Annotated in this window: 32 protein-coding genes (1 of these 32 cut by a window edge); 18 read left to right on the forward strand and 14 right to left on the reverse strand. The window is 63.7% G+C overall.

Annotation, left to right across the window (positions count from 1 at the left end; genetic code table 11):
* Nucleotides 1-1,184, forward strand: the 3' portion of a protein-coding gene (locus V3330_RS18215) for a TrkH family potassium uptake protein (protein WP_354696881.1). Its footprint begins 268 nt before the window's first position; 1,184 of the gene's 1,452 nt are visible here — the last part of the coding sequence; the start codon falls outside the window, past its left edge; its stop codon occupies nucleotides 1,182-1,184.
* A 27-nt stretch (nucleotides 1,185-1,211) separates the two neighbouring features.
* The gene (locus V3330_RS18220; RefSeq protein WP_354696882.1) at nucleotides 1,212-1,532 is read left to right on the forward strand and encodes a tetratricopeptide repeat protein; all 321 of its coding nucleotides are present in this window, start codon (nucleotides 1,212-1,214) and stop codon (nucleotides 1,530-1,532) included.
* A 96-nt stretch (nucleotides 1,533-1,628) separates the two neighbouring features.
* Here the strand turns inward: V3330_RS18220 and V3330_RS18225 are convergent, their stop codons facing one another.
* A complete protein-coding gene (locus tag V3330_RS18225) occupies nucleotides 1,629-2,504 on the reverse strand; it encodes a lysophospholipid acyltransferase family protein (protein WP_354696883.1) in 876 nt (291 codons plus the stop codon).
* Nucleotides 2,505-2,567: 63 nt separating this feature from the next.
* Between V3330_RS18225 and dtd the strand changes: the two genes are divergently transcribed.
* The gene (dtd, locus tag V3330_RS18230) at nucleotides 2,568-3,017 is read left to right on the forward strand and encodes a D-aminoacyl-tRNA deacylase (protein ID WP_354696884.1); all 450 of its coding nucleotides are present in this window, start codon (nucleotides 2,568-2,570) and stop codon (nucleotides 3,015-3,017) included.
* Here dtd and ntrC read toward each other — a convergent pair.
* The 7 genes from ntrC to V3330_RS18265 form a co-directional block, all read right to left on the reverse strand.
* Nucleotides 2,996-4,432 (reverse strand): nitrogen regulation protein NR(I), encoded by a 1,437-nt coding sequence (ntrC, locus tag V3330_RS18235; protein ID WP_354696885.1) that lies wholly within the window; start codon nucleotides 4,430-4,432, stop codon nucleotides 2,996-2,998. The two genes, dtd and ntrC, sit on opposite strands and share 22 nt — an antisense overlap.
* A complete protein-coding gene (locus V3330_RS18240; protein ID WP_354696886.1) occupies nucleotides 4,429-5,523 on the reverse strand; it encodes a two-component system sensor histidine kinase NtrB in 1,095 nt (364 codons plus the stop codon). The genes ntrC and V3330_RS18240 overlap by 4 nt, the downstream gene beginning before the upstream one ends.
* Nucleotides 5,520-6,113, reverse strand: coding sequence for a DUF4124 domain-containing protein (locus V3330_RS18245; protein ID WP_354696887.1), 594 nt, complete (start codon nucleotides 6,111-6,113; stop codon nucleotides 5,520-5,522). Before V3330_RS18245 ends, V3330_RS18240 begins: the two co-directional genes overlap by 4 nt.
* Before the next feature lie 105 nt (nucleotides 6,114-6,218).
* Nucleotides 6,219-7,628, reverse strand: a complete 1,410-nt coding sequence (glnA, locus tag V3330_RS18250) for a glutamate--ammonia ligase (protein ID WP_354696888.1) — start codon at nucleotides 7,626-7,628, stop codon at nucleotides 6,219-6,221.
* Between the two features lie 282 nt (nucleotides 7,629-7,910).
* Nucleotides 7,911-8,708: an undecaprenyl-diphosphate phosphatase gene (locus V3330_RS18255; protein WP_354696889.1), complete on the reverse strand. Its 798-nt coding sequence runs from the start codon at nucleotides 8,706-8,708 to the stop codon at nucleotides 7,911-7,913.
* A 25-nt stretch (nucleotides 8,709-8,733) separates the two neighbouring features.
* The gene (locus V3330_RS18260; RefSeq protein ID WP_354696890.1) at nucleotides 8,734-9,792 is read right to left on the reverse strand and encodes a UDP-N-acetylglucosamine 2-epimerase; all 1,059 of its coding nucleotides are present in this window, start codon (nucleotides 9,790-9,792) and stop codon (nucleotides 8,734-8,736) included.
* Nucleotides 9,793-9,844: 52 nt separating this feature from the next.
* Entirely contained in the window at nucleotides 9,845-10,966 is a 1,122-nt protein-coding gene (locus V3330_RS18265) for a PQQ-dependent sugar dehydrogenase (RefSeq protein ID WP_354696891.1), read from the reverse strand.
* Between the two features lie 146 nt (nucleotides 10,967-11,112).
* On the opposite strand from V3330_RS18265, the gene V3330_RS18270 reads away from it, so the two are divergent.
* From V3330_RS18270 to V3330_RS18325, 12 genes are all read left to right on the forward strand, one after another.
* Nucleotides 11,113-13,368, forward strand: a complete 2,256-nt coding sequence (locus tag V3330_RS18270; protein WP_354696892.1) for a tetratricopeptide repeat protein — start codon at nucleotides 11,113-11,115, stop codon at nucleotides 13,366-13,368.
* Entirely contained in the window at nucleotides 13,365-15,467 is a 2,103-nt protein-coding gene (locus V3330_RS18275) for a tetratricopeptide repeat protein (RefSeq protein WP_354696893.1), read from the forward strand. Before V3330_RS18270 ends, V3330_RS18275 begins: the two co-directional genes overlap by 4 nt.
* Nucleotides 15,468-15,567: 100 nt before the next feature.
* The gene (locus V3330_RS18280; protein WP_354696894.1) at nucleotides 15,568-17,736 is read left to right on the forward strand and encodes a hypothetical protein; all 2,169 of its coding nucleotides are present in this window, start codon (nucleotides 15,568-15,570) and stop codon (nucleotides 17,734-17,736) included.
* Complete coding sequence (locus V3330_RS18285) at nucleotides 17,733-19,868, forward strand: tetratricopeptide repeat protein (protein WP_354696895.1); 2,136 nt, start codon at nucleotides 17,733-17,735, stop codon at nucleotides 19,866-19,868. The genes V3330_RS18280 and V3330_RS18285 overlap by 4 nt, the downstream gene beginning before the upstream one ends.
* The gene (locus V3330_RS18290) at nucleotides 19,865-22,030 is read left to right on the forward strand and encodes a tetratricopeptide repeat protein (protein ID WP_354696896.1); all 2,166 of its coding nucleotides are present in this window, start codon (nucleotides 19,865-19,867) and stop codon (nucleotides 22,028-22,030) included. The genes V3330_RS18285 and V3330_RS18290 overlap by 4 nt, the downstream gene beginning before the upstream one ends.
* Before the next feature lies 1 nt (nucleotide 22,031).
* Nucleotides 22,032-24,200, forward strand: a complete 2,169-nt coding sequence (locus V3330_RS18295) for a tetratricopeptide repeat protein (RefSeq protein ID WP_354696897.1) — start codon at nucleotides 22,032-22,034, stop codon at nucleotides 24,198-24,200.
* 25 nt (nucleotides 24,201-24,225) lie between these two features.
* A complete protein-coding gene (locus V3330_RS18300) occupies nucleotides 24,226-26,403 on the forward strand; it encodes a tetratricopeptide repeat protein (RefSeq protein ID WP_354696898.1) in 2,178 nt (725 codons plus the stop codon).
* 49 nt (nucleotides 26,404-26,452) lie between these two features.
* On the forward strand, nucleotides 26,453-28,366 hold the full coding sequence (locus V3330_RS18305) for a hypothetical protein (RefSeq protein WP_354696899.1): 1,914 nt from the start codon (nucleotides 26,453-26,455) through the stop codon (nucleotides 28,364-28,366).
* Nucleotides 28,367-28,412: 46 nt separating this feature from the next.
* Complete coding sequence (locus V3330_RS18310; protein WP_354696900.1) at nucleotides 28,413-28,829, forward strand: DUF2628 domain-containing protein; 417 nt, start codon at nucleotides 28,413-28,415, stop codon at nucleotides 28,827-28,829.
* A 133-nt stretch (nucleotides 28,830-28,962) separates the two neighbouring features.
* Nucleotides 28,963-29,634, forward strand: coding sequence for a urate hydroxylase PuuD (locus V3330_RS18315; protein WP_354696901.1), 672 nt, complete (start codon nucleotides 28,963-28,965; stop codon nucleotides 29,632-29,634).
* 95 nt (nucleotides 29,635-29,729) lie between these two features.
* On the forward strand, nucleotides 29,730-30,611 hold the full coding sequence (locus V3330_RS18320) for an NAD(P)-dependent oxidoreductase (RefSeq protein ID WP_354696902.1): 882 nt from the start codon (nucleotides 29,730-29,732) through the stop codon (nucleotides 30,609-30,611).
* 3 nt (nucleotides 30,612-30,614) lie between these two features.
* On the forward strand, nucleotides 30,615-31,907 hold the full coding sequence (locus tag V3330_RS18325) for a glycerate kinase type-2 family protein (protein WP_354696903.1): 1,293 nt from the start codon (nucleotides 30,615-30,617) through the stop codon (nucleotides 31,905-31,907).
* Nucleotides 31,908-32,707: 800 nt separating this feature from the next.
* On the opposite strand, the gene aceA is transcribed toward V3330_RS18325, so the two are convergent.
* On the reverse strand, nucleotides 32,708-33,994 hold the full coding sequence (gene aceA, locus V3330_RS18330; protein ID WP_354696904.1) for an isocitrate lyase: 1,287 nt from the start codon (nucleotides 33,992-33,994) through the stop codon (nucleotides 32,708-32,710).
* 156 nt (nucleotides 33,995-34,150) lie between these two features.
* On the opposite strand from aceA, the gene V3330_RS18335 reads away from it, so the two are divergent.
* Nucleotides 34,151-35,116 carry a LysR family transcriptional regulator gene (locus V3330_RS18335; RefSeq protein ID WP_354696905.1) on the forward strand — a complete coding sequence of 322 codons (966 nt, stop codon included), beginning with the start codon at nucleotides 34,151-34,153 and terminating at the stop codon, nucleotides 35,114-35,116.
* 52 nt (nucleotides 35,117-35,168) lie between these two features.
* Here the strand turns inward: V3330_RS18335 and V3330_RS18340 are convergent, their stop codons facing one another.
* Nucleotides 35,169-36,437, reverse strand: a complete 1,269-nt coding sequence (locus tag V3330_RS18340; RefSeq protein ID WP_354696906.1) for an ammonium transporter — start codon at nucleotides 36,435-36,437, stop codon at nucleotides 35,169-35,171.
* Nucleotides 36,438-36,505: 68 nt separating this feature from the next.
* The gene (locus tag V3330_RS18345; RefSeq protein WP_354696907.1) at nucleotides 36,506-36,844 is read right to left on the reverse strand and encodes a P-II family nitrogen regulator; all 339 of its coding nucleotides are present in this window, start codon (nucleotides 36,842-36,844) and stop codon (nucleotides 36,506-36,508) included.
* 550 nt (nucleotides 36,845-37,394) lie between these two features.
* On the opposite strand from V3330_RS18345, the gene V3330_RS18350 reads away from it, so the two are divergent.
* On the forward strand, nucleotides 37,395-38,231 hold the full coding sequence (locus V3330_RS18350) for an AraC family transcriptional regulator (RefSeq protein WP_354696908.1): 837 nt from the start codon (nucleotides 37,395-37,397) through the stop codon (nucleotides 38,229-38,231).
* Nucleotides 38,232-38,301: 70 nt separating this feature from the next.
* Here V3330_RS18350 and V3330_RS18355 read toward each other — a convergent pair whose 3' ends face one another.
* The 3 genes from V3330_RS18355 to V3330_RS18365 form a co-directional block, all read right to left on the reverse strand.
* Complete coding sequence (locus V3330_RS18355; protein ID WP_354696909.1) at nucleotides 38,302-38,784, reverse strand: YHS domain-containing (seleno)protein; 483 nt, start codon at nucleotides 38,782-38,784, stop codon at nucleotides 38,302-38,304.
* A gap of 236 nt (nucleotides 38,785-39,020) precedes the next feature.
* Entirely contained in the window at nucleotides 39,021-40,034 is a 1,014-nt protein-coding gene (locus V3330_RS18360) for a zinc-dependent alcohol dehydrogenase family protein (protein WP_354696910.1), read from the reverse strand.
* A 149-nt stretch (nucleotides 40,035-40,183) separates the two neighbouring features.
* Entirely contained in the window at nucleotides 40,184-41,092 is a 909-nt protein-coding gene (locus V3330_RS18365) for a LysR family transcriptional regulator (protein WP_354696911.1), read from the reverse strand.
* Between the two features lie 277 nt (nucleotides 41,093-41,369).
* On the opposite strand from V3330_RS18365, the gene V3330_RS18370 reads away from it, so the two are divergent.
* Nucleotides 41,370-42,179: an SDR family NAD(P)-dependent oxidoreductase gene (locus V3330_RS18370; RefSeq protein WP_354696912.1), complete on the forward strand. Its 810-nt coding sequence runs from the start codon at nucleotides 41,370-41,372 to the stop codon at nucleotides 42,177-42,179.
* The last annotated feature ends 208 nt before the right edge of the window (nucleotides 42,180-42,387 follow it).

Raw genomic sequence — 42,387 nt, forward strand, 5'->3', positions numbered from 1 at the left:
TGCTGATCACGCCGCAGATCGGCTACGTCGACGCGGTATTCGAATCCATGTCGGGCCTGACCACCACCGGTGCCACCATCCTGTCCAATATCGAATCGCTGCCGCACGCGGTGCTGTACTACCGCCAGCAGCTGCAATGGCTGGGCGGCATGGGCATCATCGTACTGGCGGTCGCCATTCTGCCCATTCTGCGCATCGGCGGCATGCAGTTGTTCCGGGCCGAAATGCCGGGCCCGCAGAAGGAAACCAAGCTGACACCGCGGATCGCCGAAACGGCCAAGGCGTTGTGGATGATTTACGTCGGCATCACCACCGCCTGCATCATGGCGTTCTGGCTCGGCGGCATGAGCCTGTTCGACGCGGTCGGTCAGGCATTCAGCACGGTTGCCATCGGTGGCTTCTCCACCCACGATGCCAGCCTGGCCTACTGGGACAGTCCGACGATTGAAGTCATCGCGATGACCTTCATGGTGATTGCCGGCGTCAATTTCGGATTGCATTTCACCGCCTGGCGTCGCGCCACGATGCAGTACTACTTTCAGGATCCGGAACTCAAGGCCTACACCCTACTGCTCTTCCTGTTCGTTTTGCTGGTCAGCCTGGCATTGTTTTTCAGTGGCACCTATCCCGATTTCCCGTCGGCATTGCGTCACGGCAGTTTCCAGGTGGTCTCGGTGATGACCACGACCGGTTTCACCACGGCGCCGTTCTTCGAATGGCCCGGTTTTCTGCCCACTTTCCTGATCTTCATCGCCTTTATCGGCGGCTGCGCCGGCAGTACCGCCGGCGGCATGAAAGTCATCCGCATCGTGCTGTTGTACCGGCAGGCGGTACGGGAAATCCGCCGTCTGATCCACCCGCACGCGGTGATTCCGGTGCGCATCGGCGGGCAGAAGGCTTCACCCACGGTGATGGACGCGGTGTGGGGATTCTTCTTCCTGTTCATCGCCAGCTTCGCGGTGGTGACCCTGGCACTGACGGCGACCGGCATCGACGCGGTCACCGCATACTCCGCCGCCGGGGCCTGCATCACCAACCTGGGCCCGGCGCTCGGAGGAGCGGGGCTCAATTACGCCGACCTGAACAACACCGCCAAACTGATCCTGAGCCTGACCATGCTGCTGGGCCGCCTGGAGGTCTACACCCTGCTGGTGCTGATGACCCCGGCATTCTGGCGTGACTAGACTTTCCAACGTCCCGGAACCGCTGCAATGAACATCGATACCCTGGAAAAAATGATCGCGGACGGCAAGGACGGCGCCATGCTGCGATTGACCCTGGCGCGACTGCTGGCGGCCGACCAGAGGCTGGACGAAGCGGCAGCCCACCTGCAGCAGGCGGTGGAACTGGAGGCCGACTACACGGCCGCATGGAAGGAACTCGGCCGGGTGCACGCCGAACGCGGTGACGACGCGGCGGCTGAAAGCGCCTGGCTGCGAGGCACCGAGGTCGCACAGGCCAACGGCGACAAGCAGGCCGAACGCGAAATGGGCGTGTTTTTGAAACGGTTGCGGCGGCGCCGGGAGTCCTGAGCGTTCCGAGCGCGTGCCATCGGTTAGCGCGACTGACGGCACCCGGACGCCCGTCGACGGCTGCTCAGCGAAATCCGCCCGCACCTTCGGGCGCATTCAGTCGTAAAACGAGGGCTGCCCCTCCGGGCGGCTGCGAAACCGCTTGTAACTCCACAGGTACTGCGCCGGATCGACGGCGATGCACTGCTCGACGCCGCGGTTTACGGCCGCCAGCGCCTGGTCCAGGTCGGACGAATAAATCTCCTCGTCGGGTTCGATGACGTGGATGCGATAACGCCCGCCGGGACGGCGCTCACAGGCCGTGAAAATGGCCCGCGCCCCGGTTTTCTGGAGCAGGCGCGGGGCCAGTACGCCGGTGAGCGCGGGAACGCCGAAGAACGGCGCGAAACGGCCCTGGCCGGCCGACGGTTCCTGATCCGGCAACACCCCGGCGCCCTTGCCGGCGCGCACATGTGTATACAGACGCCTCAAGCCGGACGGGTCGGCCGCCAGCAGCAGCGCACCGCCGCGCCGTCGGCGCTCGAGCAGGGCGCGGGCGAGGCCTTCATGCGTGGGTTTCTTGTACAGGATGGCGATGTGCGAAAACTGCTGCAGATACATTCCGAGATATTCCCAGGCGCCAAAGTGTGGCGCGAGCACGACCAACCCCCGATCGCCGTTCAGACCTTCGCGAAGTTGCTCCTCGCCGACCACTTCCTCGCACAATTGCTCCAGCCGACGCACCGGCCAATACCAGTTGCGACCGGTTTCCAGCACCGTGCACACGTAGTGCCGGAAACTGTCGTCGACATAGCGGCGCAGAGTGGCGGGATCCATATCCGGATAACAGCGGCGCAGATTGGTCTCGGCCACGGCGCGCTTGCCCGGCGAGGCGGCCTGCCAGGGCCGCCGCAACACGCGGGCCAGCCACGACGGACCGGCCGCCGGCAACAGGCTGAGCAGCCACAGCAGAGCGCGCGCCAGCCGGATCATCAACGACTGATCCGCCAGCAGGAAGTAAAATACGCGGTGTGAACCGTCATCTCCGGAGGCTGCATGATCGCATTGGTGCAAAGGGTAGCTGAAGCCGCCGTGCATGTTAACGGCGAAGTGGTCGGCCGCGCCGGCCGCGGCACGCTGGCGCTGATCGGCGTGGAGCGTGGCGACGGCGCCGCGCAGGTCGACCGGCTGCTGCAGCGCCTGCTGGCCTGGCGCATGTTCCCCGACGATTCCGGCCGCATGAACCTGAACCTCGCGCAGGCCGGGGGAGATCTGCTGCTGGTGCCGCAATTCACCCTGGCGGCGGACACGGACAGCGGCAACCGGCCCAGCTTCACACCGGCCGCGCCGCCGGACGAGGGACGCCACTGGTTCGGAGAATTCGTGTCGGCCGCCCGGCAGGCGCACCCGCGGGTGGAATGCGGGGTTTTCGGGGCCGACATGCAGGTGCAGCTGGTGAACGACGGGCCGGTGACTTTCTGGCTTCAGGTACGCGCTGAATCCTGAACGCCGTTGTCGCCGGCGTCGTGCTGTTTGAGTTTTCGGGTCAGGGTGTTGCGACCCAGTCCCAGCAATTCAGCGGCCTTGATGCGCTGCCCGCCGGTACGCTCGAGCGCGCAGTCGATCAGCACCCGCTCCATTTCGGCCTGGGCCCGGCCGACGAGATTGCCGGCGCCGGCATGCAGTTCCGCGCGAGCCCAGTTGCGCAGCGCGTCGGCCCAGCGGTCCCCGGCCTCACCAGTCGGGGGCAAGTCGTGAATCTCCGGCGGCAGGTCCTGCGGAAAAATCTGCTCGGCCGGCGCCATCACGCTGAGCTGGCGGCAGACATTCTGCAACTGACGCACATTGCCCGGCCAGTCGTAGCGCGCCAACGCACGCCCGGTATCCGGCCGCAGCTGCTTTTCCTCCAAACCCAGCTCCTCCGCGGCCTCGTGCAGAAAGCGCCGTGCCAACAGGCCAATGTCCTCACGCCGGTCGCGCAAGGGTGGCAGGGCGACGTGAATGACGTTGAGCCGGTGGTAAAGGTCCTCGCGAAAACTGCCGTCCGCGACCTTGGCTTCGAGATCCTGGTGGGTGGCGGCGATCACACGGGCATTCGCGCTCAGCAGATCGCGGCCGCCGACGCGATAGTACTCACCCTCGGCCAGCACGCGCAGCAGCCGGGTCTGAAGGCCCAGCGGCATATCGCCAATTTCGTCCAGGAACAGGGTGCCACCGGCGGCTTCCTCGAAGCGTCCTTCACGCCGTGCGTGGGCACCTGTGAACGCACCGCGCTCGTGACCGAACAACTCCGATTCGAGCAACTCCGACGGAATGGCGGCCGTATTCAAGGCGATGAACGGGTGCCGGGCGCGCGGGCTGTGCTCGTGCAGCACCCGCGCGACGACTTCCTTGCCGGTACCGGTTTCGCCGGTGATCAACACATTGATGTCGGAGCGATACAAACGGCCGATGGTTCGGAACACCTCCTGCATGGCAGCTGACTCGCCGATGAGTTGGTGACCGCCAGCGGTGCGTTTGCGCGACACGTCCGTCGGCATGGTCCCGACAGGCGCCGGTGCGACCGCGCGCTCGACAACCGATATCACCTGGTCGAGATCGAACGGCTTGGGCAGGTAGTCGAAGACACCTTTCTGGTAGGCGCTCACGGTCTGGTCGAGATCCGAATAGGCGGTCATGGCGACAACCGGAATGTCGGCGCCGGCCGCCTGCAGTGTGTCGATCAGCCCCAGTCCGTCTTCGTCCGGCAGGCGTATATCGGTCAGCATCACCGCGGGGCGCGCATGTTCCAGCGCCCGCCGCACCGAAGCCACGTCTTCGAAGCATTCCACCTGGTAACCACCGCGGCGCAGCGCTCGCTGCAACACGAAACGGATGGTCTCGTCGTCGTCGACGACCCAGATGACGGCGCCCTGGCTCACGCCGGACCCCTTTCTTCACGTCCGTTGCCGTCGCTGGCGGCCGCGCCGCGGTCGAGCGGAAGATGAACACTGAAGCGGCTGCCCCGTTTACCCGCCGCACGGGGTTCGTAGCTGATCATGCCGCCGTGCGAGGCGGCAATCTGTTGCGACAGGGCCAGACCCAGCCCGGTGCCGGCGCGCTTGCCGGTGACCATGGGCAGAAACAGCAGATTGCGCAACGATTCGGGCACACCTTCACCATTGTCCATGACGTCCACCCGCAACAGGCTGGCGGCCGTGGTTTGCAGTAACACGCCCCCGTGCTCGATGCGCGTGCGCAAGAGGATCGACGTGGCGCCGGCCTCCCGTGCATTGCGCAGCAAATTCAGGAACACCTGGCGCACTGCGGCGCCGTCGCCGAGGATGGGTGGGATGCTCGGATCGTAATCCCGCTCGCAGCCCAGATCGCCGCCAAACTCGGCATCCAGCAGGTCGATGGCCTCGTCCAACACCCGGTACAGGTCGAACGGCTCACGCCCGAGGCGGGGCTGGCCAAAACTCTGCAGCAATTCTTCGATGCGGTCGGACTCGCGCATGACCAGGCGGGCGAGTTGAGACATTTCAGGGGATTCCAGTTCGGCCGCCAGCATCTGTGCGGCACCGCGGATCCCGCCGAGGGGATTGCGGATTTCGTGGCCGAGATTGCGGCTGAGCAACTCCAGCAGGCCGGTCTGCAATTCACGTTGCTGCAAGCGGATGCGGCGGTTTTCCCATTCCAGGTCGTGCAATTCGAGCAGGCGCCCGCCGTCGGCGTCCGACTTGATGGTGCAGTCGTATTGCCCGCCGGCCAGGGAAATTTCGTGCAGCCTCAGCACGGCATCCGCGGTGGCCGCCTCGTCCAGCGCATCGCGCAATTCAGGCGGCAGGAAAGCCACCTCCCCGAGCACTCGTCCGAGGGCCCTGTCACGACCGGCAGCCATGCACTGTTCGGCGGCCGCGTTCATGAAGACGACTCTGCCGTCCCGGTCGAGTTGCACAATCGCGCTGTCGATCCGGTCCAGCAGCTCCGCGGGGAGCGGCGTGCCGGGAGCGGATAGCGCGGCGCCTCTCACCACGCGCCGCCGGCCGCGGAACCGCCGGGGTTGATCTGCCTGGAACCCTGCCGGACGTAGAACGTCACCGGTGACGAACTCGTGATGCGGCGGCCGCGGGGGTCGAGCAGATCGGCGCGCACCGTGTGGGCGCCCCGGTCCAGCGTCATGGCGACCATGGTCTGGCGGGTTTCGGGCTGTGGCTCGTCATCCAGGTACAGGCGCACCTGCATGTCGGCCATCAAAGGATTGGCAGTGCTCCAGCCGATCACCACCTGGTTGGCGGTACCCCAGAAGGTTTCTTCCGGCGCCGGCCGGGTAATGGCGAAATCGCGGTACATGCGCCGCAGTTCACGCGGGGTAAGCTCGGAATCACCGGCCCCGGCCGTCTCTTCGGTGGCACCGGGAAGGGGTTCGGCCGGCTCGGTTTCGACCACCGAGAGCTCGGGTAAATCCATGGGCTCACTGCCGTTGACGGGCGGTTTGTCGGTGTAGGTGACGTTACCGTCCGCGTCGACGATCTTGTAGACCTGGGCGTGGGCCGCGCCGGCCAGCAGCACAACCAGGGCGGCAGCCAGTACCGCGGTCAATGATCGGGCGTTCGTGAACATGAGCATTCTCCTCCTTGCAACCAGCGCAGCGACCGCCCCGCGTTCCTGCGGGGCGGTACTTCGGCCGGGGCTGGCGGGAGTGCCCGCGTCATGCGCGCCCCGGGATCAGATCGAGTAATACAGCTCGAACTCGACCGGGTGGGTACTCATCCGGAAACGGGTGACTTCGTCCATCTTCAGGGCGATGTAGCCGTCGATCATGTCATCACTGAAGACACCACCGGCCTTGAGAAATTCCCGATCGGAATCCAGCGCGGCCAGGGCCTGATCCAGTCCGGAACACACCGTGGGGATGGCTTTCGCCTCTTCCGGCGGAAGGTCGTACAGATCCTTGTCCATAGGAGAGCCCGGGTCGAGCTTGTTCTTGATGCCGTCGAGGCCGGCCATCATCATCGCCGCGAAGGTCAGGTAACCGCTGCCCACCGGGTCGCCGAACCGGACTTCGATGCGGCTGGCCTTGGGGTTGCCCACGAACGGAATGCGAATCGACGCCGAACGGTTGCGCGCCGAATAGGCCAGCATGACCGGGGCTTCGAAGCCCGGCACCAGCCGCTTGTAGCTGTTGGTGGAGGCATTGGCGAACGCATTGATCGCCTTGGCGTGCTTGAAGATGCCGCCGATGTAGTGCAGCGCGGTCTCCGACAGTCCGCCGTAGCCGTCACCCATGAACAGGTTGGTTCCGTCCTTGGCCAGCGACTGGTGAACGTGCATGCCCGACCCGTTGTCCCCCACCAGCGGTTTGGGCATGAAGGTCGCGGTCTGGCCGTTGGCGTGGGCCACGTTGTGCACCACGTACTTGAGCATCAGGAGCTCGTCGGCCTTTTGGGTCAGGGTTGCAAAGCGGGTGCCGATCTCGCACTGGCCGGCCGTGCCGACCTCGTGGTGATGCACTTCGACCCGCTGGCCCAGCTTTTCCAGTATGCGGCACATTTCCGAGCGCAGGTTGTGCAACGAATCCACCGGCGGCACGGGGAAGTAACCTCCCTTGACCCCGGGACGATGGCCGATGTTGCCGCCTTCGTACTCGGTTTCGGTGTTCCAGGCGCCTTCCTGCGAATCCACCCGGTAAGAACAGCCGTGAATGTCATTGTCGAAGCGCACATCGTCAAACACGAAGAATTCCGGCTCGGGACCGAACAAGGCGGTGTCCGCGATTCCAGTGGAAGCCAGGTAAGCCTCGGCGCGCTTGGCCAGCGAACGGGGACAGCGGCTGTAGCCTTCCATCGTGTGGGGCTCGAGCACATCACAGCGCACGATCAGGGTTTTGTGAGCGGAGAATGGATCCTGCAGGGCCGAATCCGCGTCGGGCATCAGCACCATGTCGGATTCGTTGATGCCTTTCCAGCCGGAGATGGACGATCCGTCGAACATCTTGCCTTCCTCGAAAAGGTCGTCATCCACGGCGCTGACGGGCAGGCTGACGTGCTGTTCCTTACCGCGCGTGTCGCAGAATCGCAGGTCGACGAATTCGTAATCTTTGTCTTTCAGGGTTTTCAGTAATTTTTCAGCACTCATGGATCGGATCCTCGGAATGTGTCAAAACGGGTTCGGGTAAAGGTCCAGGGATAATATGCATAAGCCGTGCCAACTTAGGGCAAGAGGTGCTTTTTCAGTGCACACGAAGATCCGAACATTTAATGGCTTTTGGCTGCATTTTAGAAGCAATTAGAGGTGAATCTATATGACGCCCCATATGAGTGCCCGATGCCAGAGCCGACTTGCACAAGTTTGGTGCAACCAGCATAGCATAATGCACCAATATAGTGCGCGCAATCCGAATCGGTGCACCAACAGGGGTCAGATCACCAACCAGAGCAGGACGGCACCCAGGCACAGCCGGTAGATGACGAAGGGCACCAGGCCCACCCGGCGCAACAGCGCCAGGAACGCGGCGATGCACACCCAGCCGGCCAGTGCTGCGAAGCCGACGGCCAGCCCAAAGCCCGACCAGTCGATCGGTGCCTGGTGAGCAGCCACCTTGAGCGCGCCGTAAGCACCCGCGGCAGCAATGATGGGAATGGCCAGCAGGAAGGAGAAGCGCGCCGCCGCCTCCGGCCCGAAACCCAGATAGCGGCCAGCGGTAATGGTCACTCCGGAGCGCGAGACGCCCGGCACCAGAGCCAGAGCCTGAGCCAGGCCGATGACCACCGCGGCGCGCCAATCCACGTCGCGCACCTCGCGGCTCGTCGCGCCAACCCGGTCGGCCCACCACAACACACCACCGAATAACAGGGTGGTGACGGCAATGACCCGTACGTCACGCAGATAAAACTCCACCAGGTCATGGGCCAGGGCGCCGGCGGCCAGCGCCGGCACGCTGGCGATCGCCAGCCAACCAACCAGCGCCCGGTTGGCCCGGCCCGCCTCATCGGTCACCGGGCGCAGCACAGCCGCCAGCATCGCCGCCAGTTCGCGCCGGAAGTAAAACAGCACGGCCAGCAAGGTGCCCAGGTGCGTGGCCACGTCGAACACCAGCCCCTGGTCCGGCCAGCCGAACACCCGGCTGCCGAGAATCAGGTGCGCCGAACTGGATACCGGCAGAAATTCGGTCAGCCCCTGAATCAGGGCGAGCACGACGATGTGTAGCAAAGGCATGGCGGTCGGGTTCCGTGCGACGCGATCAACGCGTCGGAAAGAGTCGGTAGTATCGCAGGGCCCGGCGCATCTTCCAGTGCCGGATCCGGTTGCGCGGCTTGGGCCGCAGATGACCCAGGCCGGATTCCACCAGGCGATCGGTGGCCTCGATCACGCGTTCGCTGCTGCGCCCGTCGGTCCAGGGATGGGTCTCCCGGGCATGTTCGGCGACCGCCCGCATCACCTCGGGCGGCCGCTGCAGCGCACGCGCCAGCGCAGGCCCCACCGCGGACGGTTCGCGTACGTCGATCATGTACGGACGGGGCGACAGGTTGCGATACGTCACCACCGGTTTCTGCAGCAGCGCGAACTCCGAAATGATCGACGAGGTATCGCACAGCATCACGTCGGCATCCAGCAACAATTGTAAGGTGTCGTGGCCGTCCACCACCCGCAGGCGATCGCCGGAAAGCGCCCGGTAACGATCGGTCACCGCAGCCGGCATTTTGGGATGAAACTGGATCCGCCACTGCCAGTCGCGCTCAGCGACCAGCCGGGCCACCGTATCGAACAGGCGCGGGGCCGCCGCCAGCCGGGGCGAGAAGGTGGACGCGAAATAGATGACCGGCCCCGCGGAGGCATTACGCCGCAAACTGCCGTCGAACAACGGATCCAGCTTGGGCCAGCCGCATTCAGCCACTTCGAAATAACCGGCCTCGTCCGCCATCTGCCGCCAACGGGTCGTGGTATTGGGGCCATGAGTGATGTAGAGGTCGAACAGGCCGCGCTCGATAAAGGAATAAATCACACCGTCCTTTTTGCGGCGTTTTTCCGAGATCAATCCGTGGGTCACCATGACCTTGATCCCCGGGATGAAGCCGGGCACGAAATTCCCCGGCACCATCACGGCGCACGGCGACCAGGCGATCGCTTCACGTACGTGGTCGAACACCCGCTCGCCAGCCTCGAAACCACCACGGTCGAAGGCGTCCCCCACGGGCAGCCAGGCGACCTCATCTCCGCGGGAGCGCAGTACGTTCTGGATCGGCCGCAAAATACCGTAACAGTAATTCTGTTCGACGTAGAACAGGTATCGACGCGGCATCCGATCAGTCAAGTTCCCTGCCCCGGACTAGTTTCGCTCTACGCGGGTGGCTTCATTCGCCGGCATAGCGAATCCGGTAGATCGCGTTGGCCGCGTCGTCACTGACCAGCAGGCTGCCGTCGGGCAGCATCAGAAGATCATTCGGCCGCCCCCACTCCTGTTCGCCCTGCAACCAGCCCGAGGCGAATACATCGGCGCCGCTGATGGAGCCGTCTTCGGCCACGTAGGCCTGAACGATGTCGTAGCCGAGCTTGGCACTGCGGTTCCAGGAACCGTGACGGGCGATAAACAGGTTGCCACGGTACTCCGCGGGAAACTGCTCGCCACTGTAAAAGGTCAGACCCAGCGCAGCGACGTGCGGCCCCAGCTTCGCAGCCGGCGCCGTGAACTCGGCGCAGTTCCGGCCCGCGCCGAACTCCGGGTCGGCGACGTCACCCTGGTGACAGTACGGATACCCGAAATGCATGCCTTTTCGTGGCGCGTGATTCAACTCGTCGGACGGCAGGTTGTCTTCCAGCAGATCACGGCCGTTGTCGGTGAAATAGAGTTCGCCGGATTCCGGGCGGAACGCCAGACCGACGCTGTTGCGCACGCCGCGCGCCCACACTTCCATGCCACTGCCATCGGGGCGGATGCGCCGGATCTCGGCGAAGTCCGTCTCATCACAGATATTGCACGGCGCGCCGACGGGAACGTACAGCCAGCCATCGGGCCCGAAGCGAAGGTACTTCCAGCCGTGATGGGTCTTGTCCGGAAACGCATCGGACACCACCACCGGTTCGGGTGGGTCATCGAGCGAGGACTCGATATCGTCGTAGCGCAGGATTCGATCCAGGGCTCCGACGAACAAGGCGCCATCGCGGAATTCCAGCCCGGTCGGCATAACCAGATCCTCATCGATCAGAACCACGCGCTCGGCGAATCCATCGTTGTCGGTATCGGACACCGCGTGAACCTTGCCGGCTTTTCGCGACCCCGCGAACACGGTGCCGCCGGGTCCGCGGACCAGTTGCCTCGCGTTCTCCACCCCGCTTGCGTACAGCTCGATCACGAACCCCTCGGGCAGGGAGATTTCGGCAAGGTGTTGCTCGACGGTGGCGTTCGCCGACAAGCCGGCCGGCGACAACGCGAGGAACGCGGGCAACGCGGCCAGCCGGAGCAGAATGTTTCGCATCGTTGATCACCTCGATTTACGCAAGGCGCCATGATGCCATATCGATACGGAAAATCTCGCGATTAAGCGATTTTAGGTAAGATGTCCGTGCGCGGAACCGGCTTGGCGATTCCGCGCCGTCCTTTGGGCCGGGGGGCTGAACGCGGATGTCGTTGTTCGAGGAACTGAAACGCCGGAACGTGTTCCGCGTGGGCATCGCCTATGCGGTGACGGCATGGTTGATCCTGCAGGTCGCCGATATCGTCCTCGACAACACCCCCGCGCCCGACTGGGTCATGCACGTCATCATGCTGTTGCTTGCCATCGGTCTTCCGGTGGCGGTGCTGTTCGCCTGGGCCTTCGAAATGACCCCGGAAGGGATCAAGAAAGAGAAAGACGTGGACCGGTCGAAGTCCATCACCGGCGAGACCCGACGCAAACTCGATGTCGCCATTATCGGTGTGCTGACCGTCGCCCTGGCCTGGTTCGCCTGGGACAAGTTCGGTGGGACGCACGCGCCGGAAGCCGCCGTCGACCCGGCAACGAGGCAGGCAGGCAGCGCGCAACCGGCAGAAGGTGATCCCGCCGCCGATCCGGCGATGGACGAACTGCCGGAAAAATCCATCGCCGTTCTGCCCTTCGTCAACATGAGCAACGACCCGGAACAGGAGTTCTTCTCGGACGGCATCTCCGAGGAACTGCTCAATGTGCTGGCCAAATTTCCCGGCGTCCGTGTCGCCGCGCGCACGTCGTCCTTCCAGTTCAAGGGCCGCAACCAGGACATCGGTGAGATCGCCCGCCTGCTGAAAGTCCGCCACGTGCTCGAGGGCAGCGTGCGCAAGGCCGGCACCCAACTGCGCATCACCGCGCAGTTGATCCGGGCCGATACCGGCTACCACCTGTGGTCGGAGACCTACGACCGCGAACTCGACGACGTGTTTGCGATCCAGGACGAGATCTCGGCCGCGATTGGCGAGGCGCTGCGAGTGGAACTGGCACTGGGAACGGATCACGAGGCCGACCTGCCGCGGGTCGCCGAATCCGCCAATACCGCCGCCTATGAGGCGTTTCTGCGCGGCCGGCATCTCGTCAACCAGCGCGGCCGCAGCAACATCGCCCAGGCGGTGGAAGACCTCAAGCGAGCCGTACGCCTCGACCCGGAATTCGCGCCGGCGCACGCCTGGATGGCGATTGCCTGGACCATGATGCTGGACAGCCCGGGAACCTATGGCGATCTCAGCCTCGCCGAGGTCACCGAACGCGCGACACCCCACATCGAGAAGGCGTTGGAACTCAATCCCAACCTCGCCGAGGCACACGGCGCCAAAGCACTGCTGGCGATGAACAGCAACGGTTTCCAGCAGGCCATGGACGCCACCGCCCGCGCGCTGGAGCTCAATCCGGTGTATATCGACGCGATGAACTGGCGCCAGATCGCCGCGTCGAATTTTGGCGACTATGAAACCGCGCTCGCCATCATGGCGCGCATGGTCGAGGCGGATCCGCTGTCCGTCATCGGTCGGCTGAACTACAGCCCCGCACTCGCCACCAGGGACCTCGAAGCAGGCCGCGAGATGGCGCGCGGACTCATCGAACAGCATGCCTGGGCCGGCTATACCGCCCTGGGCATCACGGAATTCCAGACCGGCGAGGATCTTTCCGGCAGCCTCGGCTGGTTCATGCGGGCCTATGGCGAGGATCCGCATGACGAATTGTCCAATCGCTACCTGATCCGGATTCTGAGCCTGGTCGAAGAATTCGACGAAGCGCGCCGGATCTCCGACGGGAACCTGCACATCGTCGACATCAACGAAGGCCGGCTGGAGAGCGCCCTGCATTCGCTGCAGCGGGCGCACAACGCCGATCCGGAAAACTACGCGCCCATGACCGAACTGGCCGACGCCCTGCACCTGGCCGGCCAGTTCGAGCAGTCTCAGCGGTACTACGACCAGCTGCGGGACTTCTCGCCCCAGCGGCTGGTATTCGACGCGCTCGATGCGTCGACGCGATCCACCATCCGCATGGCCTACAACGAACTCCAGCTGGGCCACCCGGCCGCCGCGGAAGAAGCCATCGCAGGCCACCGCAAAGACCTGGCCAAACGCGAGGAACTGCAGCAGGTCTACTTCACCGACCATCTGGCCGAAGCCATGGCGCGGGCCATCGAAGGCGACGACGAAGGGGCGTTCGAGTCGATCCGCACCGCCATCGATCTGGGCGCGCGCGAGCTCGCGTTCTTCCGCGAGCCCTCTGTCGCCTCACTGGCCGGGCACCCGCAATTCGCCGCCCTGCGTGCCGAGGTCCAGAGCCTGGTCGACGCCGAACACGCCGAAGTGCTACGACTGATCTGCTCGGAAAATCCCATTCCCGACATCTGGCAGCCGCTGCGTGCGACCTGTGCCGGAGCTTCGGCCGGGCCATGAGGTTGCTGACCGAACTCAAGCGCCGCAACGTGGTGCGAATCGGCATCGCCTACCTCGTCGGATCATGGCTGCTGGTGCAGGCCGCAGACCTGCTGCTGGACATCATCGGGGCCGAGGACTGGGTGTTGCGCTCCGTGGTGGTGTTGCTGGCCCTTGGTTTCGTCCCGGCGCTGATCTTCGCCTGGGCCTTCGAGCTGACACCCGAGGGCATCAAGAAAGAGTCCGAGATCGACCGCACCCGGTCCATCACGCAGCACACCGCGAAAAAGCTCGACATCGTGACCATCGTGCTGCTGATCGCCGCCATCGGCCTGCTGGCGCTGGACCGGCTCATTCCGGGACTGGAAACGGCACCCCCCGCACCGGCAAAAACGGTGACCGGAGATCCCGGACATCCAGCGCCGGCTACCCCGGCGGCTGCGTCCAGCGTCCGCTCGATCGCCGTGCTGCCCTTCGCCAACCGATCGAATCAGGACGATGATCTGTTTTTCACCGACGGCATCCATGACGACCTGCTGACCCAGCTGGCCAAAGTGCACGACCTCACCGTTATTTCGCGCACCTCCGTCATGGAGTACCGCGATTCTCCGAAAAACCTGAAGCAGATCGGCTCGGAACTCGATGTCGGCACCATCCTCGAGGGCGGCGTGCAGAAGGTCGGCGAGCGGGTGCGCATCAATGCGCAGCTGATCGACGTGGCTACCGACCGGCACCTGTGGGCGGAGACGTTCGACCGCGAATTGACCGCGGAAAACGTATTCGAACTGCAGTCCGAAATCGCCCGGAGAATCGTCGAAGCGGTCGCGGTCGAGCTCAGTCCCGAAGAAGAACGGCTGCTTTCGGAAGTGCCGACCCAGAGCCTGGCGGCTTATGAGGCCTACCTGAAGGCGCGCGAGGTCTTCTACGGCGCCAATTACGCCCGCAGCCAGGAGGAGGCGGCGCAACCCTACCTCGAAAAGGCCATCGCGCTCGACCCGGACTATGCGGACGCCTACGTGATGCTCTCGACCATATACGGACAACTCTACTGGCGCGGGATCGATACGTCGGCGGAGATGCTGAAAAAGTATCGCGATACGCTCGATCGCGCGATGGCACTGAAGCCCGACGCGCCGGGGCCACTGCGCGCTCGCGCCAATTATTACTACCGTGTCGAAAATGACTACCGGACTTCGCTGGACCTGTTGCACAAAGCCGTTGCGGGCGCGCCGGGCAACGTCGATATCCATGGCGACCTGGGGCTCACGCTGCGGCGCTTGGGCCGATTCGACGAATCCATCCGGAGCTTCGAGCGGGCGCTCGAACTCGACCCCGCCAACCGCTTTTATCACAGCATCCTGCTGGAGACGATGAACGGGGCCCGGCGCTGGCAGGACGTCATCGAACACAGCGTTCCGCTGGAGGACGCGGATCCCGATGACCTCGACATTCAGGTCACCCGGGCCTGGGCCCTGCTGAACCTGACCGGCGACCTCAAACCGCTGGAGCGGGTGTTCGAGCGCATGAACCTGGTTGCATCCACCCAGTTTACTTCCTTCAGTGCGTACGTCCACTGGCTGCAGCGCGACTACGACGGCGCGCTCGAGGTGCTGCGCGGCCCGGTGTGGCAGGAGGTCGCCGAGACGCCCACTCTGGGCGCTACCCGCCGGATGCAGATTGCCGACGTGTTACGCGTTACCGGCGACACCGAGGGCGCCGAGGCCCTCTACGAGAGAATCGCCAGGGCGGGCGACGAATTGGCCGGTCAGGCCTTGCAGGTGCAGGTTTACGACGGTGGCCTTGCCGCTATCGCCTGGGCACGGCTCGGCGAGAACGACAAGGCTCTTGACATCGTCAATGGACTGGTCGAGAGGGTGCCACCGGAACGTGACGCGATGCTGCAACCCGATATTTATTACAACCGCGCGATGGTGCGCGGACTGGCCGGAGACGAGGCCGGGGCGATCGCGGATCTCGAAGTCGCCCTGAGCGTTGACGGCGCCTTCCCGCGTACGAGCTGGGACCTGCACTACGATCCCAATTGGGATTTCTTGCGGGATAACGAGCGTTTCGCGGAATTGGCCACACCCGACAACCTGGTGCGGACCAAAGGACCGTAAACCGCAAGAGGGAATGATCGGAGAAGGTTCGTGCAGGCGAAACTGTTACTATGTAAACCATACGCAACCGTCGGGGAGCCAGCAGACCAGGAATGAAGAAATGTCCGGGCTGTTCCAGGAACTGAAACGCAGGAACGTCATCAAGGTCGGTGCGGCCTATGTCGTGCTGTCCTGGCTGCTTGCGCAGGTGGCAGACCTCGCCGCCGACACGTTCGGCGCGCCGGACTGGGTCATGAAAATGCTGGTGACGGTGTTGGCCCTGCTGCTGCCGCTGGTGCTGTTCTTCGCCTGGGCCTATGAACTGACGCCGGAAGGCATCAAGAAAGAACAGGATGTCGACCGCAGCCAGTCCATCACCCATCAGACCGGTCGCAAACTCGACTTCGTCATTATCGGCGTGCTGCTGATCGCACTGGGTTACTTCGTCTGGGAATCGCGTTTCGAAACGCGAAACGACGAGGCGCCCGCGCAGACAGCAGCCAGCCCGCACGAGTCCGCAGACAAACCGTCGCAGACGGCAGACTCCGAAGTCGACCCCAAGTCAATCGCGGTGCTGCCCTTCGTCAATATGAGCCCGGACCCGGAGCAGGAGTATTTTTCCGACGGCATCTCCGAAGAGATTCTCAACGCGCTGGCCCGGGTCGACGATCTGAAAGTCGCGGGCCGCACGTCTTCGTTCGCGTTCAAAGGCCAAAGCCAGGACCTCAAGGCCATCGGCAAGGCCTTGCGCGTGGCGCACCTGCTGGAGGGGTCGGTGCGCAAGGCTGGCAACACCTTGCGCATCACCGCGCAACTCATCAAGGTCGATGACGGTTTCCACCTGTGGTCGGAGACCTTCGACCGCGAGATGGACGACGTTTTCGCGATCCAGGACGAAATTTCCAACGCGATCCTGGTACAGCTCAAGGCCCGCTTGCTGGGCGGCGAAGCCGTCGCCAGCAAACAGGCCGATCCGCAGGCCTATGCCCAGTACCTGCTCGCCAAGCAGCGCATCTACGAGCGCAGCCAGGCCAGCCTGGAACTGGCGAGAGGCCTGCTTGAACAGGCGATCGACAAGGATCCCGAATTCGCCGCCGCGCATGCGCAGCTCGGCATCACCACACTGCTGCTGTCCGCGGAACAATACGGCACCTTGCCACACCACGACGCCTACGAGCGTGGCCGGGAACACCTGGGTAAGGCGCTGGAGCTGGATCCGACGCAGGCGGAGGCGCTCGCCGGCATGGGTCTGTACCACGGCGACCAGCCCGGCGGCCTCGATACGGCCATCGACTGGCTGCAGCGATCGCTGGCCTCCGACCCGACCCAGGCGAACGCCAGCAACTGGCTGGCCAACGCCCTGCGGCAGTCCGGCCGGATACGCGAAGCCCTCGTGATCCGAGAGCGCGACTTCGCCCGCGACCCGCTGTACATGCCGGTATTCAGCAATCTTCTGCAGTTGTACGCCGCGGCAGGTGAGCACGATCGAGCGCGGCAGGTGCTGGAAGACCTGAAGCCGTACCTGCACGATGACGCCAACATGCTGCTGACCGAGGGTACGTATTATCAGGTCAGCGGACAGTTCGCCCGCGCCGACCTGGCTTTTACCAAAGCGCACGAAAAAGAACCGAAGAATTTCGTCAATCGCCTGTGGCTGTGCAACAACCTGATACTCACAGGCCAGTACCAGCGTTGCGCCGACCTCGACGACAGCGTGCACGCCGCGCTCGCGCTGAGCCGTCTGAACCGGGTCGAAGAAGGCCTGATTGCCGGACAGAAATCGCTGAGCAAGGGGCAGTATCCCGGCTGGTATTTCCAGGCGCTGGTCGAAAACGGCCGCTACCCGCAACTGGTCCAGATCATCGAGAGCCGTTGGGCCGATCTCGCGGCCTTCGAAAATGACTTCCCGGAACGGCAGGGCTGGGGCGCCCTGACCATGGGTTTCGTGGCCGAAGCCTACGCACGCACCGACCGGCCCCGGCAATTCAGCGAGGCGCTGGAACGCGCCCGAGCCAGCAATGAAGCACAGGTTGCGGAAGGCGCCGACAACTGGTCGCTGAACCTGGCCCGCGCCCAGGTGGCGATGCTCGGCGGCGACCCGGATGCAGCCGTTCGTCTGCTGCAACGCGCTTTCGACCAGGGCCTGACCCTGGACCTGACGCACGCCACGGCCTGGCCGGTATTCGCACCACTGCGCGGCGACCCTCGCTTCGAGGCGGCGCGCGGAAGAATGCTCGAGCACCTCAACGCCGAGCGCGTGGAACTGGGGTTGGAGCCTTTGAGCACATGAGCCTGGTCAACGAACTCAAACGACGCAACGTGTTCAAGGTCGGCGCGGCCTATGTCGTGATGGCCTGGCTGCTGGCGCAGGGCGTCGACGTGTTCCTGGAAAATTTCGGCGCGCCCGACTGGGTCATCAAAACCATACTGTTGCTGCTGGTGGCCGGATTCCCGGTGGCGGTGTTCTTCGCCTGGGCCTTCGAACTCACACCCGAAGGCATCAAGAAAGAAAAGGACGTGGACCGGAGCCAGTCGATCACGCACAAGACCGGCCGCAAGCTGGATTTCGTGGTCATCGGCCTGCTGCTGGTGGCGCTGGGCTATTTCGCGGTCGACAAGTTCGTACTGGTTCCAGCCCGGCATGCCGCTGAACAGACCGCAACCACCGAGTCCGAACCGGACGGACCGAAAACCATCGCCGTGCTGCCCTTCGTCAACATGAGCGAAGACCGTGGCAACGAGTATTTCTCCGACGGTATTTCAGAGGAGATTCTCAACGCGCTGGCCCGGGTGCCTGAACTGCAGGTGGCCGGGCGCACCTCCTCGTTCGCATTCAAGGGCGAAAACGTCGACCTCCGCCGGATCGGCGAAACCCTGGGGGTCGACCACATTCTAGAAGGGTCGGTGCGCAAGGCCGGCGCCACCGTGCGCATCACCGCCCAGCTCATCCAGGTGGACAACGGCTTCCATCTCTGGTCGGACAGCTACGACCGCAACCTCGATGACGTGTTCGCGATCCAGGACGAAATCGCCAACGCCATCCTCACCGAACTCAAGGCACGCCTGGTCGGTGACACGCCGGTGGCGGTCGCTTCCGCGCGCACCGACTCCGAGGCTTACGACCTGTACCTGTTGGCCAAGCAGCGCATGTACGAACGGGCTCAACTGCCCCTCGAGAACGCGGCTGAACTGCTCGACCGCGCCATCGCGATCGACCCGGATTACGCGCCCGCCTACGCGCAGCGCAGCGTCGTGGCCCACCTGCTGTCGGAAAGCCAGTACGGCGCCCTGCCGGTCGCACAGGCCGATTCACAGGCCCGGCTGTTCGCCGAAAAGGCCCTGCAGCTGAATCCTGGCCTGGCCGAGGGCTGGGCCGCTCTGGGGCTCTACCAACTGGACCGACCGGGCGAGATCGTGCAGGCGATCGAAAACCTGGAAAAAGCCCTGGCGCTCAACCCGGCATTGATCGATGCCGCCAACTGGCTGCACAACGCATACAACCAGACCACGCAGCCGGCCGAGGCGCTGAAGGTGATCGAAGACGTCCACCGCCGCGACCCGCTGTACCGTCCCGCATTGGGCAACCTCGCCTGGCTTTATGTCGCGATGGACCGGCGTGACCGGGCCCGCGCCATCATCGAGGGCGTTCGACCCTATCTCTCGCAGGACGCCAACATGCTGTGGCTGGACGGCATGATGTTCGAGTCGGCGGGCGAAATCGCGAAGGCGATGCCCTTGCTCGAGCGCGCCGTGGAGTTGTCCCCGCAGGACCGGGTCTACCGGATTCAACTGGGCATGTCGCTACTGCAGACGCACCAGTACGAACGGGCAGCCGACGAAGGCTACTGGTGGACCCAGGCCCAGGCCCTTCGACACCTGGGCCGGGTCGAGGAAGCCACCCTGCTGACGCAGAAGTGGGCCGGCGAAGGCGACGTCGAAGGCTACTTCCGGCTGCTCAACGCCACCGGCCGTTCGGAGATCCTGACCGAGTACCTGGAATCCCGCTGGGCCGACGTGGCCGCCTTCGCACAGGCCTTCCCGGCATTCGCCTACTTCGGCTATGGCACGATGCTCGAAGTCGCGCTCGCTTATCAGAAGACCGGTCAACCGGTCCCGTTCGATTCCGCGATGGCCCTGGTGCGTACCGCACACGACAGCCTGACGAAACAGGGCATCTCGAACCCGTATTTCTACGAGAACGAAGCGACGTACTTCGCGCTCGCCGGTGACCGCATCCGCGCTCTGGATTTTCTTGGCCGCGCCGTGGACGCCGGACGCATGTTCTCCCGCTCGATCGCCGACGACCTGCCGGCTTTTCGGGACTTCGAGGGCGACCCCGAGTACGAGGCCATCGAGGCCCGCATGATCGAGCACCTGAACCGCGAACGCTCCGCTCTGGGACTGGAGCCCGTTTCGACATGAGCTTCTTCGCCGAATTGCGACGCCGCAACGTCTTCCGGGTGGGCATCGCCTACCTCGTGACCGCCTGGCTGGTCGCGCAAATCGCCGATGTCGTCCTCGGCGTGATCGGTTCGCCGGATTGGGTAATGCGCACCCTGGTCCTCGTGCTGGCGCTGGGCTTCCCGTTCGCGGTGATCTTCGCCTGGGCGTTCGAGCTCACCCCGGAAGGCATCAAGCGCGAGAAGGACGTGGACCGGGCACAGTCCATCACGCACCGGACCGGCCGCAAGCTCGACTTCACCATCATCGGCGTGCTGACCATCGCGCTGGCCTACTTCGCGATCGACAAGTTCGTGTGGCAACCCTCTGGGGCGGAATCCGTTTCCGGGTCGCCGAACGCCGCGGCCGTGGAGGGCCAGGGCGAAACGCATTCCGCGGCCTCTTCCATCGCGGTGCTGCCGTTCGTGAACATGAGCGAGGACGCCAGCAACGAGTACTTTTCCGACGGAATCTCCGAGGAAATACTGAACGCGCTGGCACGAGTGCGGGACCTCAAGGTCGCGGGCCGCACCTCCTCGTTCGCGTTCAAGGGACAGAACCAGGACCTGCGGCAGATCGGCGAGGCGCTCGGCGTGGAGCACATTCTCGAAGGCTCGGTGAGAAAGTACGGCAACCAGATCCGCATCACCGCGCAGCTCATCAAGGTGGACGACGGTTTCCACCTGTGGTCCGACACCTACGACCGCGAACTCACCGACGTGTTCGCAATCCAGGACGAGATTTCGACCGCGATTCTCGCTGAATTGAAGACCCGGCTCATCGAGGGTGGCGCGGAGGAAGTCGCCGCCGCGCGTACCAGCACCGAGGCCTACGACCTGTATCTGCTGGCCAAGCAACGCATGTACGAACGCACCGGGCCCACCATCGAGTCCGCGCGCGAACTTCTGGATCGCGCCATCGCCATCGACCCCGGGTACGCGCCCGCACACGCCCAACGCGCCATCGCGACCCTTTTGCTCAGCGAGGGCGCGGGAACCTACGGCGACATCCCGCAGGACCGCGTCATCGCCGATGCCGGTCGAAGTATCGACCGCGCGCTGGAGATCGACCCGGAACTCGACGAAGCCTGGGCCGCCAGGGGACTCTGGCACCTGCAACAGCCGACGGGACTGCGTGCCGGAACGACCGCGCTGGAGAAAGCGCTGTCCATCAACCCTGGCTTGATCGATGCCAGCAACTGGCTGCACAACACCTACATGGCTCTGGGGCGACCGGACGAAGCCCGCCGGATCATCGTGGGCATGGCCGAGCGCGATCCTCTGTATCGACCCGGCGTGCGGAACGTCGTCAACGCTTACATCCTGTTCGGAGAACCCGAACGGGCGCTGGCGCATCTGGACCGGGTGCGCCCGCTGATCCCGAACGACGCGACCCTGCTCAGCAGCGAGGGCGCGGTCCGCCAGGCGATGGGGCAGAAGGCCGAGGCGACGCGCCTGATCGACCGCGCGGTGGAACTGCAACCGTCGAATTCGGTCGCGCGCCTGACCCAGACCTTCGCGTGGCTGGATACCCACCAGAACGAACGGGCAGCTGAGGACGGATATGATTTCCCGCGGATTCTGGGACTGGTGCGGGTCGGCAGAACCGAAGAAGCGACCCTGCTGGCCTACCGGCGCGCCGAAGAGATCGCGGATGTTCCCACCCTGTTCAATGTACTGAACCTGACGAGCCGCTCACCGGAGCTCGTCGCCTACCTCGAAGAACGCTGGGACACCCTCGAATCCCTCGAACGCGATTTCCCGCCCTATGGCGCTTTCGGTCATTTCATGATGCTGGACGCCGCGCTGGCGTACTCCCGAGCCGGCAACCAGGCGCGCTTCGACGAAGCCCTCGAACGCGTCCGCGATCATCATGACCGGCTGATCGCCATGGGCGTGAAAAACGGGGTGTTCTTCATCAACGAAGCCTGCCACCAGGCGCTGGCCGGAGATCTGGAAGCGAGCCTGGGCTGGCTCGAGCGGGCCATCGACAACGGCATGGTGACGAGCCTGCGGATCGCCGACGAATGGCCGTGGCTGGAACCGCTGGAGGGCGATCCCCGCTACGAGGCCATCCAGGCGCGCATGATCGAGCATCTGAACGACGAGCGCGCGCAACTGGGCCTGGAACCGGTGAGTACATGACATGAACAGGGCAGGGAACACGGGCGGATTCCTCGAGGAGCTGAAGCGGCGCAATGTATTCCGCGTCGCGGTGGCCTATCTCGTTTCGGCGTGGCTGCTGTTACAGGTGGCCGACATCGTGCTCGAGAACATCGCCGCGCCGGACTGGGTGATCCAGGTCTTCATGTTGGGGCTGGGAATGGGCCTGCCCATCGCGCTGATCTTCGCCTGGGCCTTCGAGCTGACCCCGGAGGGCATCAAGCGGGAGAAGGACGTCGACCGCAGTCAGTCCATTACCCACAAAACCGGCCGGAAACTGGATTTCACCATCATCGGCATTCTCGCGGTGGCCGTGCTGGTGCTGCTGATCGACCGTTTCCGCGGGCCGGTCGAGCCCGCCTCACCCGAACCGGTAACGATTGCGGAGGAAACGGAGGCGCCAGCGCCATCCGAGCCGTCGATCGCGGTGCTGCCTTTCGTCAACATGTCTTCGGACCCGGAACAGGAATACTTTTCCGACGGCATTTCCGAGGAAATTCTCAACGCACTGGCGCGGGTCCGGGAACTCAAGGTCGCCGGGCGGACTTCGTCGTTCGCGTTCAAGGGCAAGGATCAGGACCTGCGTCAGATCGGCGAGACCCTGGGGGTAGAACACATCCTGGAGGGTTCGGTGCGCAAATCCGGCGCCACGGTGCGCATCACCGCCCAGCTGATCCAGGTCGACGACGGCTTCCACCTGTGGTCGGACACCTACGACCGTGAACTGACCAACGTGTTCGAAATCCAGGACGAGATCGCCACGGCCATTCTCGACCAGCTCAAGGCACACCTGATCGGGCTGGACAGCGCGCCGGCGCCGGGAGCGGCGCAACGCACCGATCCCGTGGTCTACGAGCAGTACCTGCTGGCCAAACAGCGCATTTACGAGCGCAAGCGACTGTCGATCGAATCGGCCGTGGCACTGCTGGACAAGGCCATCGCGAAAGATCCGGCCTATGCGCCGGCATACGCGCAGCGGGGCATCGCGGCTCTGCTGCTTTCCGAGTACAACTACGGCGACACCAAACAGGCCGAGGCCGAAATCCAGGCCCGCCTCTATCTGGACAAGGCGCTGCAGCTCGACCCCGAACTGGCCGAGGGCTGGTCCGCCATGGGCCTGTACCACATCAACCGTCCCGGGGAGAGCCCACAAGGCATCGAAGCGCTGCAAAAGGCGCTGGCGATCAATCCCAACCTGATCGATGCCAGCAACTGGCTGCAAATTGCCTACGGCAACATCGGCGACAATGCCAGGGCCTTGCAGATCCTCGAAGGCATGGTGGAGCGCGACCCGCTTTACCCGCCCGGTTTCGGCAACGCGGTCAATATCTACAATGTCTTCGGGCTGCATGAAAAATCCCTGGCTCTGCTGGACCGTATCCGCCCGTTTCTGCCGGGGGATCCGCAGCTACTCCAGTCGGAAGCCAATACCTGGATGGCGATGGGGCAGCCGAGCAAGGCCATCCCCCTGCTCGAGGCCGCGCTGGAAACGCAGTCCTCCGATGCGGTGATGCGGCAGTTCTTCGGCTGGGGCCTGCTCGCCACCGGGCAGTACGAGCGCGTCCTCGTCGAGGGTCATCCCTGGCACAAGGCCTTTGCCCTCAATACTCTGGAGCGGCCCGAAGAAGCACTGATGATCGGCCGCAAACAGGCATCCGAAGGCGAGGTCTCCACCCTGATCAATACGCTCAACCGAACCAGCCAGCATCGGTTACTGATCGAGTTCATAGAATCGCGCTGGCCGGACCTGGCGGCCTTCGAGGCCGAATACCCCGACGGAGGCACCGGTTTCGGCGAAATGATCGCCATCGCCCGGGCCTATTCGCTGGCAGGCAATCAGTCACGTTTCGACGACGCCATGGCACGGGTGCGCGCCGCCCACGAGAAATCCCTGAAACAAGGGGTCAAGGTCAATTATTTCCTGGCCAACCATGCAAGATTCCTGGCGCTGGCCGGTGACGAACGGCAGGCGATCGACACGTTTTCGGAGGCCGTGGAAGCCGGGTGGATATTCGCCATCCGGCCCGAATCCGTCTGGCCGGAGATGCAGACTCTGGCCGGAGATCCGGCCTACGAGGCCGTGCTGACACGCATGGTCGATAGCGCTAACACCGAGCGAGCCGCGTTGGGACTCGAGCCAATCTCAACGTGACCGCGCACCCGATCGAGAGCTGCCCATGAGCTTAGTTGCCGAACTCAAACGACGAAACGTCTTCCGGGTCGGCCTGGCCTACGCGATCGCGGCCTGGCTGATCATGCAGGTGCTGGAAATCGTGCTGGAGAGCTTCGGCAGCCCGGCGTGGGTCATGAAGACCGTGATCGTCGTGCTCGCGGCCGGTCTGCCGCTGGCGCTGATCTTCGCCTGGGCCTTCGAACTGACGCCTGAAGGCATCAAGCGCGAGAAGGACGTCGACCGCACGCAGTCCATCACGCACAAGACCGGGCGCAAACTGGACCGCATGATCATCGCGGTTCTGGCCGCCGCCGTCGTCGTGCTGCTGGTCGACCGGTTCATGGGCTCCCAGATCGGGCCGGCCCCGGCAACGGGAACGGCGTCCGCTTCGAAATCGGGCTCTGACTCCGGTTCCGAAGCGCAAGGGAATCCGGTGCCGGCGGAAAAATCGGTTGCCGTGCTGCCCTTTGTCAACATGTCCTCGGATCCCGAACAGGAATATTTTTCCGATGGCATATCCGAGGAAATTCTCAACTCGCTGGCCAGGGTGCGGGACCTGAAAGTTGCCGGGCGCACCTCCTCGTTCGCGTTCAAGGGCGAAAACAAGGATCTGCGCGAGATCGGCCAGACCCTGGGCGTGGAGAACATTCTCGAAGGCTCGGTGAGAAAGTCCGGTACCAAGGTGCGCATCACCGCGCAGCTCATTCAGGTCGGCGACGGCTTTCATCTCTGGTCGGAATCCTACGACCGCGAACTCGACGATGTTTTCGCGATCCAGGATGAAATCGCGTCGGCGATCCTGGAACAGCTCAAGGCACACCTGCTCGATGGCGAGCGGGCGGCACTGGCCTCCACCCGGGCCAACTCGGAAGCCTACGACCTGTACCTGCTGGCCAAACAGCGGATCTACGTGCGCTCGAAACCGACCCTCGAATCCGCCGTGGATCTGCTTGACCAGGCCATCGGGATCGATCCGCAGTACGCGCCGGCCTACGCGCAACGCGCCATCACCACCCTGCTGCTGTCGGACGAGGATTACGGCACGATACCGGCCGAGAAAGCCGAGGCGCAGGCCCTGACCTATGTGAAACAGGCCGTCGACCTCGACCCCGAAGACCCGGAAGTACTGGCGGCCTCCGGGCTGTATCAGATGAACCGGCCGGGGAAAACCGACGAGGCCATCGCCGCGCTGGAGCGTGCCCTGGAGATCAATCCGAACCTGGTGAACGCCAGCAACTGGCTGCAGGCGGCATACGCCCGGGCCGGCCGGATCGAGGAAGCCGTCGAGGTGCTCGAAACCCTGGTCGAGCGGGACCCCTTGTACCGTCCGGGCGTCGCCAATGTGACCAGCTGGTGGGTCAACCGGGGACAGATTGACAAAGCCAGGGCCCTGATCGAGCGAATTCGACCCTCCATGCCCAACGACCCCTTTTTGTTGCGCATGGAGTCCAGCGTGCTGTACGCCAGCGCCGAGTACGCGAAAGGGCTCCGCCTGGCGGAAAAAGCGCTGGCGCTGCGGCCCAATCACTATCCGAATCAGGACGCTGTGGGGCAGGGGCTGCTGGTCACCGGGCAATACGAACGGCTGGCCGCCGAAGGTCACCCCTGGCAGCGCATCATCGCCCTGCAGGCGCTGGGTCGTCTGGAAGAGGCCATCCTGCTGGCGCAGCAGGAGGCCGGCAAGGGCGACGACGTCGGTTCGCTGATCGGGCTGCTGGCGAACAGCGGGCGGCCCGAAGAGGCCGTAGAGTTCATCGAGGATCGCTGGGATTCCCTGGATGCGTACGAAGCCGACTACCCCCTGCTCGGAGGGGGTGGCGTCGACACGATGCTGGATATCGCGCTGGCCTACTCGCTAACCGGAAACCAGGCACGGTTCGATGACGCAATGGCGCGAACCCGGAACGGCCTGGACCGGCTGTATGCCATGGGCATGCAAAACGACTTTCTGCCCCTGCTCGACGCGGTCTGGCACACCCTGACCGGTGATCCCAACGGCGCGCTCGAGCTTCTCGATACGGCCGTGGACCGCGGATTCATTGCCGCCGCCAGGCTTTCCGACGCGTGGGCCGCACTGAAGGCCCTGGACGGCGATCCGGAATTCGAAGGCATCCAGGCGCGCATGTGGGAGCATCTGAACGAAGAACGCGCCGAGCTCGGGCTGGAGCCCTATCTGACATGAGACGGTGGCGTGAACCCGGGCGCTGGAACCCGATCCGGGACGACTGACCATGATGCGTAACCTGATCCGGGAGCTGGAGCGGCGCAACGTACTCAAAGTCGCGGGCGCCTACCTGGTCGCCGCCTGGCTGATTGCCCAGGTCGCCGACCTCATCATGGAGAGTTTCGTCGCGCCGGACTGGACCATGCGCGCGCTGCTGATTGCGCTGGCCATCGGCTTTCCGATCGCGCTGACCATTTCGTGGAAATTCGAAGTCACGGCCAAGGGCGTCATCCCGGAAAGCGAAGTGGATCGTACGGTGCGTATCACGGACCAGAGTGGCCGGCGGGTGGATATCGTTCTGATCGTCATCGTCGCCGTCGTCATCGTGTTCATGGGACTCGAACGCTTCGTGTTCTCGAAACGTTACGAAGCGCAAAGGCAGCCCGCCTCCATCGAGGCTTCCACTGCGGTGGAAAGCAGCACGAACGCGGATTCCGGCCAGCCGGAATCCACGTCCGTCCCGACCTCCGAACCGGCGATTGCAGTCCTGCCTTTCACCGTGTTGAGCACCGGCCCGGACGACGATTACTTCGCCACCGGCCTCAGCGAGGAGATCATCAATGCGCTCGGCCAGTTGCCCGGGCTGCGGGTAACCGCGCGGTCGTCATCATTCGCATTTCGCGATGCCGAACCGACCATCCGGGACATCGCCGCCCGGCTCGACGCGACCCACGTCGTCGGGGGATCGATAGCTCGCGCCGGCGACCGGCTGCGCGTGACCGCGCAACTGCTCCGCGCCGCCGACGACGCGCAATTGTGGTCGGAGTCCTATGACGCCCGCTCCGAAGACACGCTGGAGGTGCAGACGGACATTGCCGGAAAGGTCGGCACCGCTTTGGGCATCCTGATCGACGACGGCCTGCGCCAACGCATGCGGCACGTCGGCACCCGCGACATCGAAGCCTTCATTGCCTATCAAAAAGGCATGGAATACTTTGAGCGAGCCCACCAGGAGCCCAACCAGATCAGTTTGCTGCGTCAGGCCAATGTCCATTTCGAGGACGCTTATCGACGCGAGCCCGGACTGGCGGCGGCTTCCGCTTACCACACCGACCTGTTCAACCACGTGCTGTTGTCACAGGCGGCCGGCGAACTGAATGGCGAGATCACGGATCGTGATGTCGAAGAAGCGCCACGACACCTGGCCGAGGACTACGACCGCATCATCGAACATGCGCGCTCCACGGTTCTGCGCCGCAACGCCGAGTTCGACCGTGCCCTGATGATGGGCGACTGGCGGCGTATCGGCGCCCTGAGCGATCAGGCCGCGGCGTCATCCGGTTGCGAACCGGCCCTGTGGCTGCACCTGGCAGGACCCCTGTTCAAGCGAACCGGGCCGGTGCTCCAGACGTTCCGGCGCGTGGCCGTCTGCGATCCCCTTCGCGTGCGCCCCCAGGTGCATCGGGTCGGCGGCCATCTCTGGTCAGGCGATGCGGATCGCGCGCTGGCCGCCGCGCGTGCCGGACTGGAACGTTCGGAACATCCTTCGATCTCACGAAACTTCGCCCTGTCGCTGGCTTTTCTCGGCCGCCACGATGAAGCCGCGCAGTGGGCCGCGGGACGGATCCGGGACGAGAATGAACTGTTGCAGGTCCAGTCCATGCTGGCCGCGATCCGGGGCGACCGCGCCCGGTCCGCCGAGCTTGAATCCCGCTACCTGGGGCGACATGGACCCGACGACCGCTCTTCGCTGGTGCTCGCCGCGCTGCGGGGCGAGCGGGCCGAAGCCAATCGCCTGGCCCGCCTGATCGACGACCGGCCGTTTGGCCACATGGTGTTGCTGCAAGCTGTGTATGCCTGCCTGTGCGGAGCTCCATTCGATATTGCTCAGACACCCGTGTTCGCCGGATTGCTGGAAAGCTCGGGTGAGGCCTGGCCGCCGGCCGCTCCCTACGCTCTGCCACTGAGGAAAGCACCTTGATTGTTTACGTGACCAATGGCCCGTGCCGGCCGACCCGGCGTAGGCCATGATGGACCGGACCATGCATGTGTACGATATCTACCACCATCCGGTTTTCGGCGACGAAGCGGTGCGTCGCGGATTCTCCTGGTCCGCCTTCCTGTTTCCGCCGGTGTGGGCCGTGTGGCGCGGCCTGGGTTGGATCACTTTGCTTCTGGTCAGCGCCTCCACCCTGATGTTCGACATCGCCGAATTCACCGGTTTCCTCGCCGAAACGCCGGCGCTCCAGGTCCCGGTGCTGTTGCTCCTGATGGCCGCGATCGGCTGGTTTCCCGGGGTCGTCGGTTATCGCTGGCATGCGCGGCATCTGCGCGATTGCCAGTTCGTTTTCAAATGCACCATCGTCGCCAGCGGACGCCGGCAGGCGATCCGCGCCGCCAACGATGACCGCTACTCCTGGGCCATGCGGGTCGCTTCTTCCTGACCAAAACCATTCCCCACCGTACGTCAGGCCGATTTCAGAATCGGCCCCAACGGGTGTACCCTATTGATCGGGTTGCCGTTTCTCGAGCGACCCGAACAGAAACTACAACAACCAACCCAGGGAGAATCGAATCGTGGATCTAGCACTGCTACAGGGCAATGCGATTGCCTTCCTTTTCAGGTGGATTCACCTGCTCGCCGGCGTGGCCTGGATCGGCATGCTGTGGTACTTCAACTTCGTGCAGGGAGAGTATTTCAAGGAAGCCGATGCCTCCTCCAAGTCCGACGCCATCCGCAAACTCGTGCCGCGCGCGCTGTGGTGGTTCCGCTGGGGCGCCATGTTTACGTTCCTCAGCGGTATCGCGCTGCTGGGTGCCAAGCACCTGAGCGGCTACGGCATCATCGTCGGGGCGACCCTGGGAACACTGATGTTCCTGAACGTCTGGCTGATCATCTGGCCCGCACAGAAAATCGTGATCGCGTCGGCCGAGAAAGTCGCGGCCGGTGGTGAGGCGGACCCGGCGGCGGCAGGCGCGCTGGGCAAAGCCGGGCTGGCATCCCGCACCAACACGCTGTTCTCCATCCCGATGCTGTTCTTCATGGCCTCCTCGGTGCACCTGGGGCAGTTGAGCACACCGGTAACCCAGGCCAGCATATTGTCGCTGCTGCTGGTGTTCGGCATCATCGTGCTGCTGGAGATCAACGGGATCAAAGGCAAAACGGGACCGATGACCAGCGTCAAGGGCGTCATCCACATGGGTCTGCTGCTCACCCTGGTGCTGTACCTCGGTATCGATCTGCTCTGAGCGACTGAACCGCATGTGAACGGACCAAGGGGCCAGACCCGCACTCCGATTGCGGGTCTGGCCCCGTTTTTTTTGCAGTTGGAAAAGGAACAGGTATGACGAAAGACGTTGCATTCATCGGCCTGGGCGTCATGGGATTTCCCATGGCCGGCCATCTGGCACGGGCCGGGCACCGGGTGACCGTGTTCAACCGCACCCGCGAGCGGGCCGAAGCGTGGACCGCCGAATATGGCGGGACCCGGGCCGAAACGCCCCGCGAAGCGGCCGCGGCCGCCGACGTGGTTTTCTGCTGCGTGGGCCGCGACGCCGACCTGCGCGCGGTCACCCTGGGTGACGACGGAGCGTTCGCGGGGCTGCGCGACGGCGGCATTTTCGTCGATCACACCACCACCTCGGCCGAGGTCGCGCGCGAACTCGACGTCCTGGCACGTGAGCGTGGCTGCCAGTTCATCGACGCCCCGGTGTCCGGCGGCCAGAGCGGCGCCGAGAACGGCCAGCTCACGGTGATGATCGGGGGCGACGAGAAGGCCGTGGAAACGGTGAGACCGCTGATCGACTGTTTCGCCCGCATGCAGGCCCGCATGGGTGATGTCGGGGCGGGTCAACTGACCAAGATGGTCAACCAGATCTGTATCGCCGGCATTGTGCAGGGCCTGGCCGAGGGCGTTCAATTCGCTCAGCGGGCCGGCCTCGACGGGAAACAGGTGTTCGACGTGATCTCGAAAGGCGCCGCGCAGAGCTGGCAAATGGACAACCGCGCCGAAACCATGCTGGCCGACGAGTTCGACTTCGGCTTCGCGGCGGACTGGATGCGCAAGGATCTCGGCCTGGTGCTGGACGAGGCCCGCCGCAACGGCGCCGTGTTGCCGGTGGCCGCCCTGGTCGACCAGTTCTACGCCGGCGTCCAGGCGATGGGCGGCGGACGCTGGGACACGTCCAGTCTGCTGCGCCCGCTGAATCGGCTGCACCGCGACTGACCGATGGCTGGCGGCCCGGAGCGGCAGGCCGAAACGCTGTTGCGTACGGCATTCCAAACAGCCGTTCGGTCCACGCTGCCGGAGCACTGCCTGCCTGCGCACCTGCCCCGCCCACCGTCCGGCCGGCTGGCCATAATCGCCGCCGGCAAGGCGGCGGTCGGCATGGCGCGCGCGGCGAATGATCGATACGGGCGAGCCGGCCGCGGCCTCATCGTCGCCCCCGCCGGTACGCCGAACCCCGACATCGCCGGTTTTGAATTCATCGCCGCCGGGCACCCGGTTCCGGACACCGGCTCCGTCGCAGCCGCGTCGCGTGCACTCGAACTCGCCGCATCCCTGGCACCGGACGACCTGCTGCTGACTCTGATCTCCGGCGGCGCCTCGGCCCTGCTCGCCGCACCGGTCGACGGCGTAACACTGGATGAGAAACGCGAACTGACCCGGGCCCTGCTCGCCAGCGGTGCGCCGATCGGCGCCATGAACCTGATCCGGAAATGCCTGTCACGCATCAAAGGCGGGCGACTGGCGGACGCCAGCGCCGCACCGGTGGTCACTCTGGCCATCTCGGATGTGGCCGGCGACGACCCGGCCGCCATCGGTTCCGGCCCCACGGTAGAGGACGCCGGAAGACTGGCAGATGCCCGCCGCATTCTCGCCAGGCACGCTATTCAGGTGCCGGCCGGAATTCACGCCGCACTGAACGATCCCGCCAATGAACCACCCGACCTGTCCGGCCGGGCGAATGATCTGCCGTTCACCATCGTGGCCAGCGGCAACACCGCCCTTGAAGCCGCCGCCAGGCTACTGACCGAAGCCGGGTTCGTCGTCGGCAATCTCGGAGACGATGTGGAGGGCGATACGCGCGCCGTCGCCTGCGAGCATGCCGAACGAATCCGGGGCCTCGCCCGGGACGCAGTCCGCGACCGACAGCCGCGTTGTCTGCTCTCTGGCGGCGAACTGACCGTCAAACTCGGCCCGTCACCCGGCGCCGGAGGACCCAACACCGACTATCTCCTGGCCCTGGCGCTCGAACTTTCCAATAGCAACGGCATGCCGGCTTCCTGCTGGGGCCTGGCGGCCGACACCGACGGCATCGACGGGCACGGCGGACACGCAGGCGCCCTGTTCGGACCCGACACGATCCACGCAGCCGCCGCCCGGGGGCTGGATCCCGCCGACTTCCTCGCGCACCACGACTCGGCCCGCTTCTTCGCCGAGTCCGGCGGCCTGCTCACGCCGGGGCCGAGCGGAACCAACGTCAACGATTTCCGCTGCGTGCTGGTGCTGCCGGACTGACCCCGACCGCACCGAACCCCGGCCGGTTATCGGCACCACGGCGGGCGCGTCCGGCACTCTTCAAATTTCAATGCACCGGGGAATATTCCCCAGCAAATTCCAACGGCCACCCAAGACTCATCGCAGATCGTTCGCTACTGAAGCAGCAAGAGGCGATGGTCTGGTCAACTGGCACCCCTCTCCGACGTCACGGACCTGCCTCACAGGTGCCTTTGGCCCCTCTGGTAGCCGCCGAGTGGGTGGACGGACCCGGGGTCGAGGGCACAGGGATGTGCCCGAGAGGCCCGATCGAGCACGACTGCAGGGATGCAGGAGGTAGGGCAACGCAGGAGCAGTTGCCGATGGATGCGAGTCGGGCCGACCCCGGCAGCCGACCACCCGCGAGGGACCCGCGAAGCGGCGGCGGACCCGAGGCGGCCAGGACACCTGTGAGGCAGGTCCTCCTGCGCTGGAAAGATTTGATATTCAGTCGTTCCAGAACGAACCGACGGATCCGGAGGGCCGAATGCAGCCGTGAAACAGGTCCCCTGCGCAGGAAAGAACTGAGGTTCAGTCGACCCAGAGACAGCCGACGGACTCGTTGGCGCCAATCATCTGTGAGATGCGTCCTGACACGGCCGGGCGAACAAGCGACTGGCCGACCCTGCCGTGTGATGGGCCCTGAACTTTCTCATCCGCCCAACACAGCCTGCTGGTCGGAGTTTCGCGCTGGATGCGGATTTTCGACACGAAGGAAACACGGGTTCCCCCCAAAAAAACGGGCCGCATCAGCGGCCCGAATGGCTCATTGCCGTACTCGTTCAGACAGCTTCCTTGAATTGCTCCTCCTCGGTGGAGCCGCTCAGAGCCGACAGGGAAGACTTTCCGCCGCCGATGACCTGGGTCAGCGAGTCGAAGTAACCCGTGCCTACTTCGCGTTGATGCTTGGTGGCGGTGTAACCGTGCTGCTCGGCCGCGAATTCGGCTTCCTGCAATTCCACGTAAGCGGCCATCTGGCGATCCCGATAGCCGCGGGCCAGGGTGTGCATGCTGTAGTTGAGCGCATGGAAACCGGCCAGGGTAATGAACTGGAACTTGTAGCCCATCGCGCCCAGCTCGCGTTGGAACTTCGCAATGGTCTCGTCGTCGAGTTTGGCCTTCCAGTTGAAGGACGGCGAGCAGTTGTAAGCCAGCAGCTTGCCGGGGAATTCCTTGTGAATCGTTTCGGCGAACTGCCTGGCCTGGTCGAGATCAGGGGTGCTGGTTTCGCACCACAGGAGGTCCGCCCAGGGCGCGTAGGCCAGGCCGCGTGCGATGGCCTGCTCGATGCCGGGCCTGACTTCGAAGAAGCCCTCCACGGTACGCTCGCCGGTCACGAAGGCACGGTCGCGCTCGTCGATGTCCGACGTCAGCAGGCCGGCACCCATGGCGTCGGTGCGGGCCACCAGAATCGTCGGCACGTTCATGATGTCGGCGGCCAGTCGTGCGGAAACGAGCTTCTGCACCGCTTCCTGGGTCGGCACCAGTACTTTGCCGCCCATGTGGCCGCACTTCTTGGCCGAGGCGAGCTGATCCTCGAAATGCACGCCGGCAGCGCCCGCCTCGATCATGGCCTTCATCAGTTCGTGGGCATTGAGCACGCCGCCGAAGCCGGCCTCGGCGTCGGCCACGATGGGCTGCATCCAGTCCACCGTATCATCACCCTCGGCGTGGTGAAGCTGGTCCGCGCGCAACAGCGCATTGTTGATCTTGCGCACCACTTCGGGAACCGAGTCGGCCGGGTAGAGCGACTGGTCCGGGTACATGGCGCCGGCCTTGTTGGCGTCGGCAGCCACCTGCCAGCCGGAAAGATAAATGGCTTTCAACCCGGCTTTCACCTGCTGCATCGCCTGATTACCGGTCAATGCGCCCAGGGCGTTCACAAATGGCTCGGTCGCCATGTGACGCCACAGTTTTTCGGCACCCTGACGGGCGAGGCTGTGTTCGATTTTCACCGTGCCCCGCAAGCGCAGGACGTCGGCGGCCTCGTAGCCGCGCTGCACACCCTGCCAACGAGGGTTGGTGGACCAGTCAGCTTGCATGCAGTTGATTTCGTGTTCCATATTCATCGGGCAATTCCTCTGTCGGTTGCCGGGTCAATAGCGATGGGCCTGTGCCGTGGTGTCTTCACCGCCACTTTCACCTTATCCATCGAGCGCAATCTTTGACAAGGCAAATATTTCAATATTTAATATAAGATTCGTTAAATATCCAAGTGACTGAAATTGAACGATAAAGAAAAAACCAAGTCGCCACGCTTCTATTACAAGGGCAATCAGCTCAAACAGCTACGGGCATTTTGCGCCGTCGCCAAGAGCGGCAAGATGACCGACGCGGCCGAGCAGCTGTTCCTCAGTCAGCCGGCCATCAGCCTGCAGATACGGGCCCTGGAGCGGGAGCTGGACACGGTGCTGTTCGAACGCCACGGCCCGCGTATCAACATGACCCGCGAAGGCCAGGAGCTTTACGAGATGGCGCGTCCGCTGGTCGAAGGACTGGATACGCTGAACGGGCGCTTCAACCGCCAGATCCGGGGCGACCTCGACAGCGGCGAAGTCGTCATCGCCGCGGGGGAGTCCACCATCATCTATCTGCTGCCGCCCCTGGTCGCGCAGTTTCGCGAAAGCTTTCCCAACATTCACGTGCAACTGCGCAACGTGACCGGACGGGACGGACTGGCCATGATTCGCGACGACGAGGTCGACTTTGCGATCGGCTCCATGCTCGATGTTCCGTCCGACATCAGTTACCAGCCGGTGTATTCCTTCGAACCGGCCCTGATCATGGCCGAGGGCCATGATCTGGCCGACCGCAATTCCATCCGCATCGAGGATATTGCACCGTACGGTCTCATTCTCCCGCCGCGCCGCCTGACCACCTGGCGCATGGTCGACCGGGTCTTCCAGCAACACCAGGTGCCTTTCAAGGTCACGCTCGAAGTCGGGGGCTGGGAAGTGATCAAGCGGTACGTGGAACTGGATTTCGGAGTTTCCATCGTTACTGGAATCTGCCTGCGCGACGACGACAAACTGGTGGCGAAAAACATGAGCGCCTATTTTCCGAAACGCAGTTACGGCGTGGTCATGCGTCGGGGCAAATACCTGTCACCGCAGGCACGGGCTTTCCTGGATGTGTCCGAAGAAGCCAACATGCCCGACTCACCCTGGCGCATCGGTCACTCGGACCGATAAAAAAAAGCCCGGGGGCTGCCCGGGCAAAGAGGCACAGAACTGGTGTTGCAGGTCAGGATCTGACCGATGTGAACTCGGGATAGGCCTCGAGACCGCATTCGCCGATATCGAGCCCGTAGTATTCCTCGTCTTCGCTGACGCGAATGCCAAACGCCATTTTTAGCGCGAACCACACGACCAGGCTGGCCGCGAATACCCAGACGAAGATCGTGGCTGCGCCGGCAAGCTGCCCGCCGAACGTGGTATCGCCGTTCGACAACGGGACCAGCATCAGGCCGAGGAGCCCCACCACTCCGTGAACCGAGATGGCGCCTACCGGATCGTCGATACGCAATTTATCCAGGCCGACGATACTGAAGACGACCACGACGCCGGCCACCAGGCCAAACACCGATGCCTGCAGCGGGGTGGGGGTCGAAGGTTCTGCGGTGATCGCGACGAGACCGGCCAGTGCGCCGTTGAGCGCCATGGTCAGGTCCGCCTTGCCGAACAAGAGGCGGGCGGTGGCGATGGCGGCGATCAAACCGGTGGCGGCCGCGGCATTGGTGTTCAGAAACACCAGGGCCACGCTGTGCGCGTTGGCCGCATCACCGAGTTTGAGCACCGACCCACCATTGAACCCGAACCAACCCATCCAGAGAATGAATGTGCCTAGCGTCGCCAGAGGAAGATTGGCACCGGGCAGCGCATTGGCGCGACCGTCAGGGGTGTATTTACCCGCCCGGGGGCCCAGCAGCAGAACGCCCGCCAGAGCCGCCGCCGCGCCCGCCATGTGTACGATGCCGGAGCCGGCAAAGTCACTGAACCCCAGGTCGTCGCCCAGGTTGTACAGCCCGAACACCGCCTGGCCGCCCCAGGTCCACGCGCCTTCGAGCGGATAGATCAAACCCGTCATGACCACCGCGAATACCATGAAAGCCCACAGCTTCATGCGTTCGGCGACCGCGCCGGAAACGATGGACATGGCCGTGGCCACGAAGACCACCTGGAAGAAAAAGTCCGAGGCGGGCGAATAAACCGAATCGCCATCGAAGCCGTTTTCCGCCGAAGCTCCCAGCACCTCGTCGAGGCTGAAGGCTTCAATGCCCTGCAGAAAAAACCCGCCGTCGTACATCACCGCGTAGCCACAGGCCAGGTACATGAAGCAGGCGATGGCATACAAAGCAATGTTCTTGGTAAGAATTTCGGTGGTGTTCTTGGCGCGAACCAGACCCGCCTCGAGCATGGAGAATCCGGCGGCCATCCACATGACGAGCGCGCCACAGACCAGGAAATAGAAGGTGTCGATTGCGTACTGGAGTTCAAAAATCTGGGATTCCATGGATCAGCTCCGGTTTCTCAGCGCGGGATTGAAATGCTTGTCGGAAGAGTCATCGAAAACACCGGCACTCAAATGGCCTGCGCCCCGGTCTCGCCGGTGCGGATGCGGATCACTTCCTCCAGCGAACTGACGAAGATCTTGCCGTCGCCGATTTTTCCGGTGGAAGCGCTGGACGTGATCGCTTCGACGACGGCATCCACCCGATCGTCCGTGACCGCGGTCTCCACCTTGAGCTTGGGCAGGAAGTCGACGTTGTACTCCGCTCCCCGGTAGAGCTCGGTGTGGCCCTTCTGCCGGCCAAAGCCGCGCACTTCGGTGACGGTGATCCCGGCGACGCCGGCCTCACCGAGAGCTTGGCGCACGTCATCGAGCTTGAATGGTTTGATGATGGCCGAGACCAGCTTCATGTCAGTTCCTCCGCACGGGGCAATCGGGTTTACGGCGAACCTGGATGCACATTTCATGCCAGGGCCCGAAACCTCGCAGTCACGGCTCTTTCAGCAGGTGATGCCATTCTGAAATTACGTACGAATGCCCACGGAAAGTGCGTGTCTTTGGCGGCCATGCACCATAACGGTGCATTTTTGCAACGTGCTCATGGCAGGTGCGACCCATTGGTGATATAATTAACGGATTGAGCACACCTCATACCGGCCAGGGATGCATGAACGCCGGTTACTGAAGCGCAAGCATCAGTCGCAGAGCACCAGAAACGCCGCCCATGAGGCGGCGTTTTTTATGGTCGGCCCTAATTCACGCGCCTATCCGGCGAACGCACGACGTATCGCAAGGCCTCTGGCGGCGTGCTCCAACCCCTCCTGAGCGGCGCAGCACCCCCTGTTCCTGTCGCGCCGGGCACTTGCGCTCACGAACCGCTTTGCCAAGAGCGCGAATATTGACACGCTAGAAGAAACTAATGGTAGTATTATTTAACTTTTTCTGTACTTATCGTATCCCATGCCCGATCGACTCGTCTGGCTGTTACGACACTTCAATCTGCGCGCCCGTGTTTTCCAGGCCGGAGTTCTCAACTGCAATGCTTCGTTCGAGGCGCAATCAGGTCTCGGCTACCTGCATGTGCTGAAGTCGGGCAAGGTGGAAATCACACCCCAGGGGCATGATCCGATACTTGTCGACGACCCCTCGGTGTTGTTCTTCATGAACCCCACCCAACACCGGGTCCAGCCCGCGGCCACGGGCTGCTCCATGGTTTGTGCGACCTTCGAGTTCGGCCTGGACGAAGGAAACCCGCTACTCGAGGCGCTGCCTGAACTGACCCTGGTTCGCCTGGGCGACGCACCGATACTGGGACTGACCCTGCGGCAATTGTTCACCGAGTCGGAAGAGGATCACTGCGGCAAGCAGGCCGTGCTCGACCGCTTGTGCGAGGTCGCCCTGGTGCTGGTACTCAGGGATCTGATGGACCAGCACCGGCTGGACGTGGGTCTGCTGGCCGGACTCGCCGACACCCGCCTGGCACGGGCCATCAATGCCATGCACGCCGAACCGAACCGCAACTGGACGCTGGAGGCCCTGGCAGGCGAGGCTGGAATGTCGCGCGCCCGGTTTGCCGTGCATTTTCGCGACACCGTCGGCATGACACCCGGCGACTACCTGGGCGAATGGCGGGTGGGCCTGGCGCAATCGATGATGCTCAAGGGCATGCCGCTCAAGAGCGTTGCGGGCGAGGTGGGCTACGGATCGGCCAGTGCCTTGTCGCGGGCTTTTCTGGCCCGGCGCGGCAAGACCCCGACCACCTGGTTGCGGGAGCATGGCACCAAGTGCTCGCCATAAATCGGAAACCCGGATCGCGGACACAAAAAAAGCGGGCGTCAAACGCCCGCTTTTCGCGATACCGCAGTGGTTACAGTGAAGCGGCAGTTTTCGACCGGATCTTTTTCCAGTTTTTTTCCGCCTTGGCGATGGTGCCGGCACGGTCCTTGTGAAATTCCTTCAGGACCGCCTCGTTCAGGAACACGTAGAGCTTGCCGTCTTCCACGGCCGCGTAGCGCGGATCGCCGTCGAACTTCTTGGCCACCGAGACGCCGAAAGCGCAGAAGCCGCCAAACTGCGGCGCATACCTGCCCGGTGACTTCTCGAAGGTCTTTTTGTTCTCCGCGCTGGCGAAGTAATACGCCACGCCCTCATGGACCGCGGAATGGGTGGCGAATCCTTCGATGCGATTGCCGATGTCCACGAAGGCCACCGGATCGAAGCCGTGCAGTGCCAGCGGCTTGCCCGTGTAAGTCAGGCCTGCGGACACATTGTGCTCGTCGGCGGCGAATGCCGCTTGCTGAAAAACTGCGCTGAACAATACCAGCGCGGTCGCGATGAAATGATGTTTCATTGATCTATCCTCTATTGGTTGGTTTCACGCCTGGGTTTCGACCGGCCCGCCTGTGGCGGCACCGGCTGTCGTTGGCTCGACAGGGCGTGATGTTCCGGCGGCCCCGGGCTTCGAACAAGCCGAATGGCCGGATTCGAGACGCCGGGTAGAGGACTTGAGACTAGGGGTGAAACGGGGCGACTGGCCGGGTACGGGCGGGCCATCGCCCACCCGGAAATCCAGCACGGACCGCCCGGCTACTCCATAGTGCCGGCGCGACCCTCGATTTCGACGACCACCTTGCCAATGGCCTGGCCGCTGGTGAGACGGTCGTAGGCCTGCCCGACTTCGGAGAGCGCAAAGCACTGCTCGTCCAGCAACGGCTTCAGCGCGCCCGCATCCACGATATCGGCCAGCTGCGTGAGAATCGCTCCGTGCCGCTCCCGGCCTTGATCATGCAACATGGGTATCAGCATGAAGACAACGTGCAGCGACAGTCCCTTGAAGTGAGCCGGCGACAGGTCGATTTCCAGCAGGGATACGGTAGTGGCGACGCGTCCGTTCAATGCCGCAGCCTCGAAGGAATTCGTCAGGTTGGCGCCTCCGACCGAGTCGAACACCACGTCGAAACCCGCCCCACCGGTATGATCGGAGACATACTGCGCGACCGTTTCGTCCCGATAATCAATAGGCGTGGCCCCGTACTGTTCAATAATGCCCAATGCCTCGCCGCCGGTGGCCGTGGAGCAGACCCTGGCACCGAGGTGCCGGGCCAATTGCACGGCGACATGCCCGACGCCGCCGGCACCACCATGAACCAGCACGTTCTGGCCAGCGCTAACATCCGCTCGTTGCAGGCCTTCGAAAGCGGTGATGCCAACCAGCGGCAACGCCGCGGCCTCGCGCATCGAAAGGGTCCGCGGTTTGTGGGCGATCAACCGGGCATCGGCCAGCATGTATTCCGCCAGTGCGCCCGGCAGATCACCAAGCCCACCGGCGCAGCCGTAGACTTCGTCGCCCGGTGCGAAAGTGGAGACGCCCTCGCCGACGGCCTCGATGGTACCGGCGAAATCCATGCCGAGCACCGCCGGCAGGTCCGGCGCGAATGGCAACTCGCCCTGGCCCATCTGGCGAATCATGGTATCGACGGTGTTGACACTGGTCGCGGCCACCCGTACGAGAACGTGCCCGGCCCGCACATGCGGTCGGGACTGATCGGTGAGCTGGAATTCGGCGTGGTCGCCGTATTCGCTGAGAATCATGGCTTTCATCGGGCTTCTCCAGACGCAATTCGAGTCAGCCCTCAAGATAGACCTGGCTCAATGCATATAAAACGGGCATCAGTACGAATCAGTTTTCGGATATTCAATATAATTGGTGTTGCACCGGCCCCCGCCTGCGGCACACGCACCCGAGGCGATCAGCGCTCCCAGATGGGTGGATCCCCGATTTTCTCCAGCAGAAAGTCGATGAACACACGCACCTTCGCCGTCAGCACGTTCGATTTCGGATAGACCAGCCAGATCGCGGACCGGTCCTCGATTTCGTAATCGGGCAGGACCCGGACCAACGAGCCTTCGCGCAACTCGCGGTTGACACTCCACACGGAGTTCATCGAAATTCCGACACCGGCCCGGCTCGCGATCCTGGTGCTGGCACCGTCGTCGCAGATCACCCGACTCTCGGCGCCCGGGGGCGGAAAGGTACCGGCAGGCCCGCCGCCGGCCGATATCAACCTTCTCGGCACGCCGCCGGCAAAGACCAGGAGTTGATGGTCGGCCAGATCGGCCGGCACCCGCGGCGTTCCATGACGGGCCAGATACTCCGGAGACGCGCACAGAATGCGTTTATCGTCAGCCAGCTTTCTGGCCCTGAGGCTGCTGTCTTCGATCGCATAGTTGCGAAGCGCCAGGTCGAACCCGCCTTCGATCAGGTTCATCGGCGTGTCGGACAGTTTCAGATCGAGTTTCACGCCGGGAAAGCGATCCAGAAACTCGGGCAACAGGGGGGCGACATAGCGTTGCGCGAACGTGCTGGATGATGCAAACCTCAGGGTTCCTGTGATTTCCGGACGCCCATGCCCCAGAGCCGCCCGTGCCGCATCTTCCTGCGCCAGGATTTCCCGGGCGAAAGGCAGGAATTCAGCACCCTCCAGAGACAGTGCAACCTTTCGGGTCGAACGATGCAGCAGGTCGGCGCCGACCTGCTTTTCGAGTTTGGCCAGCCGCGCACTCGCAACCGCTGGAGCCAGGCCGAGCTGACGCCCCGCGGCACTGATGTTGAGCATCTCGGCGGCCATCACGAAGAGCCGCACGCATTCTGTATCCATGAAGATTATATCCGTAACGCGAAAGCCGAGCTCAGTATCACCTCCATATTTCGGATTGTGCAAACTAGACACATCGCAAGACGCAACGGGACCAGGATGGTTTTCGTTGAACGACCGGCACGGATTCACGCATTGGCAAGAACGGCCGCTACGTGCCGCCTGACTATATTCGAATTCCGAATTCTCCAGTTCCTGATTGCCCGTTTAACGAGTCGCTCAAATGCCATATCGTCAAGGCTGCAACCCAGGCCCCGAATCTTCTCAGAGGACTTTATCCGTGACCAAGACAGTTCTTATTACCGGCTCCACCGACGGCATTGGCCTGGAAACCGCAAAAATGCTGGCGGGCTCGGGGCATACGCTATTGGTGCACGGGCGCAGCGCAGCGAAGCTGGAACAGACGGAAAAGACCCTGACCGCGATTCACGGCGCCGCGCTCATCGAGACCTATCGGGCCGACCTGTCGCGGATTTCCAATGTGGAGGCGCTGGCCACCGCAGTGGCGAAACGCCATTCGAAACTCGATGTACTCATCAACAACGCGGGGGTATACAAGACTCCGAATCCACGCACGCCGGAGGGCTACGATCTTCGCTTCATCGTCAACACGGTCGCGCCGTTCGTGCTGACGAAGCGACTCCTTCCGTTGCTGCCACGGGAGGGCCGGGTGATCAATCTGTCTTCGGCGGCCCAGCAACCGGTGGATCTCGATGCGCTCGCTGGCCGGACCGCTTTGGATGACAGCCAGGCCTACGCTCAGAGCAAGCTGGCACTGACCATGTGGACCTTCCACCTGGCCCGAACCCTGGCCGATACCGGGCCGGCGGCCATTGCCGTCAATCCGGCTTCCCTGCTGGCCACCAAGATGGTCAAGGACGCCTTCGGTACCGAAGGCAATGATCTGCGGGTGGGTGCCGACATCCTCGTGCGCGCCGCAACGAGCGATGAATTCGCGGACGCGTCGGGCCGCTACTTCGACAACGATCAGCGGCGCTTCGCACTCCCCCATCCCGATGCGCTGGATGCCGGCAAGAATCAGCGACTGGTCCAGGCCATCGAGGCCATGCTGGCCGAAATCGACGTTTGATTGTCAGATCGGACGAGCGCTCTCGCTGCGCGAGCCCGGTCAAATTCGCTCCCGGCGAATTTGTCGAACCTTTCTCATCCTGTCGGGCGGACTGTCGGACAACAAAAAGCCACCCGGAGGTGGCTTTTCTGTGAGCTTATCGACAGATAGCTGACAGAATATTCCGAGCACATGGTTTACACATGACTGCATTTGGGGAGAACCCAAA

The sequence above is a fragment of the Elongatibacter sediminis genome, from assembly GCF_037892215.1.
Classification (GTDB): Bacteria; Pseudomonadota; Gammaproteobacteria; order Xanthomonadales; family SZUA-36; genus Elongatibacter; species Elongatibacter sediminis.

Bases quoted from the DNA above. Each gene is read 5' to 3' on its own strand.
- V3330_RS18365 (WP_354696911.1), bottom strand. From the start codon at position 41,092: ATGGATACAGAATGCGTGCGGCTCTTCGTGATGGCCGCCGAGATGCTC.
- glnA (WP_354696888.1), bottom strand. From the start codon at position 7,628: ATGAGTGCTGAAAAATTACTGAAAACCCTGAAAGACAAAGATTACGAA.
- V3330_RS18285 (WP_354696895.1), top strand. From the start codon at position 17,733: ATGAGCCTGGTCAACGAACTCAAACGACGCAACGTGTTCAAGGTCGGC.
- V3330_RS18225 (WP_354696883.1), bottom strand. From the start codon at position 2,504: ATGATCCGGCTGGCGCGCGCTCTGCTGTGGCTGCTCAGCCTGTTGCCG.
- V3330_RS18270 (WP_354696892.1), top strand. From the start codon at position 11,113: ATGTCGTTGTTCGAGGAACTGAAACGCCGGAACGTGTTCCGCGTGGGC.
- V3330_RS18280 (WP_354696894.1), top strand. From the start codon at position 15,568: ATGTCCGGGCTGTTCCAGGAACTGAAACGCAGGAACGTCATCAAGGTC.
- V3330_RS18360 (WP_354696910.1), bottom strand. From the start codon at position 40,034: ATGAAAGCCATGATTCTCAGCGAATACGGCGACCACGCCGAATTCCAG.
- V3330_RS18255 (WP_354696889.1), bottom strand. From the start codon at position 8,708: ATGCCTTTGCTACACATCGTCGTGCTCGCCCTGATTCAGGGGCTGACC.
- V3330_RS18275 (WP_354696893.1), top strand. From the start codon at position 13,365: ATGAGGTTGCTGACCGAACTCAAGCGCCGCAACGTGGTGCGAATCGGC.
- V3330_RS18350 (WP_354696908.1), top strand. From the start codon at position 37,395: ATGCCCGATCGACTCGTCTGGCTGTTACGACACTTCAATCTGCGCGCC.
- V3330_RS18245 (WP_354696887.1), bottom strand. From the start codon at position 6,113: ATGTTCACGAACGCCCGATCATTGACCGCGGTACTGGCTGCCGCCCTG.
- V3330_RS18265 (WP_354696891.1), bottom strand. From the start codon at position 10,966: ATGCGAAACATTCTGCTCCGGCTGGCCGCGTTGCCCGCGTTCCTCGCG.
- V3330_RS18345 (WP_354696907.1), bottom strand. From the start codon at position 36,844: ATGAAGCTGGTCTCGGCCATCATCAAACCATTCAAGCTCGATGACGTG.
- V3330_RS18300 (WP_354696898.1), top strand. From the start codon at position 24,226: ATGAGCTTAGTTGCCGAACTCAAACGACGAAACGTCTTCCGGGTCGGC.
- V3330_RS18220 (WP_354696882.1), top strand. From the start codon at position 1,212: ATGAACATCGATACCCTGGAAAAAATGATCGCGGACGGCAAGGACGGC.
- dtd (WP_354696884.1), top strand. From the start codon at position 2,568: ATGATCGCATTGGTGCAAAGGGTAGCTGAAGCCGCCGTGCATGTTAAC.
- V3330_RS18340 (WP_354696906.1), bottom strand. From the start codon at position 36,437: ATGGAATCCCAGATTTTTGAACTCCAGTACGCAATCGACACCTTCTAT.
- V3330_RS18290 (WP_354696896.1), top strand. From the start codon at position 19,865: ATGAGCTTCTTCGCCGAATTGCGACGCCGCAACGTCTTCCGGGTGGGC.
- V3330_RS18355 (WP_354696909.1), bottom strand. From the start codon at position 38,784: ATGAAACATCATTTCATCGCGACCGCGCTGGTATTGTTCAGCGCAGTT.
- V3330_RS18320 (WP_354696902.1), top strand. From the start codon at position 29,730: ATGACGAAAGACGTTGCATTCATCGGCCTGGGCGTCATGGGATTTCCC.
- V3330_RS18310 (WP_354696900.1), top strand. From the start codon at position 28,413: ATGATGGACCGGACCATGCATGTGTACGATATCTACCACCATCCGGTT.
- V3330_RS18325 (WP_354696903.1), top strand. From the start codon at position 30,615: ATGGCTGGCGGCCCGGAGCGGCAGGCCGAAACGCTGTTGCGTACGGCA.
- aceA (WP_354696904.1), bottom strand. From the start codon at position 33,994: ATGAATATGGAACACGAAATCAACTGCATGCAAGCTGACTGGTCCACC.
- V3330_RS18260 (WP_354696890.1), bottom strand. From the start codon at position 9,792: ATGCCGCGTCGATACCTGTTCTACGTCGAACAGAATTACTGTTACGGT.
- V3330_RS18305 (WP_354696899.1), top strand. From the start codon at position 26,453: ATGATGCGTAACCTGATCCGGGAGCTGGAGCGGCGCAACGTACTCAAA.
- V3330_RS18295 (WP_354696897.1), top strand. From the start codon at position 22,032: ATGAACAGGGCAGGGAACACGGGCGGATTCCTCGAGGAGCTGAAGCGG.